The sequence below is a fragment of the Bordetella genomosp. 5 genome (assembly GCF_002261315.1).
GTDB lineage: Bacteria > Pseudomonadota > Gammaproteobacteria > Burkholderiales > Burkholderiaceae_B > Bordetella.
The window spans coordinates 170,176-224,167 of record NZ_NEVP01000011.1 but is presented as its reverse complement, the minus strand read 5'-3'; the positions used below and the strand labels follow the sequence as shown (position 1 = coordinate 224,167).

57 protein-coding genes and 1 tRNA gene (1 of these 58 cut by a window edge) are annotated in these 53,992 nt (G+C 68.6%); 38 read left to right on the top strand and 20 right to left on the bottom strand.

The window, feature by feature from the left end; all coding sequences use genetic code 11:
* Window positions 1-306 precede the first annotated feature (306 nt).
* The 3 genes from CAL25_RS18160 (at window position 307) to CAL25_RS18150 (ending at window position 3,805) form a co-directional block, all read left to right on the top strand.
* Window positions 307-1,353, top strand: a complete 1,047-nt coding sequence (locus tag CAL25_RS18160; protein ID WP_094802534.1) for an SMP-30/gluconolactonase/LRE family protein — start codon at window positions 307-309, stop codon at window positions 1,351-1,353.
* A 45-nt stretch (window positions 1,354-1,398) separates the two neighbouring features.
* The gene (locus tag CAL25_RS18155) at window positions 1,399-2,400 is read left to right on the top strand and encodes a Bug family tripartite tricarboxylate transporter substrate binding protein (protein WP_094802532.1); all 1,002 of its coding nucleotides are present in this window, start codon (window positions 1,399-1,401) and stop codon (window positions 2,398-2,400) included.
* A gap of 133 nt (window positions 2,401-2,533) precedes the next feature.
* Window positions 2,534-3,805, top strand: coding sequence for an MFS transporter (locus CAL25_RS18150; RefSeq protein WP_249279139.1), 1,272 nt, complete (start codon window positions 2,534-2,536; stop codon window positions 3,803-3,805).
* A 37-nt stretch (window positions 3,806-3,842) separates the two neighbouring features.
* On the opposite strand, the gene CAL25_RS18145 is transcribed toward CAL25_RS18150, so the two are convergent.
* A complete protein-coding gene (locus CAL25_RS18145) occupies window positions 3,843-4,724 on the bottom strand; it encodes an NAD(P)-dependent oxidoreductase (RefSeq protein WP_094802530.1) in 882 nt (293 codons plus the stop codon).
* 310 nt (window positions 4,725-5,034) lie between these two features.
* Here CAL25_RS18145 and CAL25_RS18140 point away from each other — a divergent pair, with 310 nt between their 5' ends.
* Window positions 5,035-5,472: a type III secretion system chaperone gene (locus CAL25_RS18140; RefSeq protein ID WP_094802528.1), complete on the top strand. Its 438-nt coding sequence runs from the start codon at window positions 5,035-5,037 to the stop codon at window positions 5,470-5,472.
* Window positions 5,473-5,500: 28 nt separating this feature from the next.
* Here CAL25_RS18140 and CAL25_RS18135 read toward each other — a convergent pair whose 3' ends face one another.
* The 8 genes from CAL25_RS18135 to sctW are packed head-to-tail and all read right to left on the bottom strand — an operon-like array spanning window position 5,501 to window position 11,901.
* A complete protein-coding gene (locus tag CAL25_RS18135; protein ID WP_094802526.1) occupies window positions 5,501-5,767 on the bottom strand; it encodes an EscF/YscF/HrpA family type III secretion system needle major subunit in 267 nt (88 codons plus the stop codon).
* Between the two features lie 12 nt (window positions 5,768-5,779).
* Entirely contained in the window at window positions 5,780-6,061 is a 282-nt protein-coding gene (locus CAL25_RS24255; RefSeq protein WP_094802524.1) for a hypothetical protein, read from the bottom strand.
* A gap of 33 nt (window positions 6,062-6,094) precedes the next feature.
* The gene (gene sctD / locus CAL25_RS18125; RefSeq protein ID WP_094802522.1) at window positions 6,095-7,513 is read right to left on the bottom strand and encodes a type III secretion system inner membrane ring subunit SctD; all 1,419 of its coding nucleotides are present in this window, start codon (window positions 7,511-7,513) and stop codon (window positions 6,095-6,097) included.
* A 19-nt stretch (window positions 7,514-7,532) separates the two neighbouring features.
* A complete protein-coding gene (gene sctV / locus CAL25_RS18120) occupies window positions 7,533-9,626 on the bottom strand; it encodes a type III secretion system export apparatus subunit SctV (protein WP_094802520.1) in 2,094 nt (697 codons plus the stop codon).
* Window positions 9,627-9,631: 5 nt separating this feature from the next.
* Window positions 9,632-9,997, bottom strand: coding sequence for a tetratricopeptide repeat protein (locus CAL25_RS18115; protein ID WP_094802518.1), 366 nt, complete (start codon window positions 9,995-9,997; stop codon window positions 9,632-9,634).
* The gene (locus CAL25_RS18110) at window positions 9,994-10,401 is read right to left on the bottom strand and encodes a hypothetical protein (RefSeq protein ID WP_094802516.1); all 408 of its coding nucleotides are present in this window, start codon (window positions 10,399-10,401) and stop codon (window positions 9,994-9,996) included. The genes CAL25_RS18115 and CAL25_RS18110 overlap by 4 nt, the downstream gene beginning before the upstream one ends.
* A gap of 16 nt (window positions 10,402-10,417) precedes the next feature.
* On the bottom strand, window positions 10,418-10,804 hold the full coding sequence (locus CAL25_RS18105) for a hypothetical protein (RefSeq protein ID WP_094802514.1): 387 nt from the start codon (window positions 10,802-10,804) through the stop codon (window positions 10,418-10,420).
* Window positions 10,801-11,901: a type III secretion system gatekeeper subunit SctW gene (gene sctW / locus CAL25_RS18100; RefSeq protein WP_094802512.1), complete on the bottom strand. Its 1,101-nt coding sequence runs from the start codon at window positions 11,899-11,901 to the stop codon at window positions 10,801-10,803. Before sctW ends, CAL25_RS18105 begins: the two co-directional genes overlap by 4 nt.
* A 196-nt stretch (window positions 11,902-12,097) precedes the next feature.
* On the opposite strand from sctW, the gene CAL25_RS18095 reads away from it, so the two are divergent.
* From CAL25_RS18095 to sctC, 22 genes are all read left to right on the top strand, one after another.
* The gene (locus CAL25_RS18095; protein ID WP_249279181.1) at window positions 12,098-12,820 is read left to right on the top strand and encodes a hypothetical protein; all 723 of its coding nucleotides are present in this window, start codon (window positions 12,098-12,100) and stop codon (window positions 12,818-12,820) included.
* Window positions 12,821-12,974: 154 nt separating this feature from the next.
* Window positions 12,975-13,556, top strand: a complete 582-nt coding sequence (locus CAL25_RS18090) for a hypothetical protein (protein WP_094802510.1) — start codon at window positions 12,975-12,977, stop codon at window positions 13,554-13,556.
* Between the two features lie 49 nt (window positions 13,557-13,605).
* Complete coding sequence (locus tag CAL25_RS18085) at window positions 13,606-13,917, top strand: hypothetical protein (protein ID WP_094802508.1); 312 nt, start codon at window positions 13,606-13,608, stop codon at window positions 13,915-13,917.
* A 23-nt stretch (window positions 13,918-13,940) separates the two neighbouring features.
* On the top strand, window positions 13,941-14,444 hold the full coding sequence (locus CAL25_RS18080; RefSeq protein WP_094802506.1) for a SycD/LcrH family type III secretion system chaperone: 504 nt from the start codon (window positions 13,941-13,943) through the stop codon (window positions 14,442-14,444).
* On the top strand, window positions 14,441-15,265 hold the full coding sequence (gene sctB, locus CAL25_RS18075) for a type III secretion system translocon subunit SctB (RefSeq protein WP_094802504.1): 825 nt from the start codon (window positions 14,441-14,443) through the stop codon (window positions 15,263-15,265). Before CAL25_RS18080 ends, sctB begins: the two co-directional genes overlap by 4 nt.
* 18 nt (window positions 15,266-15,283) lie before the next feature.
* Entirely contained in the window at window positions 15,284-16,558 is a 1,275-nt protein-coding gene (gene sctE, locus CAL25_RS18070; protein WP_094802502.1) for a type III secretion system translocon subunit SctE, read from the top strand.
* 26 nt (window positions 16,559-16,584) lie between these two features.
* Window positions 16,585-17,064 (top strand): SycD/LcrH family type III secretion system chaperone, encoded by a 480-nt coding sequence (locus tag CAL25_RS18065; protein WP_249279138.1) that lies wholly within the window; start codon window positions 16,585-16,587, stop codon window positions 17,062-17,064.
* 12 nt (window positions 17,065-17,076) lie between these two features.
* Window positions 17,077-17,556, top strand: a complete 480-nt coding sequence (locus tag CAL25_RS18060; protein WP_249279137.1) for a tetratricopeptide repeat protein — start codon at window positions 17,077-17,079, stop codon at window positions 17,554-17,556.
* A 7-nt stretch (window positions 17,557-17,563) separates the two neighbouring features.
* Window positions 17,564-17,992, top strand: coding sequence for a type III secretion system inner rod subunit SctI (gene sctI / locus CAL25_RS18055; protein WP_094802500.1), 429 nt, complete (start codon window positions 17,564-17,566; stop codon window positions 17,990-17,992).
* Window positions 17,992-18,789 (top strand): type III secretion system inner membrane ring lipoprotein SctJ, encoded by a 798-nt coding sequence (gene sctJ, locus CAL25_RS18050; RefSeq protein ID WP_094802498.1) that lies wholly within the window; start codon window positions 17,992-17,994, stop codon window positions 18,787-18,789. Before sctI ends, sctJ begins: the two co-directional genes overlap by 1 nt.
* Window positions 18,786-19,421 carry a SctK family type III secretion system sorting platform protein gene (locus CAL25_RS18045; RefSeq protein WP_094802496.1) on the top strand — a complete coding sequence of 212 codons (636 nt, stop codon included), beginning with the start codon at window positions 18,786-18,788 and terminating at the stop codon, window positions 19,419-19,421. Before sctJ ends, CAL25_RS18045 begins: the two co-directional genes overlap by 4 nt.
* Entirely contained in the window at window positions 19,391-20,026 is a 636-nt protein-coding gene (locus CAL25_RS18040) for an HrpE/YscL family type III secretion apparatus protein (protein ID WP_094802494.1), read from the top strand. Before CAL25_RS18045 ends, CAL25_RS18040 begins: the two co-directional genes overlap by 31 nt.
* Window positions 20,027-20,035: 9 nt before the next feature.
* Window positions 20,036-21,367 carry a type III secretion system ATPase SctN gene (gene sctN, locus CAL25_RS18035; protein WP_094802492.1) on the top strand — a complete coding sequence of 444 codons (1,332 nt, stop codon included), beginning with the start codon at window positions 20,036-20,038 and terminating at the stop codon, window positions 21,365-21,367.
* On the top strand, window positions 21,364-21,870 hold the full coding sequence (gene sctO, locus CAL25_RS18030) for a type III secretion system stalk subunit SctO (RefSeq protein WP_094802490.1): 507 nt from the start codon (window positions 21,364-21,366) through the stop codon (window positions 21,868-21,870). The genes sctN and sctO overlap by 4 nt, the downstream gene beginning before the upstream one ends.
* Window positions 21,867-22,472 carry a hypothetical protein gene (locus CAL25_RS18025; RefSeq protein WP_094802488.1) on the top strand — a complete coding sequence of 202 codons (606 nt, stop codon included), beginning with the start codon at window positions 21,867-21,869 and terminating at the stop codon, window positions 22,470-22,472. The genes sctO and CAL25_RS18025 overlap by 4 nt, the downstream gene beginning before the upstream one ends.
* Window positions 22,469-23,599 (top strand): type III secretion system cytoplasmic ring protein SctQ, encoded by a 1,131-nt coding sequence (gene sctQ / locus CAL25_RS18020; protein WP_249279136.1) that lies wholly within the window; start codon window positions 22,469-22,471, stop codon window positions 23,597-23,599. The genes CAL25_RS18025 and sctQ overlap by 4 nt, the downstream gene beginning before the upstream one ends.
* Window positions 23,596-24,354 carry an EscR/YscR/HrcR family type III secretion system export apparatus protein gene (locus CAL25_RS18015; protein ID WP_094802486.1) on the top strand — a complete coding sequence of 253 codons (759 nt, stop codon included), beginning with the start codon at window positions 23,596-23,598 and terminating at the stop codon, window positions 24,352-24,354. Before sctQ ends, CAL25_RS18015 begins: the two co-directional genes overlap by 4 nt.
* On the top strand, window positions 24,354-24,620 hold the full coding sequence (gene sctS / locus CAL25_RS18010) for a type III secretion system export apparatus subunit SctS (protein WP_094802484.1): 267 nt from the start codon (window positions 24,354-24,356) through the stop codon (window positions 24,618-24,620). The genes CAL25_RS18015 and sctS overlap by 1 nt, the downstream gene beginning before the upstream one ends.
* Window positions 24,621-24,632: 12 nt before the next feature.
* Window positions 24,633-25,436 (top strand): type III secretion system export apparatus subunit SctT, encoded by an 804-nt coding sequence (gene sctT, locus CAL25_RS18005; RefSeq protein ID WP_094802482.1) that lies wholly within the window; start codon window positions 24,633-24,635, stop codon window positions 25,434-25,436.
* Window positions 25,433-26,488: a type III secretion system export apparatus subunit SctU gene (gene sctU, locus CAL25_RS18000; RefSeq protein WP_094802480.1), complete on the top strand. Its 1,056-nt coding sequence runs from the start codon at window positions 25,433-25,435 to the stop codon at window positions 26,486-26,488. The genes sctT and sctU overlap by 4 nt, the downstream gene beginning before the upstream one ends.
* The gene (locus CAL25_RS17995; RefSeq protein WP_094802478.1) at window positions 26,485-26,883 is read left to right on the top strand and encodes a CesT family type III secretion system chaperone; all 399 of its coding nucleotides are present in this window, start codon (window positions 26,485-26,487) and stop codon (window positions 26,881-26,883) included. The genes sctU and CAL25_RS17995 overlap by 4 nt, the downstream gene beginning before the upstream one ends.
* A complete protein-coding gene (gene sctC, locus CAL25_RS17990; protein ID WP_094802476.1) occupies window positions 26,880-28,832 on the top strand; it encodes a type III secretion system outer membrane ring subunit SctC in 1,953 nt (650 codons plus the stop codon). The genes CAL25_RS17995 and sctC overlap by 4 nt, the downstream gene beginning before the upstream one ends.
* Before the next feature lie 35 nt (window positions 28,833-28,867).
* On the opposite strand, the gene CAL25_RS17985 is transcribed toward sctC, so the two are convergent.
* Window positions 28,868-29,470, bottom strand: coding sequence for an RNA polymerase sigma factor (locus CAL25_RS17985; RefSeq protein ID WP_094802474.1), 603 nt, complete (start codon window positions 29,468-29,470; stop codon window positions 28,868-28,870).
* A gap of 278 nt (window positions 29,471-29,748) precedes the next feature.
* The gene (locus tag CAL25_RS17980; RefSeq protein WP_094802472.1) at window positions 29,749-30,324 is read right to left on the bottom strand and encodes a hypothetical protein; all 576 of its coding nucleotides are present in this window, start codon (window positions 30,322-30,324) and stop codon (window positions 29,749-29,751) included.
* A gap of 216 nt (window positions 30,325-30,540) precedes the next feature.
* On the opposite strand from CAL25_RS17980, the gene CAL25_RS17975 reads away from it, so the two are divergent.
* Entirely contained in the window at window positions 30,541-31,965 is a 1,425-nt protein-coding gene (locus CAL25_RS17975; protein WP_094803259.1) for a glutamate-cysteine ligase family protein, read from the top strand.
* Window positions 31,966-32,049: 84 nt separating this feature from the next.
* Here the strand turns inward: CAL25_RS17975 and CAL25_RS17970 are convergent, their stop codons facing one another.
* Together CAL25_RS17970 and CAL25_RS17965 are read right to left on the bottom strand one after the other, a co-directional pair.
* On the bottom strand, window positions 32,050-33,228 hold the full coding sequence (locus CAL25_RS17970) for an ABC transporter substrate-binding protein (protein WP_249279172.1): 1,179 nt from the start codon (window positions 33,226-33,228) through the stop codon (window positions 32,050-32,052).
* Window positions 33,228-35,231 carry a SpoIIE family protein phosphatase gene (locus tag CAL25_RS17965; RefSeq protein WP_249279135.1) on the bottom strand — a complete coding sequence of 668 codons (2,004 nt, stop codon included), beginning with the start codon at window positions 35,229-35,231 and terminating at the stop codon, window positions 33,228-33,230. Before CAL25_RS17965 ends, CAL25_RS17970 begins: the two co-directional genes overlap by 1 nt.
* A 137-nt stretch (window positions 35,232-35,368) precedes the next feature.
* Here CAL25_RS17965 and CAL25_RS17960 point away from each other — a divergent pair, with 137 nt between their 5' ends.
* Window positions 35,369-37,894, top strand: a complete 2,526-nt coding sequence (locus CAL25_RS17960; protein ID WP_094802468.1) for an MFS transporter — start codon at window positions 35,369-35,371, stop codon at window positions 37,892-37,894.
* Here the strand turns inward: CAL25_RS17960 and alr are convergent.
* Window positions 37,825-39,006 carry an alanine racemase gene (alr, locus tag CAL25_RS17955; protein WP_249279134.1) on the bottom strand — a complete coding sequence of 394 codons (1,182 nt, stop codon included), beginning with the start codon at window positions 39,004-39,006 and terminating at the stop codon, window positions 37,825-37,827. The two genes, CAL25_RS17960 and alr, sit on opposite strands and share 70 nt — an antisense overlap.
* Before the next feature lie 182 nt (window positions 39,007-39,188).
* A complete protein-coding gene (locus CAL25_RS17950) occupies window positions 39,189-39,590 on the bottom strand; it encodes an ATP-binding protein (RefSeq protein WP_249279133.1) in 402 nt (133 codons plus the stop codon).
* 192 nt (window positions 39,591-39,782) lie between these two features.
* Here CAL25_RS17950 and CAL25_RS17945 point away from each other — a divergent pair, with 192 nt between their 5' ends.
* The gene (locus tag CAL25_RS17945) at window positions 39,783-40,118 is read left to right on the top strand and encodes an STAS domain-containing protein (protein WP_094802462.1); all 336 of its coding nucleotides are present in this window, start codon (window positions 39,783-39,785) and stop codon (window positions 40,116-40,118) included.
* 69 nt (window positions 40,119-40,187) lie between these two features.
* Here CAL25_RS17945 and CAL25_RS17940 read toward each other — a convergent pair whose 3' ends face one another.
* The gene (locus tag CAL25_RS17940) at window positions 40,188-41,645 is read right to left on the bottom strand and encodes a phospholipase D-like domain-containing protein (protein WP_094802460.1); all 1,458 of its coding nucleotides are present in this window, start codon (window positions 41,643-41,645) and stop codon (window positions 40,188-40,190) included.
* A 240-nt stretch (window positions 41,646-41,885) separates the two neighbouring features.
* Here CAL25_RS17940 and CAL25_RS17935 point away from each other — a divergent pair.
* From CAL25_RS17935 to CAL25_RS17925, 3 genes are all read left to right on the top strand, one after another.
* Window positions 41,886-41,961: transfer RNA gene (locus tag CAL25_RS17935), tRNA-His, on the top strand.
* A gap of 221 nt (window positions 41,962-42,182) precedes the next feature.
* A complete protein-coding gene (locus tag CAL25_RS17930) occupies window positions 42,183-43,403 on the top strand; it encodes a hypothetical protein (protein ID WP_094802458.1) in 1,221 nt (406 codons plus the stop codon).
* Window positions 43,404-43,412: 9 nt separating this feature from the next.
* Window positions 43,413-44,066: a Vgb family protein gene (locus CAL25_RS17925; RefSeq protein WP_094802456.1), complete on the top strand. Its 654-nt coding sequence runs from the start codon at window positions 43,413-43,415 to the stop codon at window positions 44,064-44,066.
* Between the two features lie 52 nt (window positions 44,067-44,118).
* On the opposite strand, the gene CAL25_RS17920 is transcribed toward CAL25_RS17925, so the two are convergent.
* The gene (locus CAL25_RS17920; protein ID WP_094802454.1) at window positions 44,119-45,009 is read right to left on the bottom strand and encodes a hypothetical protein; all 891 of its coding nucleotides are present in this window, start codon (window positions 45,007-45,009) and stop codon (window positions 44,119-44,121) included.
* Window positions 45,010-45,164: 155 nt separating this feature from the next.
* A complete protein-coding gene (locus tag CAL25_RS17915; RefSeq protein ID WP_094802452.1) occupies window positions 45,165-45,566 on the bottom strand; it encodes a type II toxin-antitoxin system HicB family antitoxin in 402 nt (133 codons plus the stop codon).
* 405 nt (window positions 45,567-45,971) lie between these two features.
* On the opposite strand from CAL25_RS17915, the gene CAL25_RS17910 reads away from it, so the two are divergent.
* The 3 genes from CAL25_RS17910 (at window position 45,972) to murI (ending at window position 48,757) form a co-directional block, all read left to right on the top strand.
* The gene (locus tag CAL25_RS17910) at window positions 45,972-46,442 is read left to right on the top strand and encodes a CesT family type III secretion system chaperone (RefSeq protein ID WP_170948530.1); all 471 of its coding nucleotides are present in this window, start codon (window positions 45,972-45,974) and stop codon (window positions 46,440-46,442) included.
* 10 nt (window positions 46,443-46,452) lie between these two features.
* Entirely contained in the window at window positions 46,453-47,589 is a 1,137-nt protein-coding gene (locus tag CAL25_RS17905; protein WP_094802448.1) for a hypothetical protein, read from the top strand.
* Window positions 47,590-47,917: 328 nt separating this feature from the next.
* Window positions 47,918-48,757, top strand: a complete 840-nt coding sequence (murI, locus tag CAL25_RS17900) for a glutamate racemase (protein WP_249279132.1) — start codon at window positions 47,918-47,920, stop codon at window positions 48,755-48,757.
* Here the strand turns inward: murI and CAL25_RS17895 are convergent, their stop codons facing one another.
* Entirely contained in the window at window positions 48,758-50,218 is a 1,461-nt protein-coding gene (locus tag CAL25_RS17895; RefSeq protein WP_094802446.1) for a M81 family metallopeptidase, read from the bottom strand.
* A gap of 276 nt (window positions 50,219-50,494) precedes the next feature.
* Between CAL25_RS17895 and CAL25_RS17890 the strand changes: the two genes are divergently transcribed.
* Complete coding sequence (locus CAL25_RS17890) at window positions 50,495-51,463, top strand: Bug family tripartite tricarboxylate transporter substrate binding protein (protein WP_094802444.1); 969 nt, start codon at window positions 50,495-50,497, stop codon at window positions 51,461-51,463.
* A 71-nt stretch (window positions 51,464-51,534) separates the two neighbouring features.
* On the opposite strand, the gene CAL25_RS17885 is transcribed toward CAL25_RS17890, so the two are convergent.
* Window positions 51,535-51,933 carry a RidA family protein gene (locus CAL25_RS17885; protein ID WP_094802442.1) on the bottom strand — a complete coding sequence of 133 codons (399 nt, stop codon included), beginning with the start codon at window positions 51,931-51,933 and terminating at the stop codon, window positions 51,535-51,537.
* Window positions 51,934-52,087: 154 nt separating this feature from the next.
* On the opposite strand from CAL25_RS17885, the gene CAL25_RS17880 reads away from it, so the two are divergent.
* Window positions 52,088-53,092 (top strand): LysR family transcriptional regulator, encoded by a 1,005-nt coding sequence (locus tag CAL25_RS17880; protein WP_094802440.1) that lies wholly within the window; start codon window positions 52,088-52,090, stop codon window positions 53,090-53,092.
* Between the two features lie 220 nt (window positions 53,093-53,312).
* Window positions 53,313-53,992, top strand: the 5' portion of a protein-coding gene (locus tag CAL25_RS17875) for a hypothetical protein (RefSeq protein WP_094802438.1). The gene runs 355 nt beyond the window's last position; only the first 680 of its 1,035 coding nucleotides appear in the window; the start codon lies at window positions 53,313-53,315; its stop codon lies beyond the right edge, outside the window.

Genomic DNA, 53,992 nt, shown 5'->3' with positions numbered 1-53,992 from the left:
GCCTGTTATTTTGGTCGACTTATCATACAACTCGTAATGGCCGGACTGGCAGCATACGCGCACGGCATACGCGGAGACGGTCGTCTCCCTGTTAGTCGGACTCAGCCCCGGATATTCCCTAGGTTGTGAACACGAAGCGGCCTCGCTACGATGCGCCATCTTGTACGACAACGTACAACGTGAAGGCAAAACGAAAGCATTGTGCGGCCCCAAGGGGAGAGGCCGCGCGCCCACGCCGCCACCGGCAGCCGGGCGCGATCTCGTCACGCAGCACCATCGAAAAAAAACCGACAGAAGGAGACTCCGATGGCAAATGTCCCGCCCGAGCTGGCGGGCCGGCGTCGTGTGCTGGGCGCGGCTCTCGCGCTAGGCCCGGCCCTGGCTCATGCCCAGTCGTTTTCGTTCACGCCGCAGCAACGCTATCCGGATCCTTCGGTCCGGATCCTCGACCCCTCGTTCGCGCAATACCGCATCTACAGCAGCAGCGTCGAACAACTGGCCAGTGGCTTCCGCTGGCTCGAAGGGCCGGTCTGGTTCGGCGACGGCCGCTACCTGCTGGTCTCGGACATTCCGAACGACCGCATCCTGCGCTGGGACGAGACCACCGGCAAGACGAGCGTGTTCCGCCAGCCCGCCAATTTCAGCAATGGCCTGGCGCGTGACCGCCAGGGACGGCTGCTGACCTGCGAGCACCTGACGCGCCGCGTCACGCGCACCGAATACGACGGCAGCATCACCGTGCTGGCGGACAAGTTTGATGGCAAGCCGTTCAATTCGCCCAACGACATCGTGTGCCGCAGCGACGGCTCGATCTGGTTCACCGATCCGCCTTTCGGTATCGGTGGCCACTGGGAAGGCAACAAGGCCAAGCCCGAGCTGCCGCATTCGGTCTATCGCATCGATCCGGCAAGCGGCGCGGTCGAGAAGGTGCTCGACGATCTCGCCGGCCCCAACGGCCTGTGCTTTTCGCCCGACGAAAAGGTGCTGTACGTGGTCGAGTCGCGGCATCAGCCCAATCGCGTCATCTGGGCCTACGACGTGGGCAGCGGCGCCAAGCTCGCGGGCAAGCGCCTGCATGTCGACGCGCAGGGCCCCGGCGCGATCGACGGCATCAAGTGCGACGAGGCCGGCAACCTGTGGTGCGGCTGGGGCAGCAACGGCTCGGCCGACGCCAAGCCGGAAGAGCTCGACGGCGTGATGGTGTTCAACCCGGCGGGCAAGGCCATCGGCCATATCCGCCTGCCCGAGCGCTGCGCCAACCTCACTTTCGGCGGCGCCAAGCGCAACCGCCTCTTCATGGCGAGCAGCCATTCGCTGTACGCCCTTTACGTGGAAACCCGCGGCGCCGTCTGAAGCAGCGCGCCGCACCTCATCGATCAATAACAGGACGGAGACGATATGGATTCGAGCAAGAGACGTTTGCTGAGCGCCGGCGCGGCGCTGTGCGTGGCACCGTGGGTGCCGGCGTGGGCCCGCGCGGCCACCGCGAACGCGGCCGATGCGGCCAAGTGGCCGACGCGCCCCGTGCGCATCATCGTGCCTTACCCGCCCGGCGGCTCGTCGGACATCATCGCGCGCCTGGTCGCGCCGCGCCTGAGCGAAGCGCTGGGCCAGACCGTCGTGGTCGAGAACAAGCCGGGCGCCAACGGCAACCTGGGCGCGGGTCTGGTCGTGCAGTCCAATGACGACGGCCATACCGTGCTGCTGTGCGACGTGGGCGCGCTGGCCATCAGCCCGTCCGTCTACACCAAGCTGTCGTTCGATCCGTCCAAGGACCTGCGCGCGGTCAGCATGCTGGCGTACTCGCCCCACGTGCTGGCCGTGCATCCCGACGTGCCGGCGCGCACCGTGCCCGAGCTGGTCGAGCTGTCGAAGAAGCAGCGCCTGAACTTCGCCGTGACGGCCATCGGCAGCGCCCCGCACCTGGCCGCCGTGGCCGTGCAGCAGGCCACCGGCGCGCAGTGGGAATACGTGCCCTACAAGGGCGGTTCGCAGGCCGTGACCGACACCATCGGCGGTCAGACGCAGATCATCATGAACGGCCTGCTCGCCACGCTGCCGCACATCAAGGCCGGCAAGCTGCGTCCGATCGCGATCTCCAAGGGCGAGCGCATGTCGTTGATCCCGGATATCCCGACCATCTCCGAACAGGGCGTGAAGGGCTTCGAGTCGGGCACCTGGCAGGGCATCATGGGTCCGCAGGCCGTGACCGATCCCATCGCCGCCAAGCTGGCCCAGCATCTGGCCAAGATCGTGAACCTGCCGGAGGTGCAGAAGCAGCTCAACGAGCAGGGCGCCGAAGTCGTGGTGCGCGACCCGGCCCAACTGGCGACGTTCTTCAACACCGAGCGCGACCGCTGGGCCAAGGTGGTCAAGACCACCGACATCCGTCTCGACTGAAGGACGCGCCGGACGTCCGGCCACCGTACGGTGGCCGCGCATCCGGTGCCGCGGCTGACCCTCCCCGGGCGTATCATCTTGGCCAGGCCGACGCGATCGGCCGCCATAAGATGACAATCCCGAGGAGACAGCCGTGGGCAGGGAAGCAGAAGGCGCCGGACAGGGCGGGCGCTGGTATTTTGGTTGGAACATCGTGGCGGCCGCCACGATTCTCACGATGTTGACCGTGGGCCTGCGCATGGGCATCGGTCCGTTCTTCCTGCCGATGGCGCACGACCTCGGCTTCAGCCGCAGCGAGCTGGCCGGCATCGTGGCCGCGGGCATGCTGGTCTACGGCCTGGCGATGCCGCTGGCCGGATATCTCGTCAGCGTGCGCGGCACGCGCTTCGTCCTGACCTGCGGCACCGTCATCGTGGTGCTGTCGCTGCTCTGGACCATCACCGCCACGTCGCTGATCGGCTTTCTGCTGGCCTTCGGTATCGGCCTGTCGGTGGGCCTCGCGTTCACCAGCCCGGTGGCGCTCACGCCGGTGCTCAGCCGCTGGTTCACGCGTCAGCGCGGCATGGCGCTCTTCTTTCTTTCCACGGGTTCGATGGCCGGCATCGCGCTGATGACGCCCACGCTCACGTTCGCGATCGAATTCATGGGCTGGCGCCCGACCTTGCTCGCCTTCGGTGTGCTGTTCGCGCTCATCACTCTGCCCACGGCGTTTCTGGTGATCCGCGATCAGGCGCCGCAACATACCGACCTGCTGCCCGAACAGATCGCCGCCGGCGGCGCGGGCGGCGTCAACCGGCCGGCCGCGCCGCTGGCGCAGGCGGGCGTGCGCGGCGCGCTGCGCACCGCGCCCTTCTGGGGCATCATGCTCGGCCTGTTCGCCTGCGGCTTCAGCATGAACCTGCTCGGCACGCACGGCATGCCCATGCTGATGGACCACGGTTTCGACGCGCACACCAGCGCGCTGGGCATCGGCCTGATCGGCTTGGTCGCGATCTTCAGCACCCTGGTGCTGGGCCGCCTGTCCGACGTGCTGCCCCGGCGCAACATCCTGGCCGTGATCTATCTGGTGCGTGGGCTGGGTTTTTTCGCGCTGGTGATGGTGGGCGCGCACTGGGAGCTTTACATGGCCGCGGCGGTGGGCGGCATCGTGTGGGCCGGCAGCATCGCGCTGTCGTCGGCGATCCTGGCCGACGTCTATGGCGTGAAGCTGGTGGGGGTGCTCTATGGCCTCACTTATCTCGGCCATCAGGTCGGCGGCACGCTGAGCTCCTGGCTCGGCGGCTGGGCCTTCGACGTGTTCGGCACGCACTGGATCGCGTTCGGCATGGCGGGCGCGCTGCTGGTGGCGGCCGCGTTGATCTCGCTGCGGCTGCCCGAGCGCGGCACCGTGCTGGCGCGCGCATGAACGACCGGGGCGGCGCGCTGCCGCCCCGTTGTGTGGATCAGTGCGCGGGACGCTCGGTCAGCAGGCTGACGAGCTCCGGCACGTAGCGATCCGGACCGCCCTGTTCGACCGCCTGCTCGAACGTGCCGAGCACGGCCGCGCCGATGTCGCGCACCGCGCCCGTCTCGGCGGCCATGGTGTTGTAGTAGTCGAGATCCTTGCGCGCGTTCGACATGAAGAAGCGCAGCGACGACGTGTCCTGCGACAGCAGATAGGGCTTGATGCGTTCGAGCGCCACGCCACCGCCGCCGCCCTTGGTCAGCACTTCGGCGAACACGGCCGGATCGATGTCGGCACGCCCGGCGCAGGCCGCGGCCTCCGAAATCAGCGCGATCAGTCCGAGCGACACATAGTTGTGCAGCAGCTTCATGCGGTGGCCGGCGCCGACCGGGCCGGCGTGCGTGATGTTCTCGGCGAACGCCGACAAGAGCGGCTTGCATTCCTCGAACAGCGCCGCGTCTGCGCCGACCAGCAGATTGAGCCGGCCTTCCGCCGCCTCTTTGGGCGTGCGGGTCATGGGCGCATCGAGGAATCGGCCACCGCGCGCCTGCACGGCGTCGGCGACCTTGAGCGTGGACGAGGGAATCGCGGTCGAGCAATCGATCACGACCGTGCCCGGACGCAGCCCTTCGAGCACGCCTCCGGGCCCGAGCAGGACGGCCTCGACCTGCGGGCTGCCGGTCACGCAGAGGATGATGACGTCGGATCGGGCCGCCAGCGTCGCGCCGTCGGTGCAGGTGGTCGCGCCACCTGCCAGCAGATCGGCGATGGGCTGATTGCCCGGGTGTTCCAGCACGGTCAGCTTGTGGCCGTGCTTGACGAGATTGCTGGCAATTCCGTGGCCCATGAGGCCGATGCCTGCCATTCCGACTGTCGTCATCTTCCACTGCTCCTGCCCAGGGTGGGCTTATTGGTTTGATTGCGGTGCCTGTGCACCGCCGTCGATCTTACCGACCCTGGCGTGGCCCGATGGCGTGAGCGCCTACGGGATTACACGGATATGGAGGCGCGATCTTTGCAATTTCTTGACCTCACTTCGCGCTAGTCCTGTCAAAATTGCGCAAGATTCCTCAAAAATATGTATCGGTTGCATCCAGCCCTGGGGAGTTCGCACCCAGGCGGGGTAATATCGCACCCTGTTTCCGTCTGGCCGGTTCCCTCTCGGAACGGCCTAAGCCACGTCCAATCCCATGCCTGATCCGACCTTCGCGCGGATAGTCTCCGAATTTGGCTCCAGCCTCGGCATGGGCGGTCTGCAACCGTCGGCCGAAGGGGTGTGCCAGCTCGTGTTCGACGGGCGGCATGTGTTGCGCCTCATCAGCATGGGCGCGCGTGGACAGGTGCTGCTTTCGTGCCTGCTGGGTCCGACCAGTGCGGATGCGGCGCAGACCGAATTGATGGCGAAAGCCAATTTCATGCAGGCCGGCCGGGGCGCCGTGCTGTGCGTCGGCCCCGACGGCAAACCGCATATCCAGCTGGCGCTGCCGTATGTCGAGTGCGCGCCCAGCGCGCTGATGGCCGCGGTCGAAGCCCTGCTCGACCAGGCCGACCGCTGGAACGAACGGCTCGCGCGCGAGGCCGCACCGGCGTCGCGCATGTCGGCGCCGATGTTCTTCCAGTCGGTATGAGCACGCGGCCGTCGCGGCCGCGCACGCATCAGCTGGATTTCTGAATCACACCCTTGAGCGAGTCGGCCACCTGCTTGGTGATCGTGCTCTGGATATCGATCATCATCGTCCACTGTTGCACCTGCTGCTGCATCGCCAGCAGGTCGGCCTGATTGACCGTGCCGTCGGCGTTGGTGCCGAGCGTGGACAGGGTGGAACGCAGCTGGGTTTCCTGGCTGCGGATGCCCTGATAGAGCGTGTCGTTGATCGTGTTGAAGTTCAGGCCGGACGAACCGGACAGACCGCTGATGGCCATGGCGTGCGCTCCTTAGCGAGGCGAAAAAGAGGGGAAGGCGTTGGCGGGCGCGCTGGCGTCGCCGCCGCGCTCCGGGGACAGGGGATAGTCGGCGAGCACGGCGGTCGCGGCGTCGGCCGCCGCGGCCACGGCGCTGTAGGCGGCGAAGTCGGCGCGTGACAGGCCGGCGTCGAGCTCGGCGCGCAGGCGCCTGGCCAGGCCCTGGGTGCGCGCCATCATCGCATCGCGCTGCACGGCGCCATCGGGCGCGGCAAGACGGGATTCGAGATCGGTGAGGGCGGTGTGCGAGCTCATGCTGGCGGTTCTCCGGCGGGGTTCGGCGGCACGCTAACGTACCACGATGGCGGGCCTGGGCCCTTCAAAAATAATGCGCTTGGGTTCGATCGCGGTGAGGCGGTATTGACGGTAGGTGCCGCCCACCAGCAGCTTGCTGCCGTCGCCCAGCACGATGAACGGCTGCGGGCCGCCCACGATGCTGCGGATGTCGAACGGCACCGAGTCGGCGAACTGGCGCTCGCCCGGTCCGGCCAGGGCGACCACACCCAGGTGCGTGGTGTTGAAGCGCGCCATCACGGTCTGCAGCAAGGCCATCTGGTCGTCGTCCAGGCCGGCCGCGGCCGCTTCGAGCCGGTCGCCTTGCCAGGCCAGGCCGATGCCGCTCAGGCCGGCGTCGACCAGCTCCTTCGAAAACGCCTGCGCGACATCCGGGGCGAGCCGGATGTCGTTGCCGAGCACCGTCATGCCCGGCAGCTGCGCGCGCACCGCGTCGAGCGCGCTGGCGCGTTCGCGGGCGCTGCCGGCGATGCCCTGCACGCTGAGCCGGCCGTCGCCGTCGTAGCGCGGCGCGTAGCGCACGCTGAATCCGCGCAGCGCATTGGCGGCGGTCTGCAGGGCTTCGTCTTCGGCGCTGACCTGCAGGGCCGGCATGGGCCAGATCTGGGTCATCGCGGCGGCCACGCGTTCCTGTTCGGCGCGATTGCGCACCCAGCCCGACACGCGCACGGTGCCGTCGCGCGACATGGCCACATGCAGCCTCGAGGCCAGGCCGAGCCGTTCGATCGCGGCGGATATCTGGCTCATCGACTGCTCGGCCGCGAGCCGCGGGTCCGGACGGGGCGGCGCCTTGGGCTCGGCGGGCAGCCACCAGGCCATGGCGATCGCCACGAGAATGGTCAGCACGACCGCGCCGATGCCGACCCACATGGGCCAGGTTTCGCGGTTGCGCGGGGCGGCGGCCGGCAGCGGCGGGCGCGACGCGACGGGGGCGGCTCGTGCCGCGGCGGCCGATGCAGTGGCGGCCGAGGCCGCGGCGGCCGAGACAGTGGCGCCCGAAGCAGTGGCGCCCGAAGCAGTGGCGGCCGAGGCCGACGCGCCCTCAAGGGCGGCCCCGTTCGACACCGCACCCACGAGCGACGATCCGTCCGCATCGTTGGCCGCCGCGGGCAGCACGGCCCAGGGATCGGCGCGGTGAGCCACGGTGATCCACAGCGGGCCCAGCGGCAGGGGCTGGTTGAACGGTGTGTCGGGTTCGGCCGGCGTGCCCGTGGCGTCCTGCGCCTGCATGGACCAGCCCCGCGCGCCCAGACGCAGCCGTGCGGCCTGCGGGGCCACCCCGGCGTCGGCCAGCACGATGTCGCAATCCGGATCGGCGCCCAGCACCGCGCCATCGCGCGCGTCGCAGCGCGCATCCCGGTGCAGGCCGGAGAGCACGCGCAGTTCCAGCATGTCGTTCGGATTCGCGCTCATGGGAGGGGGGCTCCGGGTCTCACAGGTCCACCCGCGCGAGCGGCTGCACGTTGATTTCCTGCGTCAGCTCCTGATAGGAGAGAACGGGCAGGTCGTACAGATCCTGTTCGATCATCTTGCGCAGGTAGCGGCGGATGTCCATCGACGTGAGCAGCACGGGCTTGCGCGCCGCGGCCGTCAGGTCGCCGACCGTACGCTTGATGTTTTCGAGCAGGCGCTTGGACACGTTCGGGTCCAGCGCGAGATAGCTGCCGGCGGACGTCTGGCGGATCGCGCCGCGCACGGTTTCTTCGACATTCGGGGCGAGCAGGTAGGCGGGCAGGATGTTCTGGCCGCTGGAATACTTGTAGCTGATGTGCCGCTTGAGCGAGACGCGCACGTATTCGGTCAGCAGCACCGAGTCTTTTTCTTTCTGGCCCCACTCGATCAGGGCTTCCAGCACGGCCCGCAGGTTGCGCACCGAGATGTCTTCGGACACCAGGCGTTGCATGATCTCGGCCACCTTCTGCACCGGCATCACGCGCAGCGCTTCCTTGACCAGATCGGGATAGCGGTCTTCCATCGCGGAGAGCAGGAATCGCGTCTCCTGGATGCCGATGAAGTCCGACGAATACTTCTTGAGCACGAAGGCCAGGTGCCAGGTGAGGATCTGGTGCGCATCGAGATACGGGATGCCGGCGGCCGCGAGCGTCGGCACCTGTTCGACGGCCACCCACAGCGTCGGCACGTCCGGCAGGAAACGCTTGTCGGGGTCGAACGCCACCTGCAGGGCCTGGAGATTCTGCTCGCTGTCGCGCGCCAGAACATGCCCCGGGCGCAGCCGGCCCTGCGACACGGGCACCTCCGACAGCAGGATGTTGTAGGTCTGCTCGGGCAGCACTTCGTTGAAACGCAGCTGGATGCCGGGGAACGGCACGCCGAGGTCGAAGTAGAGCGCGCGCCGGATCTTGAGCAACTCTTCGTTCAGCTCGTCGGGATTGAAGTGGCGTTGCAGGCCCGCCGCCACGTCGATCATGAGCGGCAGGGTGGGCGCGAACTCCGCGCTGCCGTCGTTGCGGGGCTTGCTCACGGCGGGTTGGCCGTCGGCGGCCAGCGCCGGGATCTCGGTGATCTCGCCCGTCTTCTCGTCCACCACCTTGCGCGAGCCGCGGATCAGCACGAAGCCGATGGTGCCGACCACGGCGGCGAGCGCCAGGAAGGTGAAGGTGGGCATGCCGGGGATCAGGCCCATGCCCACGGCGATCGCGGCCGCGATGAGCAGCGCGCGCGGCTGAGCCAGCACCTGATTGCCGATGTCCTTGCCCACGTTGGAGGGGCCGTCGCCGGTCTGCACTCGGGTCACGATGATGCCGGCGCAGATGGCGATGAACAGCGCCGGGATCTGCGAGATCAGGCCGTCGCCGATCGACAGGATCGAGTACACCTGCACGGCCTCGCCGGCGCTCAGGCCGCGCTGCATCGTGCCGATCAGCATGCCGCCGAGCAGGTTCACCGCCACGATGATGAGGCCGGCGATCGCGTCGCCCTTCACGAATTTCATGGCGCCGTCCATCGCGCCATAAAGCTGGCTTTCTTTCTCGACGATGTTGCGGCGGCGGCGCGCCTCGTCCATGTCGATGGTGCCGGCGCGCAGGTCGGCGTCAATCGACATCTGCTTGCCCGGCATGGCGTCGAGCGAGAACCGCGCCGCCACTTCGGCCACGCGCTCCGCGCCCTTGGTGATCACGACGAACTGCACGATGGTCAGGATCAGGAACACGACCAGGCCGACGACGAGATTGCCGCCGACCACGAAGTTGCCGAAGGTCTCGATGATGTGGCCGGCGTCGCCCTGCAGCAGGATCAGGCGGGTCGTGGCGATCGAGATGCCGAGCCGGAACAGCGTCGTGACCAGCAGTACCGACGGAAACGACGAGAACGCCAGCGGCGACGGCAGGTACATGGCGACCATCAGCAGGACGGCCGAGATCGTCATGTTCGCGCCGATCAGCACGTCCACGAGGGTCGTGGGCAGAGGCAGGATCATCATGAAGATGATCGAGACGATCAGGATCGCCAGGACGATGTCGTTGCGGCTGGTCGCGAGGGCGACAATGCGATTGAGGGCGTGCATCAGGGTCAGGCGGTAACGGGTGTGGGGGTGGTCGCGCCGCGCAGCGCCACATAGGCGCGCATCGCCGCGCCCGCTTCCTGCGGACGCTCCAGCACGGTCAGCACCTGGGCGCGCACCAGATGAAAGGCGCCGTCGATGGCGCCGCTCATGGCCACGCGCTCGAGAGTGGCCTGCGCGTCGGCGGGCTTGCCGGCGCGCAGTTGCGCCAACGCCAGCGCCACGCGCTGACGCGGCTGGGCCAGGCCCAGAGTGTCGAGCGCCGCCAGCAGCACCGCCGCCTTCTCGGGGCGGTTGTTCTCCATATAGATGCTGGCAAGCAGGCTCAGCATCTCGGCGTGCGTGTCGTTCAGGGCGGAAGCGATGGCGGTCATCCTTGGTACAGAGCGCTGCGATACATGCCGACGAGGTCGCGCAGACCCGATTCCTCGCGCAGCAGGCGCACGGCACGGTTCAGCGTGCGGGCGGCGTCGTCGCCCTGCGCGGCGGCCTGGTCGGCCGCCTCCGACAGCAGGGTCTGGGTTTCGCCCAGCAGCTGTGCGAAGCGGGCCGGCATCAGCAGGTCGCGATGGTTGAGCGCCGGCCGCAGCGCCTGGTCGAGGCTGCGGTCCATGCCCGGTTTGTCGAGCAGCGCTTCGAGCTGCGGCCGCATGCCGTCGGCCGCCGGCGTGAGGTCCTGACGGTCGGGCAGATGGGCGTTGCCGCTGTCGCGGCCGGCATAGCTGATGCCTTCGATGCCGCGATCGAGCGCGAAGCCGCCGATTCTCAAGTCGTTCATGGTCGGTGTCCGCCTGTCAGTAGGCCGAGTCGCGCACGGCGTCGAGCCAGCGGTTCAGATAGTCGACGCCGGCGCGCAGTCCGGCCGGCGCCACGGTGTCTTCGTCGTAGCGGGTCAGGGCGAGCAGCCAATGCCGGTGCCCCTGATTGCGCAGCGCCACCTGGACCGGCCAGCCTTCATGGCGGGTGTGGTGGGCCCGCTTGAAGGCGCGCAGCAGCAGCGCACCGGCGTCGTACTCGACCGGGGCCGCCACGTACACGGCCAGGCCGCCGGTGGTGCGTTCGATGCCCACGCGTCGGCCAGATTCCGCCTGCAGGGCGAGCGACCCGCGCTCGTCGAGCGCCAGCGGGCCGAAACCCCATTCCTGACCCAGCGCGGCGAGGGCCTGATCGGCGTTGTTCATGCGTCTTCCTCGTCGATGGCCACGTCCAGGGCTTGCTGAGCGGCACTCAGAATGCTGTGACGCACATCGGCGTCGGGAAAAATCTGGGTCGGCAGGTCTTTGACCATGCTCTTCACGCCGGCCAGAAACACCACGCGCGCGTCGACCGCAATGACGTTCTGCTGGCTGGCCAGCGCGGTGAAGCGCGAGTCGCTCACCCAGCGCTCGCCGGTGATGCCGATCAGGTCGCGCATCAGGCGAGGGGCATCCAGGCCGGTGCCGTGGCGGGACGACAGGCGGGCGCCGAGGTCGGCGCAGCCATCGAGCACGGTGGCCGCCACTTCGAGGTGATAGAGGTCGCTGACCAGCACCTGCAGCCGGCCAGTGTCGGTGGACGGCCGGGCGGCGGCGAGATCGTGGCCGAGCGCGGCGATCAGCTGCTTGAGGCCGCGGCCCAGATCGGCGTCGCCGAAGCGCTCGAGCGCCAGGGCCAGCGTCTTGGACAGCGTGGTCTCACCCAGCACCACGTCGCGGTAGGTCTGCTGGAAGCGCGCCACGCCGGCCGGGTCGGCCGCGAACTGGCCGGCGCTCTTCAGGGCATTCAGCCCCGCCCGGATTTCCGGGCCGCGTTCGATTTCCAGATCGGCCAGCGCGTCGCGGATCGCTTCCAGTGCCGCGGGGTCCGCGCCCTGGCGTTCTCCCTCGCGCAACGCGTACTGCAGGCCGAGATACTGCTGCGATACGTCCCCAAATGCCTGGGCGGCGCCCTGGCGGGGCGAGGCCTGGCCGGACAGCAGCTTTTTGGTCAGCTCGACCAGCTTTTCATGGGCATCGGCGTCGTGCGTGTCGTCGAGGAACTCGACGATCTCCTGCGTATCGAGCAACTGCAGGGGCCGGTCGGACTTCACCTTGCGCTCGGCGTGGTGCTTGTCCTCGGTCTTCTCGGCCATGTGCAGGCTGAGCTCTTCGGCGCCATCGGCCAGCGAGACCTCGCCGGCCAGCGTCACGGTCTTTTCGCCCAGCATCATGCCCGCCTGCTGGCGCGCCGAGGCGGCGTCTCCGTGAGCGGTGGTGGCGTTGAACCCGTGGTTCGGCAGTCCGGCGTCGATTCGATTCATGGTTTTCGTCTGGGCGGCCCGCCGGACCCGGGGGACGCCGGCAGGTGCCAGTGCGTAGTAACCGTGGCCGGGCTTTGGTTCCATCGCATGCGCAAAATTATTTTGACGCGGGCGGTGGAACCAAACGCCGAGGCGCCGTTACGAACGGGGCATGCGCCAGGCGAGGGTCCGGCGCACTTTCCCGAGGAAGAAACCCATGAGCATCAATGGCATCAATACCGCCGGCATCCAGTCCATCGACCTGTCCTCCATGGACCTGGAAACCGCGCTGATGCAGGTGCAGCAGCAGCGTACCCAGCTGCTGGACTCGACGCTGCGCAGCCAGATGGACGCGGTCAATCAGCGCAATCAGGACATCGCCGGGCTCAACGAGAAGAGCGCCGCCCTGCGCAATGCCAACACGGACATGGAATCGGCCAACGTCGACATGACGGCCAAGATCGCCGAGTACAAGGATCTGGCCGACCGCCTGGCGGCCAGCAAGTGCCCGGATCCCGACGGCTGGTACGGCCTGTCGTTCGGCCAGGGCGACAACGGCGATCTGTCGTTCAAGACGCTGGACCAGATCAAGGCGGCCGGCCTGGACATCCCGGGCGGCGACAACGCGCCGCGCAACGTCGACGGCAACCACACCATGGATGCCAAGGGCTGGGTGGTGCAGAGCTTCATCGACCAGCTGGGCGCGAAGATCGCCGGCATGGAAGAGAGCATCAAGACAAATACCGCCACGATCAAGACAAATAACGACGCGATCGCCGACAACAAGAACGCCATCGACAGCCTGAGCAACTCCCAGCAGATGGACATGCTGCGTCTGCAAAGCCTGAGCAACAAGCGCAACGAGGCCTTCGACGTGATGACCAATTTCATCAAGAAGATGCAGGACAACCGCAGTTCGATCGTCGGAAACATGCGCTGACGGGGTATCGGCTGCGCCCGCGGCCGGCGCCCGACCCGCGGTGAATTTTGCCGCGGCGCCACGGAACCGAACCCGCCCGGCCGTTACTCACTCACCAGTTTCAACATTCTTTCGTTCGACGCCGGCCATGCCGGCCAGGGAGCCCGTCTTGAACATGAACGTCAACACCAGCAACGTCGGTGGCATCAACTTGGTCGATCTGTCCAGCATGGACCTCGAGACCGCCCTGATGATGGTGCAGAGCCAGCGCGTCAGTCTGCTGGACAAGAGCCTGAACGACCAGATCCAGGAAGTGAAGAACCGCAATCAGCTCACGGCCTCGCTCAACGACATGCAAGCCGCGCTCAACGGCATGAAAGCGGCGCTGCCGAGCAAGGATCCCAAGCCGGACGACCGCGTGAGCGACACGCCGGAGAACCGCGCCCTGGCCGCGAAGTTCGCGTCGCACTCGCACAGCCTGGAGCGCGACACCTCGCCCGTGGGCGTGAGCGGCGAGATCGGCAAAGACCACGCCGTGTCGGCCAGCCAGATCTCGAGCCTGCCCACCCGCGAGGCGCTGGAGAAGATGATCAATTCGATCAAGTCCGAGATCGATAGCGCGAGCAATTCTCAGCAGATGGACATGCTGCGTCTGCAGAGCCTGAGCAACAAGCGCAATGAAGCCTTCGACGTCATGAGCAACTTCGTCAAGAAGATGCAGGACAGCCGTAGCTCCATCATCGGCAACATGCGTTGAGCCGTTCCTTCCTCGAATTTAAATCTCTACCTGATTCCGGAGTACGGCCATGGCCGACAACCAACAAGAACTGAACATCCAGGCGCTGATCGAGCGCGCCGACGAAGTGGTGCGCAACTGCCAGCGCGCAATCGAGGATTCCGACGAGCGCCTGCGCCGGCTGGGCCTGGACCCCGCCAAGGTGCGCGAAGTGCTGGCCGTCCAGCCCCTGAGCGAGGCGCAGCGCGCCGAAGCCGAAAAGCTGTACCGCCAGGACATGGAAGACATCGAGCGCGAAGTCGAGCAGGAAGCCAACTACGCCCGCCAGCGCAGCGAACCGCGCGCCAGCGGCGGGGTGAAGCGTCTGCGCGCGATGGTCTGACCCGGAATTCTGGAGCGACACCCATGAGCGCATCCCCCGACATCAGCAGCGAGGAATACGGCGCGCTGCACGACCAGATCGTGGCGCAACTGGCCGCCGGCGGCTCGCTGGGCCAGCTCAGCGGCATCACGGCCGACGAGTGCGAGGCGCTCTACAGCCTGGGCTACGGTCTGTATGAGAAGGGCCGTTATCCGGATGCGCTCAAGGTGCTGTCGTACCTGGTCGCCCTGAATCACACCGAGCATCGCTACCTGGTGGCCCTGGGCGCCACCGCCCAGGCCCTGGGCAAGCATGCCGACGCGTTGCAGCAATACATGGCCGCCACGCTGCTCGACCCGCTCGAGCCGGCGCCGGTGTTCTACGCCGCGCAATGCCTGACCGACATGGGCCAGCTCGATGCGGCCCTGCAGTCCTGCGACCTGGCCCTGGCCATGTGCAAACCGGACACCCACGCCGTGCTGGCCGAGCGTGCGCAAGCCCTGCGCGACGCGCTGGCCGCCCGGGGCGCCAAGGAGAAAAAAGCATGATCAACCTGAACACCGCCGCGGGCTTGAATCCCGCCCTGCTGAACCCGCTCGATACCGGCTCGGCCGCTGCGCCGCCCGCCGGCGTCAAGCAGCTCGACGCCGCACAGCTCATCGCCAAGGGCGTCGTGGGCGACAAGCTGCTGTCCATGGGCCTCACGCCGCCGTCGATCGGCGCGGGCAGCCCGCCCGATGCGGCCAAGGCGCTGGGTAGCCTGGAGCAGAACGTCCAGGCCGACATCTACGCGATGATGACGCTGTTCCAGAAGCTCGCGCAGGAGCAGCGCAACAGCGCCCGCGCCGACCGCGCGGCGGCGATGGATGCCCAGGTGCAGACCCTGATGTCCGCCGCGGACGCGATCCGCGACGCCGCCGCCGAACGCTTCAAGGGCGCGATGGTCGCAGGGGCATTCCAGATCATCGGTGGGGCGATGCAGGTCGCGGCGGGTGCCGGCGCGGTCGGCGCCTCGCTCAAGTCGGTCAACATGACGACGACCTCCAGCCCGTTGACGGCGGCGCAGACGAAGTTTCAGACCGGCCTGGACGGCTTCGCCGCCAATGCGTCGGGCCTGGGGCAGGGCGCCAGCGGCATCGCGGGCGGCATCGGCAGCATGGCGCAGGCCGGCTTCGATCGCGCCGCCGGCGCCAAGGATGCCGAGCGCGCGGAGCTGGAAGCGTCCGCCAAGGTGTTCGAGTCCGGCGTGCAACAGGCCAACGACCTGATGCAGCAGATGATGGACGTGATCCGCGACGTGCGCGAGAAGCTCAGCGCGATGGAGCAGAGCCGCGTCGAGACCAATCGCGGCATCGCGAGCAGAGTCTGAGCCCCGGGGAGCCATTCCATGGATATCCGCAACACCGGTACCCCCGGGCTGCCCCCCGGGCTGGACCAGCCGAGCCAGGCAGGCGCCGACATGGCGACGGCCGCGATGCGCGCGGCCGGCGGTATCGATCTGAGCGCGCTGGCCTCGCAATGGGCGGCCGACATGGCGCAGCTGCGTGGCGCGGGCGGCGATGGCGTGAGCAACGCCAACGGCAAGCCGGCGATCGCCGCGCCGACCAAAGAGTTTTCCGCGTCCGAGATGGTCGACCTGCTGCGTAACCTGCAGAGCAAGACGCAGGAAGCGCAACTGCGCAGCGCCAAGGAAAACGTCGAGAACAACCGCATCGAGCAGGCCAAGAACAACGAAGAGCAGTCGCGCAAGATCGACGAATGGATCCAGAAGAGCAAGGAGGCCAACAAGGGCGGCCTGCTCGGCAAGATCTTCGGCTGGATCGGAGCCATCGTGGCGGCCATCGCGGCCGCGCTGATGGTGGTGGCAGCCGTGGCGGCAACGGCCGTGACGGGCGGCGCGGCCGGCCCCGCCATGATCGCGCTGGCCGCCATCGCGGTCACCGGGGCCGTCTCGCTGCTGGCGACGCAGATATCCACCGAGGTGGGCGGTCCCGAGATCAGCATCAGCAACATGGTCACGCAGGCGGTCAGCAAGCTGCTGCAGGCGTTCGGCGTGGAGCCCGAGCTGGCCGAACGGATCGGCAACATCGTGGCGGGCGCGTCGATGGTCATGACCGGCGCGATCCTGGTCGAGCCCGGCGCGCTGGGCAAGATGGCGGGCGCCATCGCGACCGTCGCCGGCGCCGATCCGCAGACGGCGGGCTACATCGCGATGGCGATCGGCCTGGCGGCCACCATCACCGTGGGCGTGGTGATGGCGGTGGCCTCGTTCGGCGCGGGCACCGTGTCCACCGCGGCCAATGTCGCCGGCAATATCACCTCGCAGACCATGCGCACCGTCGCGGATACCGCCAAGACGGCCGGTCAGGTGGCGCAGGGCGCCGCGGCCGTGGCCAAGGGCGCGGGCGGCATCGCCACGGGCGCCGAGTCGATCCAGAGCGCCAAGGCGCAGGAGGCGGCCGACCAGGTGCTGGCCGACCGCAAGGCGCTCGAGGCCATGATGACCAAGCTGCAGGCCTCGATGGAAGAGGACCGCGAAAAGATCAAGGAAGTGATCCAGGCGATGGACGAGGCGATGCAGCTGGTCAGCAAGATGATCGCCGGCGCCGCCGACAGCATGACCCAGATCACCGCCAACATCGGCAAGCGCGCGATGGTTTGAACCGCGCGCACAACGGAGTATTGAACGTGACGACATCGACTTCCCCCGTCTCCCGCACGGCCTTCGGCCAGGCGCTTTTCGACGGACTGGACAGCCTGCACGGCAGCCAGCGGCTGAGCGCCGAGCAGCTCGAGGTGATCTACGCGCTGGCCTACGCGCACGTGGCGCAGGGCCAGTACGCGCAGGCCCTGCCGCTGTTCGCCTTCCTGTCGCAGTACGGTCCGACCCGCAAGCACTACCTGTCGGGCCTGGCGCTGTGCCTGCAGATGCAGGCGCGCTACGACGAAGCCATCCGCATCTACTCGCTCGTGGGCACGCTGTTTCCGGTGGCGCCCGAGGCGACGCTGCGCGTGGCCGAATGCCAGCTCGCGCTGGCCCACGCCGACGAAGCGCGCCAGTCGCTCGAGCAGGTGCTGGCGGCGGCCAGCGAAGACCCGGCCCATGCCGGTCTCGCTCCGCGTGCCCAGATGTTGCTGGCCGCGCTGGGCCGCGAGGCGCACGCATGAGGAGGGTTTCGCATGAACGATAGTCCGGCAACCCTGCCCGACACGGCCGCCTCCCCCGAGGCGGCTTTTGTGCTTGATGCGGACGAGGCGCGCATGCTCACCGAGATGGGCTTTCTGGCCGCGGGCCGCGGTGACGTCCAGCGCGCGGATGCCATCTTCCAGGCGCTGCGTACCATACGCCCCGCGCGGGCCTACCCCTGGCTCGGGCTGGCGGTGGCGCGCCTGAATGCCGGCCGCGCGCCCGAGGCCGTGACCGTGCTCGAACAGGGCGAGGCGGTGCTGGTGGGCGCGCATGGCGACGAAGCCGTGCTGCTGGCGGCCTGGCGTGGTTTCGCGCTGCAACTGGCCGGCCGCAATGCCGAGAGCCTGCGTCTGCTGCAGGTCTGCGCCCGAGGCACCGGCGAGGCCGCCTCGCTCGCACAGGCCCTGCTGGGCATCACGCCGGAGGCGGACGCATCCGCCGACGGCGCTTCCGAATCCATGACTCGCTAGGACTTCCATGGACATCTCCGCGCTTTCCGCCGCGCTCTCGCCGGCCCTCGACACGCTCAAGACGCCGACGGTGCAACCGGGGGCCGAGGCCACCGAACGCTTCGCCCGCGTGATGGGCGCGCCCGACGTCGACGTGGCCGCCCCGACCGGCGTGCACGCCGCGCTGCAGGCCGCCTTCGCGGCGCCCGTTCAGGCCACCGGCCCGGCCACGCTGGGCAGCCAGATTCTTTCGGGCCTGCAATCGACCACGGCCGAGTTTTCCCAGAAGTGGCAGGGCATCGCGGGCAACCTCGATCGCCTGGGCGCCCAAAGCTCCCTCTCCGACATGATGCGGCTGCAGGGCGAGTTGCTGCAGGTGTCGGTGCAATACGAACTCGTGGGCAAGGCGGTGTCCCGCACCACCCAGAACATCGATACGCTGGTCAGGATGTCCTAATGCAAGCTGTGTCTTCGCTGTTTCCGCTTTCCTGGACCCGCCTGCGCTTTCTGGCGGCGGCGCTGTTGATCGCCTTGCTGGCCGCCTGCGGCTCGCGCGTCGAGCTGTTTTCCGCCGCCAGCGAAAGCGAGGCCAACGAGCTGCTGTCGGTCCTGCTCGACTCGGGCATCCGCGCCGAAAAGAGCGTCACCAAGGCCGGTGTCGCGGTGTCGGTGGATAGCGCCCAGGTCGCGCGCGCGCTCGACATCCTGCGTTCGCGGGGTCTGCCGCGCGAACGCTTCGACGGCATGGGCCAGATCTTCCGCAAGGAAGGGCTGGTGTCCTCGCCGCTCGAAGAGCGCGCCCGCTATATCTATGCCCTCTCGCAGGAGCTCACCAACACGCTGTCGCAGATGGACGGCGTGCTGGCCGCGCGCGTGCACGTGGTGCTGCCGGAGCGGGGCGGCGTGGGCGAGAACACCACGCCCTCGACCGCGGCGGTCTTCATCAAGCATCAGACGGGTTACAACCTCGACGCGCTGCAGCCGCAGATCCGCAAGCTGGTGACCCACGCGATCCCGGGTCTCACCGAAGACCGCGTGTCGATCGCGTTGGTGTCGGCCCAGCCCGCCATGACCAGCGCGGCCGACGCGCCGGTGTCGGTGCCCGCCACCGGGCTGTGGGCGGCGCTCGCCGTGCTGGCCGTATTGGTGGCCGGCCTCGGCGGTGCGCTGATCTGGGTGCTGCTGCGCCGTGGTCCGGCCGCGACCGCGCGCAAGCCTCGCCACGAACCCGGTACCGCGGGCGGCGCGGCATGAGCGTCGCGCTGTTCAGCGCGCCGCTGCTGGAATTCAACCAGCTGCCGAGCCGCACCCTGCACCCGAGCCGCCATGCCGAGCATGCGCCGCCGGGTGCGCGTGCGCCCGCCGGCATGGAGGCCGCCTGGCACCGCCTCTGGTCGGGCCAGATCCTGGCCCGCCTGGGCCTGGCCGAACGGCCGGTGCTCGATGGCACGCGCCCCGAGCTGGCCCTGGCCCTGCTGCCGCCGGAGCGGCTGGCGCGCACGCTGCGTCTGATCGGCGCGGCGCTGTGCGGCGCGCGTTTGCGCCGGATGATCGCCGGCGCCGAAGTGCGCGAAGTGATGGCCGCGCTCGGCCCCGACGTGCTCGAACTCGCGCGGGGCGGGCGCTTCACGCAAGCCGCGCTCGCCGAGGCCGGCACCTGGCCGCTCGCGCAGACCGTGCAGTCCGTCGACGCGCTCGGCCGTGCCACCGCATGGCAGGCGCTCACCGGCGCCGGCCCCGAACTGGCGCTGCGCGCCGAACTCAAATTGCCCGCCGCCGCCGCGGTGGCCGCGCCGCTCGCGGCGCCGGCCGCGCTGGCGCTGGCGCTCGACGTCCTCAAATACGCTGAACCGACATGGGTTTCCTCCTTCCCCGCGCTGGCCTGACGCCGTCCGCCGCCCCGCGTATCGATCCCGCCGCGCGTATCCTGCGGGCCGCGGATCATGCCGCGCTGCTGCAGGCCGACGCGCTCGTGGCGCACGCGCGCGAGCAGGCCGATGCCATCATGGCGCAGGCCCAGGCCGCCTTCGAGGCCGAGCGTGAACGCGGCTACGCCGATGGCAAGGAAGAGGCGCTGATGGGGCAGGCCGAACGGATGATCGAGACCGTCGGCCGCACCATCGAATATTTCGCCGGCGTCGAGAACGAGATGGTCGATCTGGTCATGGCGTCCGTGCGCAAGGTCATCGATGGCTTCGACGACCGCGAAAAGGTCATGATCGTGGTGCGCAACGCGCTCGCCGTGGTGCGCAATCAGAAACAGATGACGCTGCGCCTGCATCCCGACGAAGTCGAAACCGTGCGCGGCCACATCAACGATCTGCTCGCCGCCTATCCGGGCGTGGGCTACCTCGACATCCTGGCCGACGGCCGCCTCGCGCGCGGCGCCTGCATTCTCGAGAGCGAGATCGGCATGGTCGAGGCCAGCCTCGAGAACCAGATCCAGGCGCTGCGCACCGCGTTCCAGCGCACGCTGGGCAGCCGGGTCTAGGGGCAGGGCATGCGTCAGTTCGACTACATCACCGAAATGATGGAGGTGGCCCTGCAGGACACGCCCACCCTGCGCATCAAGGGCCGCGTGACCCAGGTGGTGGGCACCATCATCAAGGCCGTCGTGCCCACGGTCAAAGTGGGCGAGGTCTGCATCCTGCGCAATCCCGGCGAGGATTTCGAGATGAAGGGCGAGGTGGTCGGCTTCGCGCGCGACGCGGCGCTGCTGACGCCCATCGGCGACATGTACGGCATTTCGTCGGCGACCGAGGTCATCCCGACCGGCCGCGCCCACATGGTGCCGGTCGGTCCCGGCCTGCTGGGCCGCGTGCTCGACGGCCTGGGCCGTCCGCTCGACGAGGCCGAGCTGGGCCCGCTCGAGGCCAAGAAGTTCTATCCGGTGTTCGCCGAAGCGCCCGATCCGCTCACGCGCCGCATCATCGCCGACCCGCTGGAGCTGGGCGTGCGGGCGCTCGACGGCGTGCTCACCTGCGGCGAAGGTCAGCGCATGGGCATCTTCGCCGCGGCCGGCGGCGGCAAGTCCACGCTGATGGGCATGCTGGTGAAGGGCGCCGACGTGGATGTGACCGTGGTGGCGCTGATCGGCGAGCGCGGCCGCGAAGTGCGCGAGTTTCTCGAGCACGAGCTCGGCCCCGAGGGCCGGCGCAAGAGCGTGATCGTCTGCGCGACCAGCGACAAGTCGTCGATGGAGCGCGCCAAGGCCGCCTACGTGGCCACCGCCATCGCCGAATACTTCCGCGATCAGGGCAAGCGCGTGCTGTTCCTGATGGACTCGGTCACGCGCTTTGCCCGGGCGCAGCGCGAGATCGGCCTGGCCGCCGGCGAGCCGCCGACCCGCCGCGGGTATCCCCCGTCGGTCTTCGCCACGCTGCCCAAGCTGATGGAGCGTGCCGGCATGAACCAGCATGGTTCGATCACGGCGCTCTATACGGTGCTGGTCGAGGGCGACGACATGACCGAACCCATCGCCGACGAGACGCGTTCGATTCTCGATGGCCACATCGTGCTGTCGCGCCGCCTGGGCGCGGCCAACCACTATCCCGCCATCGACGTGCTGGCCTCGGCCAGCCGCGTGATGAACGCGGTGATCTCGCCCGAACACAAACGCATGGCCGGCCGCCTGCGCGAACTGATGGCCAAGTACCAGGAGGTCGAGCTGCTCGTGAAGATCGGCGAGTACAAGCGCGGCGGCGACAAAGTCACCGACGAAGCGATCGACCGGATCGACGCCATCAATACGTTCCTGCGTCAGCGCACCGACGAGCGCACCACGCTGGCCGAGGCGCTCGCGCGCATGCAGCAGATCGTGGGGACCGCATGAGCGTGTTCGACGAACTGCTGGCGATCAAGCGCTTTCGCGAAGGCCAGGCCGAGCTCGCCGTGGCGCGCCAGCGCCAGGTCCACCACGACGCCCAGGCCGGCGAGGTCCAGGCCGAGGCGCGTCTGGTGGCGTTCCGCGACTGGGCCGAGACGCACGAGCGCGAGCTGTACGGCGACCTGTGCCGGCGCACGGTGCGCGTGCGCGATATCGAGGCCGTGCTGCAGGACGTGGCCGGACTGCGGGAAGGCGAGCGTCAGCACGAGCAGTCGCTCGAGAGCGCGCGCGAGACCACCCGCCGCGAAGAACAGGCGCTGGGCGAGCGCCGCGACGAGCACCGGCAGGCCAGCCGCCTGAGCGAAAAATTCGTCGAGCTGGCGCGGCTGCATTTCGACGCGCAGATGAAAGAAGCCGAGCGCAAGGAAGACATGGAGATGGAAGAGGCCGCCAGCGTCGCGCGCGATCGCGACGACTGGGAGCAGCACGAGGAGTACGAGCCCGCATGAGCATCGATCGACGCATCAGCCTGGATACCGCCATCGCGCAGGGCATGCCCGACCTGAACCAGTCGGACAGCGGCACGGGCACGCGGCGTGAGGCCAGCCAGGGCGACCGCCAGGCTTTCGAGCGGGCACTCGCGCAGGACGCGGGCGACGCACAGAAAAGCGCCCCGGCCCCCGCGACGCCGACGGGCGCGTTCGGCCTGTTCGCCGCCGCGCCGCAGACCGATGCCGCCGTCCAGGCCCGCGCGAGCGCGCTGGCGAGCGCCTTGTGCGAACACCTGAGCGCCGCTGCCCGGCAGCTGCTGGTCGACGACGGGGCGCAGGGCCGGCGCGAGGTGCGCGTCACGCTCGATGACGAGCGGCTACCCGGGCTGACCGTGTCCGTATTCGAAGAGGGCGGCCGCGTGGTCGCCGCGTTCGTCTGCGCGGTGGAGTCCACCCGTGAGCGTATGAACGAGGGCGCCGCGGCGCTGGCCGCCGAACTGGCCGCCAGCCTGTCGCGCGCCACGCTGGTGCGCGTCAGCACCGATGATCCCGAAGACCCCTGCCTGACCGAGACGCGCGCCGAGCCTGACGCCGGCGCCGCGCAACCGAGCACCCTGTGAAACTTTCTTCCGAATCCGCTTCCAGCATGACCGCAAGCCTGGAGATGTCCGTGGCCGGCGCGAGCCCGGTGCAGATCGCCGCGCGTCTGCCGCGCCTGTCGGGCAACGAGGCACGCGCGCTCGATCTGGTGGCGCGCCACGCCGCCAGCCTCGACGTGATCCTGGGCCAGCACGAAGGCGTGCCCGCCGCCTGGCAGATCAGCCTGACGCCCGGCGTCGCGCCCGGGCTGCTGGCCGCCGACGCCTACGGCGCCGAGATCGAATGGGCCGGCGCGCGCCTGCATCTGAGCCTGCCGCGCAGCGCGCCCACCGCCTGGCTGGCCGCGCGTCATCCCGAACTCGAACCCGCACCCCTGAGCGATGCGCTGGCCGCGCTGGCGCTGGAATCGCTGCTCGCCGACATCCAGGCCAGCGTGGCCGGCCTGTCGCCCGCCGGACCCGCGCGCGTCGGCGTGGCGGGTGCCGAGCTGCCGCCGCTGTCCCATGTCTGGACGCTGAGCGCCCGCGCGCAGGGCAGCGGCGACGTGATCTACGCCCGCCTGGCCGCCGACGATCTGGGCCTGATGCTGCTCGCCGGCCTGCTGGCCCAGCGCGCGGCGCCCGCCAACGGCCTGGCGCTCGACACGCTGCCCGTGCGCGTGCGCGCCGAAATCGGCGCCGTGACCCTCACGGCCGCCGAGCTCGGCACGCTGCAAGCCCGCGACGTGCTCCTGCTCGACCATTACCGCGTGAGCGAGCAGGGCGAGCTCTGGTTGTCCGCCGGACAGGGCCAGGGCCTGCGCGTGCGCGCCGACGCTTCAACCTACATCGTGACCCAAGGCTGGACCTCCCTCATGACCGATACCCCCGCCGACGCCGCCCCGCAGCCCGAGGCGCAACCCAGCGCCGCGCCGCTGGCCGTGGCCGACATTCCCGTCACGCTCACCTTCGACCTGGGCGAACGCAGCGTGACCCTGGCCCAGCTGCAGTCGCTGCAGGTGGGCGCCACCTTCGATCTGCAACGGCCACTGGCCGACGGCCCGGTGATGATTCGCGCCAACGGCGCGCTCGTCGGGACCGGCAATCTGGTGCAGATCGACGAGCGCATCGGCGTGGTGATCGCCACCCTGGGATCGGCCGCCGCATGAGCTCGTACGATCCCATCAGCCTGGCCGTCGTCCTGGCGCTGCTCGCGCTGGTGCCGCTGGCGGCGGTGATGACCACCTCGTTCCTTAAGATCGCGGTCGTGCTCACGCTGGTGCGCAACGCGCTGGGCGTGCAGCAGGTTCCGCCCAACATCGCCCTGTACGGTCTCGCCCTGATCCTGTCGGCCTACGTGATGGGGCCGGTGGTGATGCAGATGAGCACCGAGCTGCGCGCGGTGGGCGCGGGCCAGGCGCAGTCGGCGCCCGCCGCGCCCGTGCCCGAGACCGCGGCGCCCGAACGGGGCGGCAGGCTGCATCTCGACAATGCCACGCCCGCCGCGGCCACCGCGGCCGACGGCGACGGCCGGCTCACCGGCATTCTGGATGCCGTGGCCCGCGGCGCGGAACCGTTGCGCGGATTCATGCTGAAGAACAGCCGCGCCGAACAGCGTGATTTCTTCGTGCGTACGGCGCGCACCCTGTGGGGCGAGGAACAGGCCCGCAATCTCAAGGAAGACGACCTGCTGGTGCTGATTCCGGCGTTCCTGCTGTCCGAGCTCACCGCCGCGTTCCAGATCGGCTTTCTGCTGTATCTGCCTTTCGTCATCATCGACCTGATCGTCTCGAACATCCTACTGGCCATGGGGATGATGATGGTCTCGCCGGTGACGATTTCCATGCCCCTGAAGCTGTTCCTGTTCGTCATGGTCGACGGCTGGACCCGCCTGATTCAGGGCCTCGTGCTGTCGTACGCATAATGGGCACCGTCGATCTCGTCTCCTACATGACCCAGGCGCTGTACCTGGTGCTCTGGCTGTCGCTGCCGCCGATCGCGGTGGCGGCCATCGTGGGTACGCTCTTTTCCCTGTTCCAGGCGCTCACGCAGATCCAGGAGCAGACGCTGTCGTTCGCGGTGAAGCTGATCGCCGTGTTCGCCACGCTGCTGCTGACGGCGCGCTGGATCAGTGGCGAGCTGTACAACTTCACGATCGCCGTGTTCGACCTGTTCTACAAGATTCGCTAGGACGGAGCCCACATGTTTTCAGGCGTGACGTATGCGGAGGCGAAGATATTCCTGGGGACGCTCGCGCTCACCCAGCCTCGCATCCTCGCGCTGTGCGTCATGCTGCCCATCTTCAGCCGCCAGAGCATGCCCGGCATGCTGCGTTACGCGGTGGCGGCGGCGATCGGCCTGATCATCGTGCCGGTGCTGATGCCGCGCTATGCCGCGTTCGATCCGAGCTGGATCGACCTGGTGCTGCTGGTCGCCAAAGAAGTGTTCGTGGGCCTGGTGCTCGGCTTTCTGGTGGCGATCCCGTTCTGGATCTTCGAGGCCGTGGGCTTCGTCATCGACAACCAGCGCGGCGCCAGCCTGGGCGCGACCATCAACCCGGCCACCGGTAACGACTCCTCGCCCATGGGCATTCTGTTCAATCAGGCTTTCATGGTGTTTTTCCTGGCGGGCGGCGGCTTCATGCTGATGCTCACGATGCTGTACGACAGCTTCCGGCTCTGGGATCTGTTTTCGTGGGCGCCCACGCTGTCGCGCGAGAGTGTGCCGCTGATGCTCGATCAGCTCAGCCGCTTCGCGCGGCTGGTCCTGCTCTTCGCGGCCCCGGCCATCGTGGCGATGTTCCTGGCCGAGCTGGGGCTGGCGCTGGTGAGCCGCTTCGCGCCGCAGCTTCAGGTGTTTTTTCTGGCCATGCCGATCAAGAGCGGCCTGGCCCTGCTGGTGCTGGTGCTCTACATGGGCACCCTGTTCGAATACGCGGGCGACGCCACCGAGCACATCCGCACCATCGTGCCGTTCCTCGACAGCCAGTGGCAGGAGGCGCGATGAGCGGCGAAAAAACAGAACAGCCAACCCACAAGAAGCTGCGCGATGCGCGCAACAAGGGCGAGGTCGCGCACAGCAAGGACTTCACCCAGACGCTGCTGGTGCTGGCGCTGTTCGGCTACATGCTGGGCAACGCGCAGAACATCATCGAGTCGCTGGGGCGGCTGATGCTGCTGCCGGCCGACCTCATCGGCATGCCGTTCGAGGTGGCGCTGCCGCAGGCCCTGGACGCCGGGCTGCGCGAAGCCACGACGCTGGTGCTGCCATTCGTGCTCATCGTGCTGATCGTCGGGATGTTCGGCGAGTTCCTGCAGGTGGGCGTGGTGCTGGCGTTTCAGAAACTCAAGCCGTCGGGACAGAAGCTCAACCCGATGACCAATCTGAAGAACACGTTCTCGAAGAAGAATCTGGTCGAGTTCCTCAAGTCCACGCTCAAGATCGCCTTCTTGTCGGCGCTCGTGACCATCGTAGTGCGCGATGCGCTGCCCGAGCTGATGTCGGTGCCCTACAGCGGTCTGGCCGGCTTGCAGACCGGCGTGGGCGGCATGCTGCGCACGCTGATCGTGAATATCGCCGTGGCGTATGTGGTGATCTCGCTAGCCGACTTCGCCTGGCAACGCTTTCAGCATCGCAAGGGCCTCATGATGAGCAAGGAAGAGGTCAAGCAGGAATACAAGGAGATGGAGGGCGACCCCCACATCAAGCACAAGCGCAAACACCTGCACCAGGAGATGGTGATGCACGGGGCCACCGGGCAGGCGCGCAAGGCTTCCGTCGTCGTCACCAATCCCACTCACCTGGCCGTGGCGCTGTATTACGAGCCCGACGAAACGCCGCTGCCGCTGGTGCTCGCCAAGGGCGAGGGCACGCTGGCCGAGGCCATGATGCAGGCCGCGCGCGAGGCAGGCGTGCCGGTGATGCAGAACATTCCGCTGGCGCGCGCCCTGATGGCGCAGGCCCAGCCCGACCAATACATTCCGAGCGAACTGATCGAGCCGGTGGCCGAGGTCCTGCGCCTGGTGCGCAAACTCGCCGCCGAACAGGAGACGCCATGAGTCAACCCACGCATCCGCTGATCCAGCGCTACGTGCAGCGCCACCAGCTCACCGACGCGCTGCGCGCCGACGGCCGGGCCACGGTGGTGATCGACGAGCGCTTCCGTGTCCACCTCGCGCCGGCGCCGCAGGGCTGGCTGGCCCTGCAGGCGCGGGTGCTGGACCTGCCGCCGGCCGGGCGCGATCGCGACGCGCTGCTGGTGGAAATGGGCGAGTTCGCCGCCGGCATGCTGGCGGGCCACGCCAGCACGCTGAGCGCCGATCCGCGCGAAGAAACGCTGGGATTGCAGCAATTGATACGCCCCGACGCCAGCGATCTGGATGTCGACGAGGCCGTGGGCCAGTTCGCCAATGCACTGTCGTTCTGGCAGGCCGTGGCGCGGCGCTACGCATGACCCCTTATGCATACCGAAACGGGCAACGCAGCCCGGGGAGAAAGACTTTGAAGCGCACGATTCTGGCGGGGGCCCTGATGCTGGCCCTGTTGGGGCCGGCCCAGGCGGCACCGAACTGGCCCATGGCGCCCTATAGCTACTACGCCAAGGAAGAGAGCCTGCAGAACGTCCTGCGCGAGTTCGCCGGCGGCTTTTCGCTCTCGCTGCAGTTGGGGCCGAACGTGAGCGGCGTGGTCAACGGCCGCTTCAACGCCAACACGCCGACCGAATTCATGGATCGGCTGGGCGGCGTCTACGGGTTCAACTGGTTCGTGTACGCGGGCACGCTGTTCGTGAGCCGGTCGAGCGACATGATCACGCGCTCGGTGTCCTCGATGGGCAGCTCGATCGTGTCGCTGCGCGAGGCCCTGCAGCAGCTGGGGGTGCTCGATCCCCGCTTCGGCTGGGGGGAGTTGCCGGACCAGGGTATCGCGCTGGTCTCGGGGCCGCCGGGCTATGTGGAGTTGGTGGAGCGCACCGTGGCCGCCCTGCCGATGGGCGCGGGCGGGCAGCAGGTGGCGGTGTTTCGCCTGAAGCACGCGTCGGTGAATGATCGCACGGTCAGCTATCGCGATCAGAAGGTCGTGACGCCGGGCCTGGCCACCGTGCTGCGCAACCTGATTCTGGGCTCCGGCAGCGGCAACAACAACGAAACGCTCGCGGCCATCGCGGCGCCATTGCGCGATGCGCCGCCGGTGTTCGCCGGTGCCGACAGCGCGGCGGGCGGCGCGCCGGCAGTGGGCGCGGGCGCCGCTGCGGCAGGCGCGGGACGCGTGCAGCGCGCCGGCGGCTTGCGTTTTCGCGAGCCCACCGTGCAGGCCGATTCGCGCCTGAACGCGATCATCGTGCAGGACATTCCCGATCGCATACCGATCTACCGCAACCTGATCGAGCAGCTCGACGTGGCGAGCACGCTGATCGAGATCGAAGCCATGATCGTGGACGTGAATTCCGATCTGGTGCGCGAGCTGGGCGTGAACTGGGGCGCGCGCGCCGGCTCGGCCTCGTTCGGCTACAGCGATTTCAATCTGGCGCCCAGCGGTCTGCCGCTGGCGCCCGGCACCGACCTGGCGCCCGGCACCATCGGCATCAGCGTGGGCAGCACGCTGGCCGCCCGTATCCGCGCGCTGCAGGGGCAGGGCCAGGCCAACATTCTGTCGCAGCCCTCGGTGCTCACCACCGATAACCTCGGCGCCGTGCTGGACCTGTCGGACACCTTCTACATCCAGACCGTCGGCGAACGCGTGGCGACGGTCACGCCCATCACCGTCGGCACATCGCTGCGCGTGACGCCGCGCTACATCTCCGGCACCAGCGGTACCGAAGTCGAGCTCACGGTCGACATCGAGGACGGTCGCATCCAGGAAGAGCGGCAGATCGACCGCCTGCCCACCGTGCGCAAGAGCACCATCAGCACGCTGGCGGTCGTGGGTAACGATCAGACGCTGCTGATCGGCGGCTACAACAGCAGCCAGGACAGCGAGCGCGTCGACAAGGTGCCGCTGCTCGGCGACCTGCCTCTGATCGGCGCCTTGTTCTCGAGCAAGTCCACCACCGTGCAGCGCCGCGAGCGGCTGTTCCTGATCCGGCCGCGCGTGGTGGCCGTCAATGGCAACGTGGTGGCGCAGCCGCGCGCGCAGGCGCGTGCGGGCGACATGGTCAACAGGACGTGGGGCGGCATCGAGTCGCCCATGACGGCGGGCGAATACCTCGACCTGATCCAGGGCCAGCGCACCCAGGTGCAGTTCGAGCGCAACGCGAGTCCGGCCGTGCCGGGCGGGCCCGTGCGCGTGTCGCCGGTGTATCTGCAGTCGCTGCCGGTGGGCGAGGCATTGCGTTCGGATGGCCGGCCGATCCTGCGCGTGGAGCCCGTGGCCGCGCCCGATACGGGACGCGTGCCGGGGCGCTGAACGCCGCTTGAATCAGCCGGGCGGGCGCGCCTGGATCAGTTGTCCAGGTGCAGCCCTTTGAGGGCGAGCTTGTCGCGCAGCGCCGAGCGGGCGCGCGACAGGCGGCTGCGCACGGTGCCCACGGGCACGGTCAGCAACGCGGCCGCTTCTTCGTACGACACGTCGTCCATGCCGACCATCAGCAGCACGTCACGCATGTTGGGCGGCAGCTCGGCCAGCGCTTCCTGCAGCAGGCTCATGGTCTGGTTCTGTTCGGCGGCCTGCTCGGGCGTGAGCGACGACGACGCATGCTGTTCGAGCGCCTCGTCCGACACGAAGTCGTAGCGGCGCTGCGGGGCGCGCGACAGATGATTGCGCACGAGGTTGAGCGCGATCCCGTAGAGCCAGGTCGAGAGTTGCGACTCGCCGCGGAACGAGCGGTACGAGCGCGCGGCTTCCAGGAAGGCCTGCTGCGCCAGATCTTCGGCGTCGCTGGTGTTGCCGATGTGCTTCACGATGAAGCGTTGCAGGCGTCCCGCATGTTCGCGCACCAGGTCGCGCAGCAGGGTGTCGTCGCTGGCGTCCCAGGTCCCCTCACCGCAGCCGGGCTGCGAGGGGACTTCGGGCGAAGTCGCGATCGAATCCAAAGAAGCGGACATGGTCTAGGGGAAGGTGAGGTGCGAGCCAGGAAGCGAACGACGGTCTGTGTGTCGAAGATGTACGACTACCGCTTGTATATTTGGCGAGAAATTACTACATATCTGCCCGCAACCGCAATCATTTGAATTTGAAATTTCTATCTGTAACATCGCCATGCCAAACAATCTCCATGCGTTGCATGGAGAAGACGCGCAATAATATTTGGAAACGATTGCCGCCAAAGGGTGGATCAGGGCGGCGAAATCGCGGCTCGTCGTGAAACCGCAACCGGCAGTTGTCAGACTTCCCGGTGTTGCGGCAACAGCTCGGCGAGCCACTGGCGCGCCATGTCGGCGCTTACCGGGCCGCGCTGGGCGTTGTCGTTGAAACGCTGTTCCATGGCGAGGTCGATGGCCATGCGTTGGGCGGGAGAGACCGATTCGGGCGCGACACCGAGGTGGTCGCACACGGCGCGAAAGCCTGCCGAGCCGGCGGCGGCGCTGTGATCGAGACGGGTCATGAAGTCCACGCCGTCGAGCGCGTCGCGCGAGGTCTGCGCCATGTCGAGCGCGAGGCTGATGCTACGGGCGGAGAGCGGGGTACCGGGGCTGCCGGACAGGCCGAGCTCGCGAGAGACGGCGCTGGCGATGCCATTGCCGTAGGTGCGGGCGAGGGCGTCGGAGAAGAGGGCGGTGGTATCGGCGTCGGCGGCCACCCAGGCCACCGAGCGCCCACTGGGCGTCGTGCCGGTGCCGAGAACATGGAATTGTTCACCGACAACGGTTACATAGACATCACCCCCTTGCTCGGCGGCCTGGGCAAAGGCGTCGAGGCTGACGAAGCCGGGTGAAGAGGATACTGAATTGATTGTCATGCGGCCAGTAGACCCCGCGGTTGGTGGAGAGGACGGCGATTTTTCATCCCGTCAGAGCCTGAGTAACATCCGCGAGGCTTTGGTTCCTGCCGATTTCCGGCATTGCTGAACATGCGCCAGATTGTAGTCCAAGGGCAGGCGCGAACGAGAGGAGACAACGTGTCGGTGGGTATCAGCACGCAAGTGGCGGGCGCAAAACTGGGTCTGGAGCTGGAGATGCCCGTGGCGGCGCGAGATGATGGTCGCAGCCGCGCGGTCACGCATTACTTCGAGACCCTGGCGCTGCTCAAGCGCGCGCGCGGCCAGACGGTCGAGCTGGTGCACATCGGCGATGTCCCTGTTGGCGTGACGGGCCCCTTGGGCGAGAGCGGCCTGGACAACGGCTTCAATCTGCTCGAGACGGCCTTCGCGCCGGTCGCGGGCGGACCGGGCGGGCTGGCGCGGCTCGACGCGGCCGTGCGCGAAGAACTCGCCGATGTGGAGACGGCGCTGGCCGCCGACGGCGCCGCCGTGCTCAACGCCGCGGAGCATCCGGACTGCACGCTCGACGACGTCTGGTATCGCGAGATGCGCGTGCCGCGTCCCATCTATCGGGAACTCGAGGGATATCGCGGCTGGTTGCACCGCGCCGGCATCGACGCCAAGGCGCAGAACGGCCCCTGCACCTCGGTGCCGATCGGGCAGGCCGCGCGGGCGTTGAACGTGAGCCTGGCGCTGGCGCCCGCGCTCATGGCGCTTTATGCCAACAGCCCGCTGCAGGGAGGCCGGGACACCGGTGCCAAGGAAAACCGCATGCGCCTCTGGGACCGCATGTTCCGCCACGCGCGCTTTGCCGGTGACCACTATCTGCAGCAGTTGCCCGAGCGGCCGTTCCGGGATCTCGGCGACCACTTCCGCTGGATGTTCGGCCCCCAGACCGCCAGCCGCGCGCTGTCGTGGAATCCGGCCGACGACTACAAGTCGGCGGTGAGCGTGTATCTGGACGGCAACCCCGCGCTGGGCCAATTCCTGCGCGCGCCGCGTTGGCGCGGCCGCCGTGGCGACACCGGCGAACACGTCGACCTCGTGCCGCGCGGCGAGCATTTCGTTTATTCGCAGTTCGCGCACTTTCTCGATGCGCGCTGGCGCTACCGGCTCGAGCGCGTGCCGGCGCTCGACGCGCTGCTGGCCGCGTGGGCGCAACCGGGCGGCATCGAAACCCTGTTCGACGCCTGCGGCTGCGACGGCTATATCGAGGCGCGGGCGTTCGGCGCGGTGTTTCCGGACGCGCAGATGCAGGCCGAGGCCGGGCCGCAGGCCTGCGCCACCGCCGTGATGGGCGCCTCGGCGCTGCAGCTCGGGTTGCTGCGCAATCTGGCCGAAGCCGAGGCGCTGGTGCGGGAGTGGGGCTGGCTGACCCTGCGGCGCCTGCGCACCCCGGCGCTGTGCCACGCGCTGGACGATGCGCAGGTTCGGGCGCTGTGCCAGGATGTGCTGGCCGTGGCCAGCGGCGGGCTCGACGCCGCCGACCAGCATTGGCTGGCCTATCCGCGCTACGTGCTGGACGTGGGCAGCACGGCGGCCGACGCCATGCTGCGGCTGTGGCGCGGGTCGCCGCGCGAGGTGTTCTACCGGCAGCGCATGCTGCAGTTGCCCGCCTGAGCGCCGCGCTCCTCGGCGCCGCGCCTGGTTCGCGTGCCAAAAAAAAGCGCTGCCGATTGCGGCAGCGCCATTTTGCCGGGCGGCTTACTTGGCCTCGTAGACCTCGTCGGCCGCCAGCAGGATGTCCACCGGCGGATCGAAGCCGATCACGCGCGCCGTTTCGAGATTGAGCGCGATCTTGGCCGGATCGATCCAGATCTGGCTCAGCTGGCGCGGCCGCGCGCCGTTGAAGATGCGCGCGATGGTCTCGGCGTGGAACAGGCCCACGTACGAGTAATCGGCCTGCGCCAGGCTCATCAGCAGCCCCGCCTTCACGTCGTCCGAACCCAGCATCGCGAAGCTCGGCACCTTGGCCTCGCGCAGAATCTGCCCGAGTTGCGCGATGGTGGCCGGCGTGATGCCGCGATGCACGGTCACATAGACGGCATCGACCTTCGGGCCCAGCTCGCGATAGCACTCCAGCGCGTTGCGCGTGGCGTCTTCCTGGGCGATGCCGTTGGACGGCGCCAGGCACGGCACCACCTTGAAATTGAGCTCGCGCGCGACCTGCTCGACGGCGTCCACGGCCGCATAGGTGCGGCCTTCGGGGCTGTCTTCGTAGACCAGGCCGAGCGTCTTGAACGGCACGATGTCATAGAACAGGCGGACCTGGCGCTGATAGCGCTCGGGCTGCACGCGCGCATGCAGATTGTCCAGGCCGCTGTCCTGCACGCTCTTGACGATCTTGGCGCCGACCGCGTCGCTGGTCGAGGCCACGACCGTCGGCACCGGCGCGCCGAGCGCGGTCATGTCCTGGCCGGCCCAGGTGCCCATCGCGATGATCAGGTCCACGTCGCGGCGTTGCGCCAGCCGCTCGGAGATCGCGCTGCGCGTGGCCGGCCGCATCTGCGCGTTGAAATTACCGGGCTGCCACCACGCGTCGGGCACGAATTCCACGTAGTCGCTCTTGGCCTGCTCGGCCAGGAATTTCCACATCTGCTGGCCGTTCAGCCCGTCGGGCAAGGCCGGGACCGTCATCCAGCCCAGCTGCTGCAGACCGGCGACGATCACCTTGAGCGTGCGCGGATACTCGCTGTAGTCGCCGCTCTCGAAATAACCGAGGCGCCACTTGCGGCCATCGGGCTTGAGCGCGGGCGTGGTCGGGAAGACGTGGCTGGCCTGCGCGGCGGCGCTCGCGGGGGCAGCCGGGGCGGATGCCTGGGCCTGGACGGCAACGGGCAGCGCCAGCGAGGCGCCCAGGAGCAGGGCGGACAAGGACTTCATCATGAGCGTCGGATCACGATCAACGTGATGTCATCGGATTGTTCGGCACCGTCGGCGAAGGCATGCACATCGTCGAGCAGGCGGCGGGAAATGTCGTTGGCGCTCACGGGCGGATGCGACAGCACATAGCGCATGCGGGCATCGCCGTACTGCTCGCCGGTGCGGCTCTCGGCTTCGGTGACGCCGTCGGTGTAGCCGACCAGCGCCTCGCCGGCGCCGATGCGGGCGTTCAGCGAGCGATAGACCAGGTCTTCCTGGACGCCGCACGCTGGGCCGCTGCGGCCCTCGAGCAGGCGCACTTCGCCGTCCAGGCCGATCACGGCGGGCGGCAGATGGCCGGCATTGGCCCAGGTCAGCTCGCCGGTGTGCAGGTCCAGCACGCCGAGCAACAGCGTCACGAACATCATGTTCGGGTTGTTCTCGGACAGGCGGTTATTGATCTTCTGCAGGATGAGCGCGGGATCGGTTTCGTCTTCGGCGGTGGCGCGGATCAGGGTGCGCGTCACGGCCATGAACAGCGCCGCGGGCACGCCCTTGTCGGACACGTCGCCGATCGCAAGACACAGGCGGCCGTCGGGCAGGATGAAGTAGTCGTACAGATCGCCGCCCACTTCCTTGGCCGGCTGCATCACGGCGGTCAGGTCGACGAGGCTGCGGGTGCTGCTCTCCAGCGGCACCGGCAACAGGCCGAGCTGGATGTCGCGGGCGATGTTGAGCTCGCTCTCGAAGCGCTCGCGCGCGCTGGTCTCGCGCATCAGCCGCGTGATGTTCTCGCGCAGCTTGGCGTCCATGAAGAGGAACGACTCGGCCAGGCGGCCCACCTCGTCGTGCAGGCGGGCGGGCAGCTCGGCCACCGCCTGCGGCACGGCGCGCGGCGCGGTCAGGTCCTGCAGGGGCAGCTCGCGCGCATAGCGGGTGAGGATGCCGAGCGGCCGCACGATATGGCTGGCCACCACCCAGGCGAACAGCAGCGCGCCCAGCAGCGCGGCGCCGAAGATGATGGCCTGGCGATTGATGAGCTGCTTGGCGGGTGCCGTGAGATCGCTCTCGGGCACGGCGGCCACGATGGTCCAGCCCAGCGGCTTGTAGCGCTGCGCCTGGATCTCGTAGCGGCCGGCCGCGCCGCCATCGAACGCGAACGACTCGGGCGCGTCGGTGCCGACCGCGCGCAGCAGGCCGCGCAGCGTGTGATAGGTGCCGCCATCCTGGATGTCGAGCAGATCGCTCTGCGCCGAAGGCGGCGGCACCACAAAGTTGCCATCGTCGGCCACCACGAACACGAAGCCGGAGCGCGCCAGCGTCAGGCGCGTGAGTGTGGCGCGCACGGCGTCTTCGACCTTGCGGCGGCGGGCCTGTACTTCGTCGATCATGTCCTGGGCATCGAACGAGATCACGAAGACCCAGTCCCAGGGGCGGAAATAGCCGAAGTAGCCGTAGCGCGCCTCGGGCTCGCCGGCGGTGTCGGGCGCCTGCCAGCGATAGAAGGCGAATCCGTGGCCCGACTGGCGGCTCTCGTCGTACATGGCCTGCGCCAGACGGCGGTTCTTGATGTCTTCGATCGCCGAGATGTCGCGATCGATCATGTTGCGGTTACCACTGGCGAGCACCGAGTGGCTCGCGTCGTACACGAAAGCGTAGCGCCGGCCCGACAGTTTGAGTTGATTGATCCAGTTGCGCGCCATGCCCTTGGCCGCGCCCGGCGTGACCACGCCGCGCTCGGCCAGATCGGCGAACATGTTCAGCATGGTGAGGGTGGTGGAGGCGACCTCGACCAGTTGATGGCGGCCACCGCGTGCGGCGGCGAATTTATCGTCCAGCAGGGCCGACCAGCGCGCGCTCGTATCGCGCATCAGCAGGTCCATCACGTTGCTCACGGCGTGGAGTTCGCCGGCGCGTACGGTGCGGGTGACGTCGCGTTGGGACACCAGCATCACGATGCTCGCCACGACAAACAGAATCGCAAGAATCAGGACGAAGATCTTGCTGCGTAGCGATCGGAGCATGGACAAGGGAAATGGGGGGCGCAAGGCCTGTTGATTGAAACAGGGGAATGCAATTTGCGTATCAATAGATGCAAAGTGCACCAATTGTAAATACCATTGTCGGCTGTGTGTTGAATGTTTGCGTCTACTTACGAATCATGGCCTCCGATACGACAGCCAAACGTCTGGAACCCCTGCAAGTCCTGCTCGATGGCTTGCGCCGGCGGCCGGTACTCGAGCTCACGCTCGCCTGCCTCGGGGTGCTGCTGCTTGCCCAGGCCCTGATCGGCGCGCTCAGCCTGTCGGCGCTCAACCGCCTGATCGCCGACACCACGGCCGATCGTGTCGAAGTGGTGGCGCGGCAGGTCGCGGGCAACATCGAAAACGGCCTGCGTCTGGGCAAGCCCCTGGGCCAGTACTTCGGGCTGCGCGAGACGCTGACCGACGGGCTGCGCGATTCGCGCGACGTGCGCGGCGCCACGGTGGTCATGGCCGACGGCCGGCGGGTTGCCGGCCTGGGCGATCCGGTGCCCGCCGCGGCGGCGCTGGCGCGCGCGCTGGCCGGCCAGCCACCCGTCGACGAAACGCCCAGCACGCGACGCGCGTCGGGCGCGCTGGTCGCACTGGGCGACACCCAGGTTGCCGTGGCCGTGCCGCTGGTCGAACGCGGCCAGACCCTGGGCGCCGTGGTGCTGGCCGTGCCGCGCGACAACGCCGGCGGACGGGCGGTGCTGTGGGACAACCTCAAGGTGCTGGCGCTGGTCACCGCGGCGGTCGGCCTCGGGCTGGCCGCCGTCTTCAAATACGCCATCCCGCTCACCACGCTGGCCGCCGGCGGACGCACGCGCTTCGTCGTGCCCCTGCTGGCACTGATGCTGGCGCAGGGGATTTATGCCGTCTACACGGTGTCCACTTTCCGCAGCGCCGCGCTTCAGGTCACGCGTGACAACGTCACGGTGCTGGCCGACGGCCTGCAGCGCGACCTCGATCGGGTGCTGGGTTACGGCCTCGACATCGAACGTCTGCGCGGCGTGGAACAGCCGTTCGCGCGCCTGGCCGCCACCTCGTCGGCGATCGCCACGATCGAGCTCGTGGATCGCGATGGCCGCGTGCTGAACCGCGCCGATGCGTCCGGCGCGCTGCCGGTCACCGCCACCGCCGGCGCGCCGCCGCAGGCCGGCGAGTACACGCTGGTGCTGCCGCTGGGCAGCGAGCTGGGCCGTCCCGCCGCGCAGGGCCGCCTGGTGGTGCGGCTCGCCAGCGACGTGATCGCGGCCGGCGTGCGCAGCCGCGCCCTCGATGCCATTACGGTGGTGGGCGTGGCGTTGGTCGCGGCGATCGAAATGCTGTTGCTGCTCTCGCTGCTCATGAATCGCGCTTTCGCGTCGCGCGGGCGGCTGCAGGACGGCACCCGTCTCGCGCCCGATGGCAGCTCCGATATCGGCCGGATCGCGCGTCCGGTGATGTTCGGCTTCCTGTTCGCGTGGGCCTTGCCGCTGGGCTTTCTGCCCTTGTATGCCCGCAGCCTGCCCACCGGCGGGCTCGATCTGCCGGCCAATCTGATGCTGGCGCTGCCGATTTCGGTGGAGATGGGGTGTGGCCTGCTCACGGCGCTGCTCGCGGGCGGTCTCACCGACAAGCGCGGCTGGCAGACGCCGGTGCTCGCCGGCCTGGCGGTGTCTTGCCTGGGCATGGTGGTGTGCGCCTTCGTGCCCAACCTGCCGCTCTTCGCGGCGGCGCGCGGCCTGGTGGGCCTGGGCTACGGGCTCACCTGGATGGGACTGCAGGGCTTCATCGTCACGCGCAGCCCGGCGCAGTACCGCGGCCGCAACATGACGGGCGTGATCGCCGGCCTGTTCGCGGGTCATTTGTCGGGCGCCGCGGTCGGTGCGATGTTGATGGAGCAGATGGGATTCCGCGCGGTGTTCGGCGTCGGCGCCGTGATGCTGGTGCTGCCGCTGCTGGGCGTGCTGGTTCTGATGCGCCCGTACATGGGCCGCGCCGGTATCGTTGCGCCCGCAACCGTTTCGGCCACGCCCGCGCCCGCCCCGGCGGCCGCCGCGGCTGCCGGCGGACGCCTGCGCGCCACGCTGCGCCTGCTGTTCACGCGCGATTTCGGCATGCTGCTGGTGGGCAGCGTGATTCCGTTCTCGATCGCGCAGGTCGGCCTGCTGTCGTTCGCGCTGCCGCTGTACCTCGAAGCCGAAGGGGTGGCCGCATCGAGCATCGGCCGCGTGCTGATGATTTACGGTCTGTGCGTGATTTATGTGGGTCCGCTGATGGGACGCCTGGTGGATCGCTCGTCGATCAAGAAAACCTGGATCGTGCTGGGCGGCCTCATCGGCAGCGTGGGCATGCTCGGCCTGTACTTCAACAGCGGGCTCGCGGCCGCCGCCGTGGCCGTGCTGCTGCTGGCCGTGGCGAGCTGCTTCGCCGGCGCGTCGCAATCGCCTTACATGCTGGCCTTGCCCGATGTGCAGCGCTATGGCGCCGCCGGTGCCACGAGCGTCATGCGCGCGGCCGACAAGCTTGGTCAGATGGCGGGCCCGCTGGTGGTGGGCGCCATGTTCGGCGCGGCCGGCATGGGCGCCGGCCTCGCGATCACGGGCGTGATCTACCTGGTGGCGACCGCGCTGTTCCTGCTGTTCGCACCCTCGCGTTCGCGCGAGGAGGTGGCGGCCTGAGCGGCGGCGGCCTGCACCGGCACGCGGCCGGTCAGGCCGGTGAGCAGGTCCGCCGCGATGGTGCCGGCGGCCGCGGCCACGGTTTCGACCGGCAACGCTGGACCCCACAACAGCACGTCGGCGCCGGGCCTGGCGTGAGGCGCGGGATCGAGATCCACCGCCATCATGTCCATCGAGATGCGGCCCACCACCCGGGTGGGCACGCCATCGACCAGCACCGGCGTGCCCGTCTGCGCCAGGCGCGGATAGCCGTCGGCGTAGCCGCAGCTGACCATGCCCACCAACATGTCGCGTTCGCTGACGTACGCGCCGCGATAGCCCAGATGGGTGCCGGCCGCGACGCGGCGCGTCGCGATCAGACGGCTGTGCAAGGACATGGCCGGGCGCAGTCCCAGCTCGGCGCCGGTGGCGCCGGCCAGCGGGCTCGCGCCGTACAGCGCCAGCCCCGGCCGCACCCAGTCCGTGGTGCCGGCGTGGGCCTGATGCCGGGCGAGCGCCGCCGAGTTGCTGGTCGACACGCAGCCCGGCAGGCCCGCGATGGCGGCGCGGAACGCCGCGTCGGCCTGTGCCACGCCGTCGTCGTCTTCGGCGGCGGCGTAATGGTTGAGGTGATGCACCGCACGGACGCGGCCCCGGCGCACCAGCGCCTGCGCCCGCTCGTACGCATCGCGATACTCGGCGGTATCGAAGCCGGATAGATTCAGATCGCCCGAGTAGCGCAGCCACAGCGCCGGCGGCCGCGCGGGCGCTGTGGCGGCGTCGCGCAGCCAATCGAGTTGCGCGGCATGCGAGATCACCAGATGCAGGTCATCCTGCGTGAGGCGCTCGGCATCGGCCGGCTCATGCAGCCCGCCGTACACCAGCACCGGCCCACGCCAACCCGCGGCGCGGCAGGCCTGCGCCTCGGCCAGATTCAGGGCGGCCAGGCCATCGGCCTGGGCCAGGCCGGGCAGCACATGTGCGAGTCCGTGGCCATAGGCATCGGCTTTCACGGTGGCCCAGATGCGCGGGGCGCGGCCTTGCGGCGCGCCGAGCCAGCCGCGCAGCGTGGCCAGGTTATGCGCGACGGCGCCGGCGTCGACGCGGGCGACGACCCGCGGTTGCGCGGGCATCACGCCGCTCATCGGAGGGGGCCACGCCGGGGCGCGACGGAAACAATGCGGGGGGACATGCAGCACTCCTTTCAGGCTCCACCCCGGCCGGCACGAACCGGATCGGGGGCGGATGAGGGCGCGCGGCCACCGTCCGGCGCGCCCCGCGTGAGGCCGCCGACGGGCGCAGCCGGCGCGCGTCTTCAGGCTGAGTGGACAGCAAGCCGCAAATGGTTCCATGGCCCGCGCCGTTCGTAGCGCAGGTCATCGAGGTAGTGGCGCATGAGGCGCACGCCGTGTCCGCCCAGATCGGCTTCGTCGAGGCTCGCCGCCAGGTCGGGCGGAGCGGTCGTGGTGGGATCGTAGGGCACGCCGTTGTCGGCGATCTCGATCACGATGCCGACGCTATCGCGCGAATATGACAGCCTGACGGCCGGCACGTGTTCGGGCTTGGCCTCGGCAAAGGCGTAGGAGAGGATGTTGGTCAGCGCTTCGTCGACGCTGAGCGTCAGGCCGAAGGTGATTTTGGGCGACCAGCCTTCGCGCTCGGCGATTTCCTCCAGCCACTGCAACGCACGCGTCACGGCGTCGGTGGCGGGGTTCATGTCTAGCGTTTCGGGCTGCTGGGGCATGGGCCGTGGGTCAGTGGTCGAAGTGCAGCCCGCAGTATGCCCTAGCGGCCAACGCGAAGCCAGTTGCGCGCAATCCGTCGGGGATGGCGCTGTCATGGGCTTCGCGTATGATGCTCCATCCTCCGGGCGGCACCCGTACCGCCCGATATCCCAACGGGAAATTTCATGAATCTCGCGACCGAAAAAAGCGGCGATGTCTTCGTCGTTGCCCCCGAAGGCCAGATCAACAGCGCCAATGCCGCCGCGGTCGAAGCCGACCTGCTCGCGCACGTCGAAAAGGGCGAGCGCAAGATCGCCCTCGACATGAGCCGCGTCGACTACATCTCGAGCGCCGGCCTGCGCGTGGTGCTGGTGCTGGCCAAGCGCCTCAAGCAGGGCGCCGGCACGCTGGTGCTGTGCGGTCTGCAGCCGCACGTGCGCGAAGTCTTCGACATCAGCGGCTTTCTCGCCATCCTGAACGTCGCCGACACGCGCGCCGACGCGCTCGCCAAGCTGGCCTGATGCACGGGCGGGCCTCGTGCCCGCCGCGCTGCCAGCACCTCCCGGCCTTGTTATGGCCGGGGTTGCGCGTCAGAGATAGGGCGTGGCCAGCCAGATCAGGCGGTTGCGCAGGCGCTTGACGAACGGCAGGCGATACAGCCGCCGCAGGCTCTCGCGCCGCCCCTGTGCGATCTGCACATCGATACGCGCGCCGATCCAGCGCGCCAGCGCCGGATCGTAGATCTCGGTATCCAGCTCGAAGTTCAGGCGCAGGCTGCGGGGGTCGAGGTTCGACGAGCCCACATACGACCACGCGTCATCCACCGTCATCAGCTTCGAGTGATCGAAGGCCCCTTGCGTGCGCCACACGCGGCAGCCGGTGCGAATCACCTGGTCGAGTTGCGCGGTCATGGCGTAGTCGACCAACCGCAGATTGTTCTTGCCCGGAATCACGATATCCACCGCCACGCCGCGGCGCGCCGCCGTGGCGAGGGCGCCGATCAAGGCCTGGTCGGGCAGGAAGTAGGGCGATTGAATCCGCACATGGCGCTGCGCCACGGCCAGCGCGCCGAGCAGCATGTTGTGCGTGCTGCCCATCGCACGGTCCGGGCCCGACGGCACGCAGCGCACGGGCACGCCGCCCGCGGCGTCGGCCTGCTCCGCCGGAAACCACGGCGTGCCCATCAGCGTTTCGTGCGTGGTGAAGTTCCAGTCGTGCGCAAACACCGACATGAGCTGGCCCACGATCGGCCCGTTGAAGGCGAAGTGCGTATCGCGGTTGGTGGCCTCATGCGAAAGCGCCGTCACGAAAGCCGCGCGCACGTTCATGCCACCGCTGAAACCCTGCATGCCGTCCACCACCAGCACCTTGCGGTGGCTGCGCAGATTGGCATAAGGCATGCGCAGCACGCCCAGCGGATTGGTCATGAATCGCGCGGTCGGCACGCCGCCCGACTTCAGCATCCGCACGATGGGCGGATGCGAATAGCGGCTGCCCACCGCATCGATCAGCACCCGCACCTGCACGCCGCGCTCGTGCGCCTCGATCAGCGCCTGCGCCATCTCGCGGCCGATCGGATCGTTGTCGAAGATATAGCTCTGCATCGCGATGCAATGTCGCGCCGACCGGATCGCGGCCAGCATCGCGGGATAGGCTTCGTCGCCGCCGTCCAGCGGGCGCACCGCATTGCCGCCGAGCAGGGGAAAGTACGTGACGCGATCGCCCAGCGTGCGCAACGACGCGAACTGCGGGCCGCTGTAGGGCACCACATTGCCCACCGTGGCCGCATCGAGCGGATCCACGTTGGCGAGCAGCGCCTCGTCGCGTTGCTGCGACACGATGGTGCGGCGAATGCGGTTGATGCCCGCCACGAAATAGAGCAGGGCGCCGAACAACGGCGAAAACAGCGCCACGCCGACCCAGCCGATGGCGGCCCGCACGTCCTGTTTGGTCATCGCCGCGTGCACCGCGGCGCCCGTCCCGGCGATCAAGCTCACCACGAACACGATATGAGGCCAATACTCTTGCAGCAGCGCTTCGATCCGCATCGTCATGATCCCTGAGTCGGAAGGGGCGGCCAGCCGGCGCCCCGCGTGGCGCGGCCAGGCTCTGAAAGGCGCCGTGCCCGGCCTTGCGGCCATGCGGCACCTGTTGTCGTGCGGCAAGGATAGCAAGCCCTGGCGGGGGCCGGCGCGACGCCGGGGCCACCCCGGTCCGATCCGGCCACTTTTTCACTCCGACTGGCGCACGTTCATGAAATCATGCTATAGTTCGATCTCTTTGCAGCGGTGGCTGTAGCTCAGTTGGTAGAGTCCTGGATTGTGATTCCAGTTGTCGTGGGTTCGAGCCCCATCAGCCACCCCAGAATTTGCGAGCAATCGCTTAAAAAAGCACTCAGGCGCGAGCCCGAGTGCTTTTTTTTTTCGTCCGTCCTTGGGGCCCTCACTGCGGGGGGGCCTTACTGCGGGGGCCCTGACTGCGGGGGCCCTGACTGATGAGGCCCTGACCGCCTGGGCCCTCACTGCGGCGGCCCTCATTGCGCGCGCCATGCTAGATTCGGCTGTCACCGTCTATTCGGCACCCTCATGGATCCGATGCTCGTGGCCGCCGCGAGGGCCCTGGCCGCCGGTGCGCCGCTCGATGCTCTCAACCAGCTCGCGGTGCGCGACGACGCCGCCGCGCTGGCGTTGCGCGGCAGCGCGCTGGCGCAGCTGGGCGATCTCGACCCCGCGCGCCGCCTGCTGCTGCGCGCCGCGCGCGCTTTTGGCCGGCACGATCCGATGGCGCGTGCGCGTTGCGAGGTGGCCCTGGCCGATGTGGCGCTCGCCGCCCGCGATCTTCAAGCCGACGCCGACACGCTGGAGGCGGCCTGCGTGCTGCTGGCCGGCCACGGCGATCCCCTGAACGCCACCCATGGCCGCCTGCTGGCGGCGCGCCGGCTCACGCTGCTGGGCCAGCCGGCCGCGGCCGCCGAAAGGCTCCGTCCGCTCGAAGGCATGCGCATGCCGCCCGCCTGGCAGGCCATGCAGGCACTCGTGCGCGCGGAGCTCGCGTTGCGTTGCGGCTGCGTCGCGCAGGCGCTGCACGCGCTGGCCATGGCGCAGGCGGCAGCCGATAGCGCGGCGATTCCCGCGCTCTCCCGCGAAGTCGCGTCCGCGCGCGCGCAGCTTGCGCTTCCCGCCGCGACCCTGCGACGCGCCGGCACCGCCACGCCGATCACGGCGGCGCAGATCGAGGCTCTGCGGGCCGAGCCGGTCTGGCTGGTGGATCTGTGCCGCGGGTCGATCCAGGCGCGCGGCAGCCAGATCGCGCTGGCATCCCGGCCCGTGCTGCTCGCGCTGGCCGTCGAGTTGGCGCAGGCCTGGCCTCGCGCCGCCGCGCGCGGCAGGCTGATCGAGCGGCTCTTTCGCATCGCGCGTCCCGACGAAACGCTGCGCGCGCGTCTGCGCGTGGAGGTGGGGCGTCTGCGCGCCCTGATGCCGCAGGGCGTGGCGATCGCCGCGCAAGGCGACGGTTATGCGCTGCGGCTGGCCGAGGGCGAGCACGCCGCCGTGCTGGCCTGGCCCGACGATGAGCCGCATGGCGTGTTGCTCGCGCTGCTGGCGGACGGCCAACTCTGGCCGAGCTCGGCGCTGGCGCTGTCGTCGGGCCTGAGCCAGCGCAGCGTGCAGCGCGGGCTCGATGCCCTGGCCGCGCGCGAACGCGTGCAGCCCTATGGCCGGGGCCGGCAGCGGCGCTGGCGCATCGCGCCGCTGCCCGGATTCGCGCCAGGATTGTTACTCCCGCCGCTCGCGCCGCCGCCGTAGGATGAAGCCATGAACACGACCTCATCCCCCACTCCCTCTCCCGCGCAGATCCTGCGCGAATATCCGTTCGCGGTGCCGACCGGTGTGCATGGCGTCACGCACGACGGCAAGCACGTCTGGTTTGCCGCCGACGACGGATTGCGTGCCTTCGACCCGGATACGGGCGAACAGGTGCGCCACTTGCCGGTCGCGGCCGATGCCGGCACGGCTTTCGATGGCAGGCATCTTTATCAGATCGCCGGCGATCGCATTCAGAAGATCGACCCGGACAGCGGCGCCGTCGTCGCTGTCGTGCCGGCGCCCGGCGGCGGGCAGAATTCCGGCATGGCCTGGGCCGAAGGCTCGCTGTGGATCGGCCGCTACGAAGAAAACCGCATCCTGCAGGTCGACCCGCTGACCGGCGCTGTGTTGCGCAGCTTGCCCGTGGCGCGGCACGTAACCGGCGTGAGCTGGGCGCATGGCGAACTCTGGCATGGCACCTGGGAGGCCGGCACCAGCGACCTGCGCCGCATCGACCCGCAGGACGGCCGCCTGCTCGAGCAGCTCGACCTGCCGGCCGGCGCCGCGGTGTCGGGGCTGGAGTTCGATGGACGCGACCGCTTCTTTTGCGGCGGCGCCAACGAGGCGGTGGTGCGCGCGGTGCAGCGCCCGCCGCGCCCCTAGCAAAAAAACGGCGCCCCACGCGCGATGCGGGGGCGCCGTTCCTGTCAGCCGTTTAGAGGTCGCGTGCGCGTCCGCCGATCGTGGCGGCAAAGCTCGCGACGAAGGCACCGACCAGCATGGACACGAAGGCCCACAGCGCGAATGCGGCGGCGGCCTTGCGGGCGGCGTCCGCGGCTTCGCGGGTCTTCTGCTCCGCTTCCTGCGCCGCGCGCTTGGCCTGTTCCTCAACCTGCGTCAGGCGCTGCTGGGCCGTCGCTTCGTCCACGCCGGCGCGCTGGGCGATCAGTTTGACCAGATAGGCGCGATCCTCGTCCGACAGCTTGCCGTTGGCGACGCTGCGCGCCAGGATGCGCGACGCTTCCTGACGGGTATCGCCCTGCGGCGCGGTGGCCGCCGGGTCGTTCGGACGCATCAGCGTGTCGGTGAAGTAGTCGAGCGAGATCGGGCCGGAGCCGGACTGCGCGGCCTGGCCGACGGCGGCGGTCGCGCCCGTCACGCCGGCACCCGCCAGAGCGGCGCCGGTCTTGGCGGTGCCCGACACGACGGAGGCCAGCGTCGAGCCGATCAGGATCAGGCCGACCACGGCGCTCAGCGCCCACACCAGAAAGCCGTGAGCCGTGTCGCGGAAGAACACTTCGTCGCGCGAAGCGCCGGTCCATTTCGTGCGCAGACGGCCCGTGATGTAGCCCGCGACGCCGTAGGCGATGATCTGGCTGACGAGCAGCCAGATGACGGAACCGATCGCGATGGCGGACGCCGACGCGCCTTCGTTCTGCCAGGGCGACATGGTAAGAAACCCGAGCCCCGTGCCGCCCGTGACCAGCATGGCGGAGACGGCGGCGGCGATGATGGCGCCGCCGATGACGGCACCCCAGGACACCGCGGAGAAGGGCGATTCGACGCCGGGCGTTGCGTAAGCCGGTACGGATTGTGAGGTCTGCATGATGTTCCCTTTGGAAGGACTCGACACTGCGGGGTGATCCCGGTCATCGCTGGCGGGGAGGCGGTCTGAACGCTTCCTGAACGCTGGTGCTGACGTTTCGCTCGGTGTTCGAGTCACTGCGCAAGGGCTCTAGCATTTATCGTACCCGCGACCCCTCAGGGTGCCCGGTGCGTGAGGGCGAGATGCGCAATGAAGCCGGAGCGGCTTTCGCCCGCGGCGCGCGCTTTCGCATCGAGTCGCGCCAGGATGCGGCGCGGCAGGGTGATATTGACGCGCTCGACCGCGTCGTCCATGACGGCGGGATCGATCTCAACGATCGCCCAGATCCAGCCGTCATAGGCGGGATCGCGCTGCAGCATCGTGATGCTGCTGGGGGAAGGAATGGGATCGCCGCTGTCGATGGCGGCCTCGATCCAGGCTTCGATCGCCTCTTTCGCGTTCTCGATCGCCTGATCGATGCCGTCGTCCGCGGCAGAGAAGCATCCCGGCAGATCAGGCACCAAGACGCCCCATGCCTGAGTGTCGCCGCCGGGTTCGATTGCGATTGGGTATTTCATGACCTTGCTCCGTTGCTCCAGTAGCCTGACGATGTCCTTGCTGTTCATGCAGTTCCTTGAGCGCTCGTGCGTTCAGCGGTGCATGATGGTGTGTATTATACACACTACGCTCGCTCAGGCGCTCTCGGCATGACTCGCCGAGCCGTCGCTGACTTGATCGGCTGTCGAGAGGGGCGTCGCAACAGTGTTCGAGGCAATGGCCTGTTTTGGGGCCGCTAGTCCTAAGTATCGGCCGGGGTCTGCCGGGTTGCGATGGGACGGAAGCGTCACCCCAAGCCATCGCGATAAATGGCAGGGGGCCGCCCGCTGCCGTCGAACGCCGATGGAACTCCAGCCCCCGCCCTGTCACTCATGCGGTTGAGCGGGCGCGCGTCGCGTGCGCTCCGATCCCCCTGGAGATGCACTATGAATACCGCCGAAGCCCGCGATACCGTCAATCGAGCCCTGGCCGCTGTCTGGGGCGAGGGCAACACCCTCGATGCGTCCGGCACGTTCGAGATCACGTCGGAAGAAGGGGTGAACGTCCTGCTCGAAGTGGCGGAAGATGAAGCGCAGTTGCGCCTCTACGCCCCGATTTTCGCCACGCCGGATGCGCTGTCGTACCGCGTGTTGCAGGAAGCCCTGACGTTGAACCTGTTCCAGCTGCCGCTCGCCGGCGCCGTGCTGGCCATCGACAGTCGCACCGGCGCGCTGGTGCTCAACGAAATCGTGCCGGTCGACGGCCTGCAAGCCGACGGTTTCGAGGCGGCCGTGCAGAAGTTCATCGGCGTCGCGATTCAGACTCAGGGCTACCTGCTGGCCGCGCGCCAGGAAGTGGAGCCGGCGCCCCCGGCCACGCCGCAGGGCGCGCCGCACATGCCCGTCGATCTGGCCTGAGGAGGACGCCATGCAGCTCGCGATCAATAAATTCGGTACGCCCATGGTGCGCGGGGGCGGCACGGTGGCGCGCAAGACGCTCAACCAGAGCCGCAATCTGGTCGGCATGGGCTCGGCCAACCGCGGCGTGCGCAGCATGCACACCGATGCCGGGCCCGGCAAGTCGCTCGCCGACCGCGCCCGCCCCTCGGGCGCGCCGGACGCCGGCCGGACGAGGCAATATCTGACGGCCCTGTGGAACGCCATCAAATTCGATCGGTACAAAAGCGAGACCAAGACGGTCATCGATGCCGACAAGCTGGGCTACACGTCGGGGTCGATCACCGAGCACAGCTACGGTATCGCCACGCTGGAGAAGGCCGCCAAATCGGCGTACCTCGACGTCAAAGGCAAGCTCGAAGCCAAGGCGCTTCAGGTCAATGTGGGCACGGGCCGGGTGACTTCGCTCGAGGTGCATGCGGGCAAGGCCACCGCCCAGACCGAAGTCGGCGTCAAGAGCCTGCACCAGACGGGTCAGGTGCGCATCAACGTGACCCTGGGCAAGACGGCAGGGTACTTCTTCATCAGCGTGAAGGATCTGATTGCCAACGCGCTCAAGGAGAGCGGGGAACAGGGCGAGCCGTCGTTGCCGACCCTGAAGAACCTGCGCGCCCAGCCCTTGAAGACTACCTTCACGGGGCAGATCGAACTGCGCGACCTGCAGAACGGCACGCTGACCATGCCGAAGTTCAATCTGGCCTACGTGCTTGACGTCTACAACGGCGAGCTCAAGGAAGGCGAAACCTTCGATCCGACCAAGCTGGTGACGCGCGAGACCAAGACCTTCGATCCCAAGCTCCACCAGACCTACCAGGACCTCGGCAGGGAGTTCGCCCGCGTGTTCAAGGAACTGCAAGAGCAGGGCGTGATGGACAAGATCGACGCGAGCTTCGAAGACGCGCTGGGGGACTGGCGCAGCGATGGCGAGGGCTACCACCCCGACACGCTGGCCACCTTCAAGCTCGACGCCTTCAAGAGCCAGGTCATGGCCAGTGTGCTCGGGCTGAAGCTGGAAAACGCCGACGCCGTGCCGATCTTCCGCCTGGCCGACCGGTACCACCGCGAGTTCGTACTGAGCCCGCCGACGCACGGCAACAACGCACTCTGACGCCGATCGCCGCCTGCCGCCGCCCAGGACGCGGCTGCAGGATCGGCGCGCCGCGCTGCGCCCGGCCTGCCATCTGAGTGGTCCGCGGCGCTGAGGACCTTTCCCGGCGCTCGCGGAAACTCCTCTAGGACACTTACGACAGTTCGCCTGCAACGCAAGCAGCCGCCGGTGCGCGCGCTGGTGCGCGATGACGAAGCCGAGCTATCTGCGATGCCCGCGGCGCGCACCAAGACACGCTGATGCCGGGGCGCGCGGCGGTCAGCCGCCCGCCAGCCCGCGAGAGTAGAATCCGCCGACATCATCGATTCTCTCGCCTCACCGCTCCACCATGTCCGACCTCATGCAACGCGGCGCCGCGCCCATCGGCGTCTTTGACTCGGGCCTGGGCGGTCTGTCGGTCGTGCGGGCGATCCGCCAGCGGCTGCCGGCCGAACCCCTGATCTACATTGCCGACTCGCGCTATGCGCCCTATGGCGAAAAAAGCGACGCGTTCATCCGCGCGCGCAGCGAGGCACTGTCGCGCGGGTTGATCGAGCGCGGCGCCAAGATGCTGGTGGTGGCGTGCAACACCGCCACCACGCACGCGATCGCGCACCTGCGCGAGCACTTCGACCTGCCCATCATCGGCGTGGAGCCTGGCATCAAGCCGGCCGCGCTGGGCTCGCGTTCCAAGGTGGTGGGCGTGCTGGCAACGGCCGCCACATTGCGCAGCGACAAGCTGCAAGGCCTGCTGGCCGCGCATGCCGGCACGTGCCGTTTCGTTTGCCAGGCCGGTCATGGGCTGGTCGAGCGGATCGAGCATGGCGAGGCCGAGGGCGAGGCGGTGGACGCATTGCTCGCGCAGTACCTGCAACCCATGCTGGATGCGGGCGCCGACAGCCTGGTGCTTGGGTCCACGCACTACGCCTGGCTGATACCCGCGATCCGCCGTCGCTTCGGCGATCGCTTCACATTGGTGGAAACGGCGACGGCCATCGCGCAGCGCGTGGCGCAACAGCTGGACCAGCATGGTCTGTCGGCCCCGTCGGATGCCGCTGCTGCTCCCGCTGCGATGACGCTCTGCACGACGGCACCGGGCGAGTCGCAACGCCTGCCGCTGCTGCGTCTGGCGCAGGGCGAGGATTTCGCGGGCGCGCAGGTCAGGGCGATCGACGTCGAACCCGTCTGATCATTCCTGCCGGATCGGCCACTTCGGCATGCGCGCCTTCGCGTAGGTCAGCAGGTCGTGCCGCGGCGTTGCCGCACCCGGCGCGCCGACGTACAGCACATGCCGCGATAGCGCCGAAAACGACGCATAGAAGTGTTGGGCCGACTTGACCACCACGATGCGCTGGGCGGCCAGATCACAGCCCAAACCCGTGAACACGTCCGTGTTGAATGCCTGCGCACGCTTGGAAATCAGCACGCACTCGATGCCCGAGATATCGATCAGGGCCGCGTCGCCCACGTCCACCGCCTCGCCGCTCTGGCCCGTCATGACGTGACCGCGTCGCAGCGCCCTGACGAGACAATCGGCGTCGACCGGCACGCCCGACAGCGGGCTGATCTTGCCGCCGATGCGCAGCGGCAGGCGCGCCCCCTCGCCCGCGGCGAACGCCATTTGCACGGCGATCGGATCCCACAGCGGCCCCAACGCCACCTTGTCGATGCCGCGTTCGATCAGGCGGTGCAGAATAAACGTCGCGTCGCCGGCGGCGCCGCTGCCGGGGTTATCCGAGCGGTCGGCCAGGATGACCGGCGCCGCGTCAGCGTGCCGCGCCGGATCCAGCGCCTGATCCAGCGCGTCGTCGATCGAGAGATAGTTGACGCGATAGCGGTCGCGGTCGGCGACGAGTTCGCCGGCGAGCTGCTGCGCCAGGCGCTCGGCGCGCGCCGGGTCGCCGTCGGCGTACACCAGCACCTTGGTGCCCATGTCGGGCACGTCGCCGGTGGCGAATCCCTGAATTGGCGAGACCGTGAGAATGCCGTCGTGGCCCTCGAGCGCCTGGACCCGATCGACGAAGGCGCGGCCGGGGTCTCGCGAGGTGTGGATCGGGATCACCATGCCGGTGTCCACCAGCGCCGCGACCGGTGCGATCTCCTTGCGAAACGTGCGCACGCACAGGTCGACCAGCTCGAGCGCGCGATCGTAGATATCGGTGTGCGGATATTCCTTGTAGGCGATCAGCAGATCGGCCTGGGCCACCATCAGCGGGCTGAGATGGGCGTGCGGATCGAGCTCGCCGCCGATGATGGCCTCGGGGCCGGCGATGTCGCGGACACGGGCGAGCAGGTCGCCCTCGCAGTCGTCATAGCCGTCGGCCACCATGGCGCCATGCATGCCGAGCAGCACCACATCCACGGGCAGCGCGCGGCGCAGATCCTCGAGCAGCTCGTCGCGCAGCGCCTCGTAGGCGGCCCGCGTCACGAGGCCGGCGGGCTGGGCATGGGCATAAAGACCTTCCAGCACCGTCCAGCCCTCGGCGCGGGCGCGGTCGCGGGCGATCAGCAGCGGTGCGGCATAGCGCGACATCTGCGCGGGGTGCGTGCCCGCCGGGTAATACCCACTCGCGTGAAAGGCGTCCAGTCCGGTGGGCAAGGGCGAAAACGTATTGGTTTCGGTGCCGATGCCGGCGCTGAAGACTCGCATGCAAAACCCCTGTTCAGGCTGCTCGGGCAGCATTCTCGTGGGCGCGCCATCCGGGCAGGGGCGCGCATCGATCGCCAGTGTGGCCCCGTGGCGGCGCCACTGACCAATGACAAAAGCGGCTGATCCCTTAACCCTGGGTTATGCCGCGACAGGCACGCTGTAGAGCTGCACGCCAGACCATAACCTCAATCTATGGTTGCCCAGCTTTTTTCATTGGACGCAGGCGGCGTCCGCCGACACCATGGCCACACCATAAAACCATTAACGGGGAAGCTCATGAAGCTCGCCATCACGCGCCGGCTGCTGGCCGCCGCCACCTTGTTCTGCGCGACCGCCGGCGCGCAGGCCGCCTGGCCGGACCGGCCGATCCGCATCATCGTGCCCTCGGCCGCGGGCGGCAGCCCCGACATTCTGGCGCGATTCATCGGTGCCGAGCTGAGCAAGCGGCTGGGCCAGTCGGTCGTGATCGAAAACCGTGCGGGCGCGGGCGGCAACATCGGCATGCAGGCGCTGGTGAGTGCTCCGGCCGATGGCTACACGATCGCCTATGGCAACAACGCCACGCTGGCGACGAACGAATTCCTGTTCAGCAAGCTGCCTTACGATCCGGCCACGCTGGTGCCCATCGTGCAGCTCACGCTCACCGCCAGCCTCCTGGTCGTGAACAAAGACCTGCCGGTCAAGACCGTGCCGGAACTGATCGCGTACGCGAAGGCGCGGCCGAACCAGGTGTTCTTCGCTTCGGGCGGCCTGGGCACCTCGGGCCATCTCGGCGGTGAGCTGTTCAAGACCGAAGCCGGTATCAGCACGGTGCACGTGCCGTACAAAGGGGGCGCGCAGGCCATGAACGACCTGGTGGGCAATCAGGTGCAGTACATGTTCGATAACTTTTCCTCGGCCGGGCCCAACGTGCAGAGCGGCGCGGTGCGCGCTTTGGCGGTCACGTCGAAAGCGCGTTCGCCAAACTTTCCGGACCTGCCCACGATGCAGGAAGCCGGCATTGCCGGCTTCGAGATCACGGCATGGGGCGCGCTCGTCGCCGCGCCCGGCACGCCGCCCGAGATCGTCGCCCGTCTCAACAAAGAAGTGAACGCCGCCCTGCAGGACGAGAAGGTCCGCGAACAGATTCTGAGCACCGGCTCCACGCCCGTGGGTGGCAGCCCCGACGATCTGCGCCGCCAGATCGAGAGCGAGCGCGTGCGCTGGGGCGACATCGTGAAGAAGAGCGGCGCCAAGGTCGACTGAGCGTCGCACGGCAAAACGGCGGCGATCCGATGTGCCCGGATCGCCGCCGTTTCATTGGCGCAGCCGTGGGCTCAGCTTCCTTGCGGCAGCTTCGCAACCACCTTGATCTCGAAGTTGAAACCGCTCAGCCAGGTCACGCCCAGCGCGGTCACGGTGGGATAGGGCGCCTCGCCCCAGAACTCCGCCGCCACCTCCCAGATGCGTTCGAACTCCTCGTGCGGATTCACCATGAAGATCGTCACGTCGACCACATCGTCGAAGCGGGCGCCCGCCGCTGCCAGGATGTCGTTCAGGTTCTTGAACGCGAGCCGGACCTGGGCGTCGAGGTCGGGTTCGGGCGTGCCGTCGGGCCGACTGCCGACCTGGCCCGATACGAACAGCAGGCCGTCGGCGCGAATCGCCGGCGAGTAGCGGTGCTTGTCGTACAGCGCGTGTCGGCCAGGCGGGAAAACTGCGTCGCGTGTTGCCATGAGAAAGCTCCTTAGGGGTGGGTGCCGGCCCGGTTGGCCGTCCATGCATCCACTGTAGAGACGGGCGCGGTCGCGATAAATGCGCAAGCGCGTCCAGCATTGTTTGTAGAATCCAAACAATCGAACCGATCACCGACTGACACGAGGAGCGGAGATGGACCGTTTCGACGCCATGCAGGCCTATGCCCGGGTCGTGGAGACCGCGAGCTTCACGCGGGCCGCCGAGACACTGCACATCAGCCGGGCGAGCGTGACGCAGCTCGTGCAGCAACTCGAGGCGCGGCTGCGCGTGAAGCTGCTCCACCGCACCACCCGCAAGGTCAAGGTGACCGCCGACGGCGCGGCCTATTACGAGCGCGTCGTGCGGCTGCTTGCCGACATGGACGACGCCGAGACCAGCCTGTCCAGCGCGGCGGCCGCGCCGCGCGGGCGCCTGCGCGTGGATGTGCCCAGCCCGTTCGCGCGCTTCATCCTGATGCCGGCGCTGCCCGCCTTTCACGCGCGCCACCCCGATATCCAGCTGCACATGGGCGTGAGCGACCGCAAGGTGGACCTGATCGACGACAACGTCGACTGCGTGGTCCGCGGGGGCGAGGTCGCCGACCAGTCGCTGGTGGCGCGCCGCGTGGGCGAGCTCACGATCCAGGCCTACGCCGCGCCGGCCTATCTCGAGGCCGCCGGCGAGCCCCAGGATCCTCGCGATCTCGACGCCGATCCGCATCGCTACGTGGCCTATCTGCGTTCGCGCGCGGGCGACATCGTGCCGCTGATCCTGCACCGGGGTGCCGACACGGTGCAGGTGCAGGGCCGCTATGTGGTGGCGGCCGATGATGGCAATGCCTATCTCGCGGCCGGTCTGGCCGGTCTTGGCGTGCTGTGGCTGCCCACTTATATGGCCGAGCCGTACCGGGCCAGCGGCGAGCTCGTGCACGTCCTGCCCGACTGGCGGATCGATCCGATGCCGATGTACGTGGCCTATCCGCCCAACCGTCACGTGAGCGCCAAGGTGCGGGTGTTCATCGACTGGGTCATCGAGCTGATGGCGCAGCATGCGCCCTTGCTCACGCCGCTCGGCAGCGCGCGTATCGTGCCGCCCGAGCCCCGGGGCCGCGGCCGATCCTCGTCCGGTACGCGCGGATCCCCCGAGAATCCGGCGTAGGCCGTCTTCCCGCGGGGGAGTGCGGTGGCCTTCCGGGTCGAACAAAACCGGGAGTCATAAGGGCGCCCGCCGCAGCGCGCCCCAGGGCATAAAGGCTGACACGAAGCTTAAGTTCGCAAAGAAAGAGACCGTTATCTCATTCAGTAGGCGGCCGTGTGCGATCGCCATGTCGTGCAAGGCGTTCCCCGGCGCGGTAAGACCGGGGTTGAAGGAGCAACAGATGTCATCCAGCGTGTCGGCCACCGATAAGGTGCGCGCCCAGCAATCCAGCCTAGCCAAGCGTGAAGAGACCGGGCGTGAGCCCGATCGCACGCAGCCCTCCGATTCCCTTCAGACTCCCCGGCAGACCGCATCGTCCTTCAGCGTGGCGTTGAGCGAGGACGCGCTCGAGCGCATGCTCGCCGCGCGCGAAGCCCTGTCGCGATTCGCGATCGAATCCGCGCAGTCGCGCAAGGACTACGCCCGTACCCAGGTCGAGCGCATCAAGGAACGCATCGAGACCCTCAAAAAGCTCCTGATGATGCTGGGCGACTCGGCCGCGCGCGCGATCCTGCGCGAGATCAAGCAGCTCGCGGGCGAACTCGGCGCTGCCGCGTCGGTGCTGCGCGAGGGCGGCGGCGGGGGCGGCGGCGTGACGGTGCCGCCGGTTCAGGCCGCGGGTGAAACCGCCACGGCCACCGCGGATACCGGTGCCGGCCTGGGCGCGCAGACGGCCCCGGGGCAGGGGGCGAACGCCGGGCACGAAGGCGGTTCCGACCACCCGTCGAACGCCGCCGCGCCCACGTCGGGCGCCACGGCCGCAGCCGCCATGTACGCCGCCGTGGCCTCCACGCCGGTCGAGCCGGGCGCCGGTGCGCCGGCCGCCGGATCGCCGGCCACCGGAACGCCGGCCGCCGGATC

What these genes read in the sequence shown, in the direction of transcription:
- sctJ (WP_094802498.1), top strand. Translation starts at nt 17,992, where the DNA reads ATGCAAGCTGTGTCTTCGCTGTTTCCGCTTTCCTGGACCCGCCTGCGC.
- CAL25_RS18085 (WP_094802508.1), top strand. Translation starts at nt 13,606, where the DNA reads ATGGCCGACAACCAACAAGAACTGAACATCCAGGCGCTGATCGAGCGC.
- sctS (WP_094802484.1), top strand. Translation starts at nt 24,354, where the DNA reads ATGGGCACCGTCGATCTCGTCTCCTACATGACCCAGGCGCTGTACCTG.
- sctB (WP_094802504.1), top strand. Translation starts at nt 14,441, where the DNA reads ATGATCAACCTGAACACCGCCGCGGGCTTGAATCCCGCCCTGCTGAAC.
- CAL25_RS18025 (WP_094802488.1), top strand. Translation starts at nt 21,867, where the DNA reads ATGAGCATCGATCGACGCATCAGCCTGGATACCGCCATCGCGCAGGGC.
- murI (WP_249279132.1), top strand. Translation starts at nt 47,918, where the DNA reads ATGTCCGACCTCATGCAACGCGGCGCCGCGCCCATCGGCGTCTTTGAC.
- CAL25_RS18080 (WP_094802506.1), top strand. Translation starts at nt 13,941, where the DNA reads ATGAGCGCATCCCCCGACATCAGCAGCGAGGAATACGGCGCGCTGCAC.
- CAL25_RS17940 (WP_094802460.1), bottom strand. Translation starts at nt 41,645, where the DNA reads ATGCGGATCGAAGCGCTGCTGCAAGAGTATTGGCCTCATATCGTGTTC.
- CAL25_RS18145 (WP_094802530.1), bottom strand. Translation starts at nt 4,724, where the DNA reads ATGACGACAGTCGGAATGGCAGGCATCGGCCTCATGGGCCACGGAATT.
- CAL25_RS18105 (WP_094802514.1), bottom strand. Translation starts at nt 10,804, where the DNA reads ATGAACAACGCCGATCAGGCCCTCGCCGCGCTGGGTCAGGAATGGGGT.
- CAL25_RS17890 (WP_094802444.1), top strand. Translation starts at nt 50,495, where the DNA reads ATGAAGCTCGCCATCACGCGCCGGCTGCTGGCCGCCGCCACCTTGTTC.
- CAL25_RS17925 (WP_094802456.1), top strand. Translation starts at nt 43,413, where the DNA reads ATGAACACGACCTCATCCCCCACTCCCTCTCCCGCGCAGATCCTGCGC.
- sctI (WP_094802500.1), top strand. Translation starts at nt 17,564, where the DNA reads ATGGACATCTCCGCGCTTTCCGCCGCGCTCTCGCCGGCCCTCGACACG.
- CAL25_RS17905 (WP_094802448.1), top strand. Translation starts at nt 46,453, where the DNA reads ATGCAGCTCGCGATCAATAAATTCGGTACGCCCATGGTGCGCGGGGGC.
- CAL25_RS18095 (WP_249279181.1), top strand. Translation starts at nt 12,098, where the DNA reads ATGAGCATCAATGGCATCAATACCGCCGGCATCCAGTCCATCGACCTG.
- CAL25_RS17880 (WP_094802440.1), top strand. Translation starts at nt 52,088, where the DNA reads ATGGACCGTTTCGACGCCATGCAGGCCTATGCCCGGGTCGTGGAGACC.
- sctV (WP_094802520.1), bottom strand. Translation starts at nt 9,626, where the DNA reads ATGCACGCCCTCAATCGCATTGTCGCCCTCGCGACCAGCCGCAACGAC.
- CAL25_RS17975 (WP_094803259.1), top strand. Translation starts at nt 30,541, where the DNA reads ATGCCCGTGGCGGCGCGAGATGATGGTCGCAGCCGCGCGGTCACGCAT.
- CAL25_RS17920 (WP_094802454.1), bottom strand. Translation starts at nt 45,009, where the DNA reads ATGCAGACCTCACAATCCGTACCGGCTTACGCAACGCCCGGCGTCGAA.
- alr (WP_249279134.1), bottom strand. Translation starts at nt 39,006, where the DNA reads ATGCCCGCGCAACCGCGGGTCGTCGCCCGCGTCGACGCCGGCGCCGTC.
- CAL25_RS17985 (WP_094802474.1), bottom strand. Translation starts at nt 29,470, where the DNA reads ATGTCCGCTTCTTTGGATTCGATCGCGACTTCGCCCGAAGTCCCCTCG.
- CAL25_RS17970 (WP_249279172.1), bottom strand. Translation starts at nt 33,228, where the DNA reads ATGAAGTCCTTGTCCGCCCTGCTCCTGGGCGCCTCGCTGGCGCTGCCC.
- sctD (WP_094802522.1), bottom strand. Translation starts at nt 7,513, where the DNA reads ATGAGCGCGAATCCGAACGACATGCTGGAACTGCGCGTGCTCTCCGGC.
- CAL25_RS18160 (WP_094802534.1), top strand. Translation starts at nt 307, where the DNA reads ATGGCAAATGTCCCGCCCGAGCTGGCGGGCCGGCGTCGTGTGCTGGGC.
- CAL25_RS17930 (WP_094802458.1), top strand. Translation starts at nt 42,183, where the DNA reads ATGGATCCGATGCTCGTGGCCGCCGCGAGGGCCCTGGCCGCCGGTGCG.
- CAL25_RS24255 (WP_094802524.1), bottom strand. Translation starts at nt 6,061, where the DNA reads ATGAGCTCGCACACCGCCCTCACCGATCTCGAATCCCGTCTTGCCGCG.
- CAL25_RS18090 (WP_094802510.1), top strand. Translation starts at nt 12,975, where the DNA reads ATGAACGTCAACACCAGCAACGTCGGTGGCATCAACTTGGTCGATCTG.
- CAL25_RS18060 (WP_249279137.1), top strand. Translation starts at nt 17,077, where the DNA reads ATGAACGATAGTCCGGCAACCCTGCCCGACACGGCCGCCTCCCCCGAG.
- sctC (WP_094802476.1), top strand. Translation starts at nt 26,880, where the DNA reads ATGACCCCTTATGCATACCGAAACGGGCAACGCAGCCCGGGGAGAAAG.
- CAL25_RS17965 (WP_249279135.1), bottom strand. Translation starts at nt 35,231, where the DNA reads ATGCTCCGATCGCTACGCAGCAAGATCTTCGTCCTGATTCTTGCGATT.
- CAL25_RS18040 (WP_094802494.1), top strand. Translation starts at nt 19,391, where the DNA reads ATGGGTTTCCTCCTTCCCCGCGCTGGCCTGACGCCGTCCGCCGCCCCG.
- sctU (WP_094802480.1), top strand. Translation starts at nt 25,433, where the DNA reads ATGAGCGGCGAAAAAACAGAACAGCCAACCCACAAGAAGCTGCGCGAT.
- CAL25_RS18140 (WP_094802528.1), top strand. Translation starts at nt 5,035, where the DNA reads ATGCCTGATCCGACCTTCGCGCGGATAGTCTCCGAATTTGGCTCCAGC.
- CAL25_RS18155 (WP_094802532.1), top strand. Translation starts at nt 1,399, where the DNA reads ATGGATTCGAGCAAGAGACGTTTGCTGAGCGCCGGCGCGGCGCTGTGC.
- CAL25_RS18115 (WP_094802518.1), bottom strand. Translation starts at nt 9,997, where the DNA reads ATGACCGCCATCGCTTCCGCCCTGAACGACACGCACGCCGAGATGCTG.
- CAL25_RS17945 (WP_094802462.1), top strand. Translation starts at nt 39,783, where the DNA reads ATGAATCTCGCGACCGAAAAAAGCGGCGATGTCTTCGTCGTTGCCCCC.
- CAL25_RS18135 (WP_094802526.1), bottom strand. Translation starts at nt 5,767, where the DNA reads ATGGCCATCAGCGGTCTGTCCGGTTCGTCCGGCCTGAACTTCAACACG.
- CAL25_RS17885 (WP_094802442.1), bottom strand. Translation starts at nt 51,933, where the DNA reads ATGGCAACACGCGACGCAGTTTTCCCGCCTGGCCGACACGCGCTGTAC.
- CAL25_RS17895 (WP_094802446.1), bottom strand. Translation starts at nt 50,218, where the DNA reads ATGCGAGTCTTCAGCGCCGGCATCGGCACCGAAACCAATACGTTTTCG.
- CAL25_RS17950 (WP_249279133.1), bottom strand. Translation starts at nt 39,590, where the DNA reads ATGAACCCCGCCACCGACGCCGTGACGCGTGCGTTGCAGTGGCTGGAG.
- CAL25_RS17960 (WP_094802468.1), top strand. Translation starts at nt 35,369, where the DNA reads ATGGCCTCCGATACGACAGCCAAACGTCTGGAACCCCTGCAAGTCCTG.
- CAL25_RS18045 (WP_094802496.1), top strand. Translation starts at nt 18,786, where the DNA reads ATGAGCGTCGCGCTGTTCAGCGCGCCGCTGCTGGAATTCAACCAGCTG.
- sctO (WP_094802490.1), top strand. Translation starts at nt 21,364, where the DNA reads ATGAGCGTGTTCGACGAACTGCTGGCGATCAAGCGCTTTCGCGAAGGC.
- sctE (WP_094802502.1), top strand. Translation starts at nt 15,284, where the DNA reads ATGGATATCCGCAACACCGGTACCCCCGGGCTGCCCCCCGGGCTGGAC.
- CAL25_RS18015 (WP_094802486.1), top strand. Translation starts at nt 23,596, where the DNA reads ATGAGCTCGTACGATCCCATCAGCCTGGCCGTCGTCCTGGCGCTGCTC.
- sctT (WP_094802482.1), top strand. Translation starts at nt 24,633, where the DNA reads ATGTTTTCAGGCGTGACGTATGCGGAGGCGAAGATATTCCTGGGGACG.
- CAL25_RS17980 (WP_094802472.1), bottom strand. Translation starts at nt 30,324, where the DNA reads ATGACAATCAATTCAGTATCCTCTTCACCCGGCTTCGTCAGCCTCGAC.
- CAL25_RS17995 (WP_094802478.1), top strand. Translation starts at nt 26,485, where the DNA reads ATGAGTCAACCCACGCATCCGCTGATCCAGCGCTACGTGCAGCGCCAC.
- sctN (WP_094802492.1), top strand. Translation starts at nt 20,036, where the DNA reads ATGCGTCAGTTCGACTACATCACCGAAATGATGGAGGTGGCCCTGCAG.
- CAL25_RS18110 (WP_094802516.1), bottom strand. Translation starts at nt 10,401, where the DNA reads ATGAACGACTTGAGAATCGGCGGCTTCGCGCTCGATCGCGGCATCGAA.
- CAL25_RS17915 (WP_094802452.1), bottom strand. Translation starts at nt 45,566, where the DNA reads ATGAAATACCCAATCGCAATCGAACCCGGCGGCGACACTCAGGCATGG.
- CAL25_RS17910 (WP_170948530.1), top strand. Translation starts at nt 45,972, where the DNA reads ATGAATACCGCCGAAGCCCGCGATACCGTCAATCGAGCCCTGGCCGCT.
- sctW (WP_094802512.1), bottom strand. Translation starts at nt 11,901, where the DNA reads ATGAATCGAATCGACGCCGGACTGCCGAACCACGGGTTCAACGCCACC.